Raw genomic sequence first — 56,639 nt, forward strand, 5'->3', positions numbered from 1 at the left:
GTTGACGTAGGAGACGGTCATCCCGCCCATGAACAGGTGCGCCGCCCCGCGCCGCCAGATCAGCCGCGCGAGCAGGATGTAGACGGCGCTGGCCAGGACCACTCCCGACACCGTCGCGGCCAGGTATCCCGAGAAGATCACGTGAGTTTCCGCCCGCGACACCACGAGGAAGAGCAGGGCGGGCGAGCCGATCCAGAAGGTGAGCTTGGCCAGCATCCGCTGCTCGGCCTCGCCGAAGAGGCCCGTGTGCGCGACGAACCAGCCGATGGCGACGACGACGCCGATCAGCCCGAACCCCTGCACGACCGCACCCACGGGGTGCAGTATGGCCGCCCCGAGGTGAGAGGATGGCAGCGGGCCCGAACGAGACGACTCCACGGAGGTACCGGTGAGCAGCAGGAAAGTGCGCGGATACGACGATCTCGCCTGGTGGCAGAAGGCGCTGGTGAAGGCCAAGATCTGGCAGCCGGCCCACCGCACCCTGCACCACGAGCTGCGGGACATGGAGCGCCCCACGCCGCAGCCGGTGACCGGTGCCCACGGCAACCAGGTCGTGCAGCCCCACACCCGGCGGCTGGTGCCGCAGCGGGGGGACGAGCAGGGCTGAGTGCCGAGGGCGCAGGCCCACCGCTGTGTCGGTGCGCCGTGACAGGCTCAGCCGGTGACGCTTGACCGATTCTCGCCGGCCACCCGGGCCTGGTTCGATGCCTCGTTCGAGGGGCCGACGACCGCCCAGGCCGGCGCCTGGGAGGCGATCGCCGACGGGCAGCACACCCTCGTCGTCGCCCCGACCGGCTCGGGCAAGACCCTGTCGGCGTTCCTGTGGGCGCTGGACCGGATCTGCACCACCCCCCGGCAGCCGGAGCTGCCCCGTTGCCGGGTCGTCTACGTCTCCCCGCTCAAGGCCCTCGCGGTCGACGTCGAACGCAACCTGCGCTCCCCGCTGGTCGGGATCCGGCACGCCGCGGGCCGCCTGGGCCAGCACGTGCCGGACGTCCGTGTCGCCATCCGTTCCGGTGACACACCCGCGGCCGAGCGTCGCTCCTTCGCCCGGGAGGGCGCCGACGTCCTGATCACCACGCCGGAGTCGCTGTTCCTGCTGCTCACCTCGCGCGCCCGGGAGGCACTGTCGGCGGTCGAGACGGTGATCGTCGACGAGGTCCATGCCGTGGCCGGCACCAAGCGTGGGGCCCACCTGGCGGTGACCCTGGACCGGCTCGACGCGCTCCTGGCCGCGCCGGCCCAGCGGATCGGGCTGTCGGCCACGGTGCGACCGGTGGAGGAGGTCGGACGCTTCCTGGCCGGGGGGCGTCCGGTGACGACGGTGCAGCCGCCCTCGGCGAAGGAATGGGACCTGCAGGTCGTGGTCCCCGTGCCGGATCTGACCGACCCCGGCGCGGTCACGTCCCAGGTCGGGGAGGAGCCGCCCGTCGAGGAGCCACCCCGCGAGGAGCCCCCGCCCGAGGAGCCAATCGAGGAGGGCGCTGGGCCGGTGCTGCCGGACCTGGACGGCGACGACTTCGCCGCGTGGGCGCCGGCGCAGGACCCCCAAGAGCGTGCCTCGGTGTGGCCGCATGTGGAGCACCGGATCGCCGACCTCGTCGCGGGCCACACCTCTACCCTGGTGTTCGCCAACTCCCGGCGTCTGGCCGAGCGGCTCACCTCCCGGCTCAACGAGATCGCCGACGAGGCCGCCGATGAGGCCGCCGGGGGTGCCCGTGGGGCCGAGGACCCGGCCGGGCCTCCCGCCCAGGTGATGGGCCAGGCCGGCGCCGCCCGCGGGGCCCCGCCGGTGCTGGCGCGCGCCCACCACGGATCGGTCAGCAAGGAGCACCGGGCCGAGATCGAGGACGCCCTCAAGGGTGGCCGGCTGCCGGCGGTCGTGGCGACCAGCTCCCTGGAGCTGGGCATCGACATGGGCGCCATCGACCTGGTCGTGCAGGTCGAGTCCCCACCGAGCGTGGCCAGTGGCCTGCAACGGGTCGGCCGCGCGGGCCACCAGGTGGGCGCGGTCTCCCGCGGGGTGCTCTTCCCCAAGCACCGCGGCGACCTCGTCCAGACCGCCGTGGTGGTCGACCGGATGCGGGCCGGCCTGATCGAGCGGCTCACGGTGCCGGCCAACCCGCTCGACGTGCTCGCCCAGCAGGTCGTGGCCATGGTCGCGGTGGACGACTGGGCCGTGGACGACCTCTTCGCGCTGGTCCGGCGCTCGGCGCCGTTCGCCTCCCTCCCCCGATCGCTGCTCGAGGCCACCCTCGACATGCTGGCGGGCCGCTACCCCGGCGAGGACTTCGCCGACCTGCGCCCGCGCGTGGTCTGGGACCGCGTGTCCGGCACCCTGTCCGCCCGCCGGGGCGCGCAGCTGCTGGCCGTCACCAGCGGGGGCACCATCCCGGACCGCGGCCTGTATGCCGTGATGCTGGCCACGGGGGACGGCCCCGGTCGCCGGGTCGGTGAGCTGGACGAGGAGATGGTCTACGAGTCGCGGGTAGGCGACGTGTTCACCCTCGGCACCACCTCCTGGCGCATCGAGGACATCACCCACGACCGGGTCCTCGTGACGCCGGCGCCCGGGCAGATCGGACGGTTGCCGTTCTGGAAGGGCGACACCCTGGGCCGGCCTGCGGAGCTGGGCACCGCCGTGGGGGAGTTCGTCCGGCACGTCGCCGCGGGCCCGGCAGAGCGGGTGCGTGGCGAGCTGCGGGAGTCCGGCCTGGACGGGTGGGCCGCCGACAACCTGGTCGACTACGTCGCGGAGCAGCGCGAGGCGACCGGGCAGGTCCCGGACGACCGGACCCTGGTAATCGAGCGGTTCCGCGACGAGATCGGGGACTGGCGGGTGGTCGTCCACTCCCCGCACGGCACCCCGGTGCACGCACCGTGGGCACTGTGCATCGCGGCCCGGATGCGGGAGCGCTACGGCACGGACGTGCAGGCCATGGCCGCGGACGACGGGATCGTGCTGCGCCTGCCGGAGCTGGATGATGCGGGCTCCCTCGACCGGGACCTGGCCGACCTGCTGACCCTCGACCCCGAGGAGGTCCACGACCTGGTCACCACCGAGATCGGCAGTTCGGCGCTGTTCGCCGCGCGGTTCCGGGAGTGCGCGGCCCGGGCACTGCTGCTGCCCCGGCGCCGGCCCGATCGCCGCCAACCGCTGTGGCAGCAGCGGCAGCGCTCGGCGCAACTGCTTGAGGTGGCCTCCCGGTACCCCTCGTTCCCGATCGTGCTCGAGGCGGTCCGCGAGTGCGTGCAGGATGTCTACGACGTCGCGGCCCTCACCGACCTGATGCGCGGTCTGGCCGACCGTTCGGTGCGGATGGTCTCGGTCGAGACGGCCTCGGCGTCGCCGTTCGCCAGGTCGCTCCTGCTCGGCTACGTCGCCCAGTACCTCTACGAGGGGGACTCCCCCCTGGCCGAACGCCGGGCGGCGGCGCTGTCCCTCGACCCGACCCTGCTGTCCGAGCTGCTCGGCCGCGGCGAGGGCGCCAGCCTCGCCGACCTGTTGGACCCCGAGGTCGTCGAACGCACCGCCGCGGAGCTGCAGCGGCTGGTCCCCGACCGCGCCGCCCGCGACGCCCAGGACGTGCTCGACCTCGTGCGCACCCTCGGCCCGCTGGACACCGCGGAGATCCGAGAGCGCACCCAGCCCGAGCAGCGCGGTGCGGTGCCGGAGTGGATGGCCGCGCTGCAGGAGCAACGACAGGTCATCGAGGTCCGGATCGCCGGACACGCCCGGTGGGCCGATGCCCAGGACGCCGCCCGGCTCAGGGATGCGCTGGGCGTGGCGCTGCCACCCGGCGTGGCTGCGACCTTCCTCGAGCCGGTCGAGGACCCGCTGCAGGACCTCGTCGTCCGTTATGCCCGCACCCACACGCCGTTCCGCCTCGCCGACCTCGCCACACGCCTGGGGCTGGGGACGGCCGTGGCCGCCGACGCGGTCCGACGACTCGTGTCGTCCGGACGACTGGTCGAGGGGAGACTGCGTCCGGACCACGCCGGCGACGACGGGGGGCGCGATGCCTCCGGAACCCACTCTCCCGACCTGTGTGACGCCGAGGTGCTGCGGATGCTGCGCCGCAGGTCCCTGGCGGCGCTGCGTCAGGAGGTCGAGCCGGTCACCCAGCAGGCCTACGCACGGTTCCTGCCCACCTGGCAGTCGGTCGGCACCCTACGCGGGGTGGACGGCGTCCACCGTGCCGTCGAGCAGCTCGCCGGGGCACGCCTGCCCGCGAGTGCGCTCGAGTCCCTCGTGCTGCCCTCCCGGGTGGTCGACTACTCCCCCCTCATGCTGGACGAGCTGATGACCGCCGGCGAGGTGCTGTGGCAGGGGCACGGGCCCATCCCGGGCGACGACGGCTGGATCTCGCTGCACCTCGCCGACACCGCCGACCTCACCCTGGCGCCCCCGGATCCGGTCGACGGCGAGACGTGCGAGCGGATGCTGAGCCTGCTGGAGCCCGGCGGAGCCTACTTCTTCCGGGGGCTGGCCGACACCCTCTCCGGAGCCCTGGCCGCCGATGCCGGAGAGCCGGTGTCCGACGACTCGGTGCTGCAGGCCCTCTGGGAGTTGGTCTGGGCCGGTCGCGTCACCGGCGACACCCTGGCTCCCCTCCGCTCCCTACTCAGCGGCGGCCGGGCCGCCCACCGGTCCCGCCGCCAGGGGGCGCGCTCCACCCGGTGGTCCCGCTCCTCGGTCGCCCTGGGCCGCGGGGCCCGTCCCGCTGCTCCCACCAGGTCCGGACCGCCCACCGGTGCCGGCCGTTGGTCGGCGCTGCCTGCCTCCGCGTCGGACCCCACCGCCCGGGCCCTGGCCACGGCCGAGCAGTTGCTCGACCGCTATGGGGTGCTGACCCGCGGGAGCGTGGTCAACGAGGGCATCCCCGGCGGGTACTCGGGGGTCTATCGCGTGCTGGCCACCGCCGAGGAGGCGGGTCGGGTGCGCCGCGGCTACTTCGTGGAACACCTGGGCGCCGCCCAGTTCGGCTCGACCGGGGCGATCGACCGGTTGCGGGCGACCGGTCAACGCGCCGAGGACCCGCCGGACCAGGAGGTCCTGGTGCTCGCGGCGACCGATCCCGCCAACCCCTACGGCGCCTCGGTCCCCTGGCCCGACCCCGAGGAGGACGCCGACACCACGCACCGGCCGGGGCGCAAGGCGGGAGCCATCGTGGTGCTGGTCGACGGCCGGCTCGCCCTCTACCTGGAGCGGGGCGGACGCACCGCCCTCACCTTCACCGACGACCCCGGCCTGGCATCAGCTGTGGCCAAGAGCCTGGCCGACCAAGTCCGACGCGGCCGGCTCGCGGCCCTGACGGTGGCCAAGATCGACGGGGTGCCTGCACTCTCTGCGGAGCACTCGCTGGCGCAGGCGCTCCAGGACGCCGGGTTCCACACCGCCCCACAGGGGCTCCGGCTACGGCGGTGACCGCTCGGGCCGCGGTCTTGACAGCGGTCAGCCCGCTGCCGACGATAGGGCACTATTGGCTAGGCCAATTTGCCCGCTCTCTGCCCCCGCCCTGCACGCAGGGCTGAACGAAAGCTGACGGATGACCTCACCCACCACTGCCCAGGGGACCCGCCTGTCGCGGGCCATGCGACCGGTGAACCGCGTCGTCGAGAACTTCATCCCCTCGGCACTCGTGTTCGCGATCGTGCTCACCTTCGTGGTGGCCCTCCTGGCACTGCTGCTGACCGACTCCGGCCCGACCGAGGTGGTGCGCACCTGGGGCGACGGCCTGTCCGGGCTGCTGGCCTTCATGACCCAGATGGCGCTCATCCTGATGCTGGGCCATGTCCTGGCGCACACCCGACCGGTGCGCAAGATCCTGCGCTTCGTCGCATCCCTGCCGAAGTCCTCCATGCAGGCCTACCTGTACGTCCTGCTGGCCGCGGCCGCGGCCTCGCTCATCACCTGGGGCCTGGGGCTCATCGTCGGGGCGATGCTCGCCAAGGAGGTCGCCGCGCAGGGCAAGGAACGCGGCATCAAGCTGCACTTCCCGATGCTCGTCGCCGCCGGCTACTCCGGCTATGTCGTCTGGCACATGGGCTATTCCGGATCCGCCCCCCTCACCGCAGCGACCCCCGACTCCTTCGTGTCGGAGTATCTCGGGTCACCCGTGCCGGTCTCGGAGACCACCTTCGCCACCTGGAACATGATTGCCATCGTGGCCACGGTGGCCGCCGTGGCCATCGCGCTCTTCCTCGTGGCTCCGCGGGGTGAGGACAAGATCATCGAGCTCTCCCAGGACCTGCGCGAGGGCGACGTCGAGATCGACGACGAGGTCGTCACCCCCGCGGACCGGGTGGATGCCAGCCGGCTCCCCACGCTCCTGGTCGGGCTGATGCTGACCTTCTATCTGGTGCTCCACTTCGGCGACGGCGGCGGGCTGACGCTGGACGTGGTGAACTGGACCTTCCTGGCCCTGATCCTGCTGCTGGTGCGCAATCCGTTCGAGCTCATCGCGCTGGTGCGCAACGCCGCCTCCAACGTCGGCGAGATCCTCCTCCAGTTCCCCCTGTATGCCGGAATCATGGGGATCATGGGCGGCACCGGGCTGATCGCCGTCCTGTCCGACGCCTTCGTCTCGATCGCCTCCCCCGCCACCTTCGGCTTCCTCGCCTTCCTCTCGGCCGGGCTCGTGAACTTCTTCGTCCCCTCCGGCGGCGGCCAGATGGCGGTGCAGGGCCCGCTGCTGCTCGACGCGGCCGAGAAGATCGGCGTCGACCCGGCCATCGCCATCATGGCGCTGTCCTACGGCGACCAGTGGACCAACATGATCCAGCCGTTCTGGGCGCTGCCCGTGCTGGCCATCGCCGGCCTGAAGATGCGCGACATCCTCGGCTACACGACCGTGACGCTCATCGCATCCGGCATCGCCATGGGAGTCACCATGCTCATCGTGTCGGGATGACCATGACCTGGCCCGGCACCCCAGAGGAGTCCGTCGCCCTGGCGATCGTGGAGGAGGTGGCCGCCTCCCGGACCAATGCCCCGGAGGTCGCTGAGCAGACCCTGCAGGCCGCCGCGGCGGTCGAGGAGCGGGCCGGCGCCTTCGTCGCCCTGGACCCTGAACTCGTGCGGCGCGACGCCGCCGCCTACGAGGCGCGATCCGGGCAGCCACTGTGCGGCCTGCCCGTCGCGATCAAGGACATCATCGACACCGCGGACCAGTCGACGACCTACGGCTCCCCGATCTACGCCGGGCACCGCCCGGCGGTCGACGCTGCGGTCGTGACCCGGCTGCGGGCAGCCGGCGCGATCCCGTTCGGGAAGACGACGACCACCGAATTCGCCCTCTTCGCTCCCACACCGACGCGCAACCCGTGGGACGCCGAGCGCACGCCCGGCGGATCGTCGAGCGGCTCGGCCGCCGCGGTCGCAGCCGGGGCGGTCCCCGTCGCACTCGGCACCCAGACCGCGGGCTCGGTGATCCGCCCGGCCTCGTTCTGCGGGGTCGTCGGGTTCAAGCCGAGCCACGGCTCGATCGACACCGCGGGCGTGAAGGACCTGAGCCCGAGCTTCGACACGGTGGGAATCCTCGCCCGCACCGTGCCCGACGCTGCCCTGGTCTACGCCGCACTCACCGGGGCAGCGACGACCTCGGCGACGCCGGACCCCCGGCGGGTCGACACCGCGGGGCCGGACACCCGACGGGTGGCGGTGTTCCGCACCAGCCGGTGGACCGAGGTCGAGCCAGCGGCGCGAGACGCCTTCGACGCCGCCGTCGACCGCCTGGCGGACACAGCCGTATGGGAGATCCAGCAGCTCGAGTGGAGCACGGACGAGCACGCTGAGCTCACCCGCGCCCAGGAGGTCCTCATGGAGTTCGAGGCGCTCGCCGCCCTGGCGACGGAGTACCACGAGCACCGTGACGAGTGCTCCCCCCAACTGGTCGACTACCTGGACCGCGCGAGCGCCCGGACCGAGGCCGACGCGGCGCAGGCGCGCGAGACGATCAGCCGGGCCCGGGAGTCCTTCGCCGCGGCGCTGGACGGGGCGGCGGGTGTCCTCACCCCCGCGGCCGACGGTGAGGCCCCGTCCCGGGAGACGACCGGAAACCCCTGGTTCAGCAGGGCCTGGACGGCGATGGGTGGCCCCGCCATCAGCCTTCCCCTGCTGCGGGGCGCGCACGGACTGCCGGTCGGACTGCAAGTGGTCGGTCACCGGGGTAGGGACGCCCAACTGCTGACCCTGGCGACGCAGGTCGTGCGGGCGACGACCTGAGGGCCGTCGCCCAGGCGACCACCAGGAGTCCGGCGCCGAGCACGATCCCGTGGCCGATCCGCATACCGGGGGTGCCGAAGAACTGCGGCAGGAAGGTCACCAGACCCAGACCGGTCAGCACTGCGCCCACCCTGGCCGCACCGCCAGCCGACCACAGCCCCCGCACGAGCAGCACGCCGACGGCGGCGAGCAACAGCAGCCCGAGGCCGAACGTGGTCGCTTCCAGGGGCGCTAGGCGGAACGCGTCGGCGATCGCCAGGATGCTGGTGTCGCCGTGCTCGACGGCGTGGGCCCCCACCGCCCGCAGGCCGAAGGTCTCCGCGCCGTAGTACGGCAGCAGCAGAGCCGCGGCGAGCCAGGCGATCAGCTCAGCACGCCGGGCCCCGGCAGCGGGCCAGGGCCACGGCGAGCGGACCGACCAGGCCCGGAGCACCAAGGCGAGTAGGACGAAGCCCACCATCGCGGCAGCATGGCCCAGCAGCCACCCGGTGCCGGCGAAGGCCTGCGCGCCCGCCATCCCGGACTCCGGCACGTACGGCCGCAGAACCGGGTAGGCGATGAAGGCGAGCCCCGCCACCGCGAGGGCGTCGGTCGGCGCCCGGTGCGTGGAACCTGTCGTGGGTGGTGTGGATACGTTCATGAGGAGTCCTCCAGGAGAAACGAGAGCGCCGCTCTCTGTTGTGATCTATCGTCACGCATCCGGCGACACATGGCAAGAGCATTTGTCGCTTGAGTGATCGCTGCTCTCCTTTGTGGCAGGCTGGGGGCATGCCCGACGGACCGACACCACGCCAGGTGGCCCGCGCACAGACGACGGCCCGGATCAAGGAGCTGGCCCTCGCACAGCTCGCCGAGTCTGCGGCGACCGAGCTGTCGCTGCGCGCCATCGCCCGCGAGCTGCACATTGTCTCCAGCGGCATCTACCGCTACTTCGAGGGGCGCGACGCCCTGATCACCGCGCTCATCCTTGAGGCCTACGAGGACCTGGCCGAGCACCTGGAGTCGGCTCCCCTGCGACGCCGGACCGCCCGGTCCCGCTGGGTCGCGGTGTGCGACGCGCTCCGGGAGTGGGCGCGGGAGGCACCGCACCGGTTTGCCCTGATCTACGGCTCCGCGATTCCCGGCTACCGCGCACCGCAGGACACCGTGCCGGCCGCGGCGCGGGTGGTCGCGGCCTTCCTGGCCCCGCTCGCCGGCTCGGATCTCTCGCCGCGGGACGACCGGCCGCCGGCCGCCGACCTCACCCCTGCGATGACATCAGTGAGGGACGGCCTGGAGCTGGAGCTGGACGACCTCGCCATCCTGCTGGGCCTCAGGTCGTTCGCCCAGGTCGTGGGCCTGCTCACGCTGGAGCTGAACGGACACCTAGTGGGCACCTTCGAGCCCGCCGACGCGCTGTATGCCGATCTCGTCGCCCGGGAGGCGCACGCGCTCGGGTTGTGACCTGTGCACCCGCCAGGGCTGCGTGTCGTCGCCGGATAGGCTCGTGTGATGCCCGAGGGTGATGCGGTCTGGCGGACTGCCCGCCGGTTGCACGACGCGCTGGCCGGCGCCGTGCTGCAGGGCGCCGACCTGCGGGTGCCGGCGCTGGCCACCAAGGACCTGACCGGTCGCCGCACCCTGGAGGTGGTGCCGCGGGGCAAACACCTGCTGCACCGGCTGGAGGGCGGGGTGACCCTGCACAGTCACCTCCGGATGGACGGGAGCTGGCGGGTCGTCCGCGTCGAGCGGGGCGGCCGCACCAAGGGGTGGCGACATACGGTCCGGGCGCTGCTCTGGACCGACCGACACCTGGCCGTCGGCGACCAACTGGGGATGCTGGACCTGGTCGAGACCGGGCACGAGGGCACCCTCGTCGGCCACCTCGGGCCGGACCTGCTGGACCCTGCCTTCGACGCTGCCCAGGCCCTGTACAACGTGCTCAGCAGTCCCGGGCGTCCCGTGGCGGAGGCGCTGCTGGACCAGCGCAACCTCGCCGGGATCGGGACGATCTTTGCCAGCGAGCCGCTCTTCGAGCACGGGATCGACCCGTGGGCCGAGGTGGGCGCGGTCGGCGAGGAGGGCCTGACAGCGGTGGTGGACACCGCCCGGCGCCGCATGGTGCACAGCGCCCGGATCGGCTACACCAGCACGACGGGGCTCCCGGGCGCAGGTCAGGGACGGGCCGGGAGCACCCAGACGTGGGTCTTCGGCCGGGTGGGGCAACCGTGCCGGCGCTGCGGCACCATGATCGAGCAGGGAACGGTCGGGCCACAGCCCCGCGAACGGGTGCTGAGCTACTGCCCGTCCTGCCAGCGCGCGGTCAGGCGGCCGTGATGACCCGGCGGCGGATCTCGTCGTGCCGGATCGGCTTGGCCAGACCCTCGGTGAGCATGGTGGCGACCTGCTGGTCGGCGGCCTCGGAGAGGCTGATCCGGTCGGCGACATCGCTCAGCATCTGGGACAGCGGGAGGTCCAGCGCCTTGCAGATGGAGGCGAGCAGCTCCGAGGAGGCTTCCTTCTCCCCGCGCTCGACCTCGCTCAGGTAGCCCAGGGAGACCGAGGCCGAGGCCGACACCTCGCGCAGGGTCCGGCCCTGGTGCTGACGCTGCTCGCGCAGCACATCGCCCAACTCACGTCGAAGCAAAACCATCGCCGAATCCCTCCTTCTCCTGGACTCTTTCGGTGAACTCCCACTGGACTCCACCGGTCGTGTTAGGTCAACCGTACCCTGCCGGGTCCCGAATCGCGGAGGTCATCCCCCGCCAGTGCCGTCAGCAGCAGGTCAATCGCTGCGTCGACGCTGTCCTCACGGATCTGACTCCTCGTCCCGTGCAGGGTCAACGCCCGGGACAGCCGGACTTCTTCCCCGGCACCCGTCAGGCCGGTCACGGCGACGTGCACCGTGCCGACGGGTTTGCCCTCCACGGGGTCCGGCCCGGCCACCCCGGTCGTGGCGATGCCCCAGTCCGCACCGAGCACCCTCCGCGCACCGTCCGCCATCGCCAGCGCGGTCTCGGACGAGACGGCGCCGAGTGTGTCGAGTACCTCGGAGGGCACGGCCAGGACCGCCTGCTTCACCTCGGTCGCGTAGCTCACGATGCCGCCGCGCACCACGGCGCTGGCGCCGGGGACCCCGGTGAGGGCGGCGCTGACCAGACCGCCGGTCAGGGACTCGGCCGTGCCGACGGTGCACTCCTGCCGGAGCAGTTCGCTGATCACGGCGGCCGCGGTCACGGCGCTGCAGCGCCCCGGCGCAGCCGCAGCGCCTGGAGCACGTAGTCCAGCCCGGTCACGACGGTGACCAGCACCGCGGCATACATCACCCACAGACCGGCCGTGTGCAGGATCCCGGTGAGCGGCAGGATGAGCAACAGCAGCCCGAGCCCCTGGAGCGCCGTCTTCAGCTTGCCGCCCCGGCTGGCCGGGATCACGCCGATCCGGATCACCCAGAACCGCAGCAGGGTGATCCCCAGCTCCCGTACCAGGATCACCACGGTGACCCACCAGGGCAGGTCCGCCAGGACGGACAGGCCGACCAGGGCCATCCCCATCAGCGCCTTGTCGGCGATCGGGTCGGCGACCTTGCCGAAGTCGGTGACCAGGCCGCGGCGTCGCGCCAGGTCGCCATCGAGCCAGTCGGTGGCCGTGGCGATGCTGAACACCACGGCCGCCCAGATCCGCATCGTGGTGGACTCCCCGCCCTGGGTCAGTAGCAGCCAGCCGAACAGCGGGACCATCAGCACCCGCAGCACGGTGAGGGCGTTCGGCACGTTCCAGGGGCTCACCCGTTCGCTGGGATCCGCCAGGTGGTCCCCACCACCGCCCTCGACGGGGTCGGGGGTCACGAGGCCACCAGGTCCACACCCTCGGTGCCCACCACCACGGCAGGCACGATGTCGCCGACCGCGACGGACGGCATACCGGTCAGGAGGGTGACCCCGTCGACGTCCGGGCCCTGCTGCTCCGCCCGGCCGACGACCTCGCCGTCCCCGTCGGCGTCGACCTCCTCGACCAGCACGGAGACCATCTCCCCGATCCGCTCCTCGGCGCGCTGGGAGGTGAGTTGCTCGACCAGGTCCCCCACCTCGGCGACTCGTGCGGCCACCGCCTCCGGCGCCAGCTTGCCGTCGTAGCCCTCGGCCTCGGTGCCGTCCTCGTCGGAGTATCCGAAGACGCCCACGACGTCCAACCGCGCGGCGGACAGGAACCCGGTGAGCTCGGCGAGGTCCGCCTCGGTCTCCCCCGGGAAGCCCACGATGACGTTGGAGCGGATCCCCGCCTGCGGCAGCCGGGTCCGGACCTGCTCGAGCAGGTCCAGGAACGACTCACGGTCCCCGAACCGGCGCATCCGGCGCAGCAGTGGCCCGGACGCGTGCTGGAAGGAGATGTCGAAGTAGGGCACCACGCCGGGGGTATCGGCCATCACGTCGAGCAGGTCGGGGCGGATCTCGGCGGGTTGCAGGTAGGAGACCCGCACCCGTTCGATCCCGTCGACCGCGGTCAGCTCGGGGAGCATCTTCTCCAGCAGGCGCAGGTCACCGAGGTCCTTGCCGTAGGAGGTGGTGTTCTCGCTGACCAGGAACACCTCCTTGACGCCGCGCTCGGCCAGCCAGCGGGCCTCGTCGAGGATCTCGTGCGGCCGGCGGGAGACGAACGAGCCGCGGAACATCGGGATCGCGCAGAAGGCGCAGCGTCGGTCGCAGCCGGAGGCGATCTTGAGCGGGGCCCAGGGCCGTCCGTCCAGGCGCGCCCGGACCACGGGCGGGCCCGAGGCCGGCCCGGCCGGCTGTTGGTGCCCGGGGAGCGCGATGCCCTCGATCCGTTCCTGGCGGGCCACCGGCGCGATCGGCAGCAGGGTGCGCCGGTCCCGCGGGGTGTGCGCAGCCGGGGCACGACCATCCAGCACGGCCTGCAGGTTGGCCGACATGTCCCGGTAGGAGTCGAAGCCGAGCACGGCGTCGGCCTCGGGCAGTTGGTCGGCCAGCTGGTTGCCGTACCGCTCGGCCAGACAGCCGACGGCCACGACGGCCTGGGTGCGACCGCTCTCCTTGAGCTCCCCGGCCTCCAGCAGCGCGTCGATCGAGTCCTTCTTGGCCTGCTCGACGAAGCCGCAGGTGTTGACCACCGCGACGTCCGCCTCCCCCGCGTCGTCGACCAGTTGCCACCCCTGCGAGGCCAACCGTCCGGCCAGTTCCTCGGAGTCCACCTCGTTGCGTGAGCACCCCAGCGTCACCAGGGCCACGGTGCGCTGCGGCCGGGAGGTCTCGGTCGCCGAACTCATACCGCCACCTTATGGCCCCCAGAGGCCCACGATGTTCAATGACCCCATGCCGACAGCCGAGTCCTCCTCCCTGGCCCACGTCACCGCGCTGCTGCGCGAGCACCCCCTGGTCGACGGCCACAACGACCTCCCCTGGGCCGCCCGCAAGCTCACCCGCTACGACTTCGACGCACTCGACATCGCCGGCGACACCTCCGACCGGACCCACACCGACCTGCCGCGGCTGGCTGCGGGAGGCGTGGGGGCCCAGTTCTGGTCGGTGTTCGTCCCCTCCGGCCTCAGCGGGGACGACGCGGTCAGCGCGACGCTGGAGCAGATCGACTGTGTGCACGCGATGGTCGACCGGTATGCCGATCGGCTGGGCCTGGCCCGCACCGCGGACGAGGTGGAGCGCGTCTTCGCGCAGGGTCGTGTGGCGTCCCTGATGGGGGCCGAGGGCGGCCACTCGATCAACAGCTCCCTGGGCACGCTGCGGATGCTCTACACCCTCGGCGTGCGCTACCTGACGCTCACCCACAACGACAACACGCCCTGGGCGGACAGTGCCACGGACGAGCCGGAGCACGGTGGGCTGACCGACTTCGGCCGGGACGTGGTGCGGGAGATGAACCGCCTCGGGATGCTGGTCGACCTGTCCCACGTCTCTGCCGACACGATGCGGGACGCGCTGGACACCACCACCGCTCCGGTCGTGTTCTCCCACTCCGGCGCCCGGGCTGTCTGCTCCTCCCCCAGGAACGTGCCCGACGACGTGCTCGAGCGGCTGGCCGGCAACGGCGGGACCTGCATGGCGGTCTTCGTCCCGGCGTTCGTGTCCCAGGCCTGCTGGGACTGGCGCGTCGAGGCCGGCGCCGCCGCCCGGGAGGCGGGCATCGCCCCGACGGACATCGAGGCGTTCACCCCGTTCATGGCCACCTACCAGGAGCAGCATCCACGCCCGGTGGCCACGATCCAGGACGTGGTGCGACACATCGAGCACCTGCGGGAGGTCGCGGGGGTGGACCACATCGGGATCGGGGGCGACTACGACGGCACGGATGTGCTGCCCGAGGGGCTGGAGGACGTCACGGGCTACCCGCGGCTGTTCGCCGCACTGGCGGACCGGGGTTGGTCCGACGCCGACCTGGTGAAGCTGGCCGGCGGCAACGTGCTGCGCACCCTGCGCGGCGCGGAGGACGTCGCTGCCGGCTGAGCGGCCGGCGGGGCTCGCGTGGGTGGACAGACCGGGCACGAGTGGGCGCCGGCGTCAACAACAGTTGACGGGGCGGCTATCGTCAACCTATGTTGACTCCATGGAGAGTGCCACCCTGGTCGCGGCCGCGTCCGACGACGACCCCCGTGCCGGGCTGCGCGCCGTGCGGGCCCTGCGCCGGCTCCTCGAGCAGCTCGAGACTGCCCAGGTGCGCCGGGCCAGGCAGCAAGGCTGGTCCTGGCAGGAGATCGCCGAGGTCCTCGGGGTCAGCAAACAGGCCGTCCACCGCAAGCACCGCAACCGCTGAGCCACGCCCCGCCCGCCCGGGCAGGCACCCTGAGGAGCCGCCATGTTCGAACGATTCAGCCCCTCCGCGAAGGCCGCGGTGAAGGCCGCCCAGCACCAGGCGTCGCAGGGGCGCGCCTCGGAGGTCCGGCCGACCCACCTGTTGCAGGCACTCCTGGCCGAGGACGCCGACGTCACGACCCTGCTGGCCACGCTGGGCACCGAGCCACGCGACCTCCGCAGGGCCCTGGAGGGACACACCGCGGACCTGCCGGACGGGCTCGACGCGGACGACGCCGAGGCCCTGGCCACGATCGGGATCGACCTCGCGGAGGTGACCCGCAGGCTCGGGCCAGACCTGGCCCCGACACGGCGCGGCGCTCACCCGCCGTACGCCCGCGGCACCACGAAGGCGCTGGAGTTCGCCCTGCGGGAGGCGATCAACCTGGGACACCGCGCCATCGACGGCCGGCACCTACTCCTCGGCCTGGCCCGGGGCGGGGACCGCACCGTCACCGACGCGCTGGCCGCTTGCGCCCTGGACCTGCCCACCATCCGGGCCGCGGTGATTGCCCGGGGCAAGGCCGCAGGCTGATGCCCGACGACTGTCGATTCCGGACCCTGTGACCCGTCATGCTGGTGGGAGCGCCCGCTCCCCTGACTACGAAGGAGCACCGATGTCCGACGACTACCTGGTCCTGCTGCCCGACGACGAGGACCGCTGGGCCGACGCGCCGATAGAGGTCCGGCAGGAGACCTACCAGCGCCACGTCGACTTCGCCCGGCTCCTCGCCGAGCGGGGTCACACCGTCCTCGGTGGCGCGGAGTTGGAGCACTCCCGCGAGGCGCGCGTCGTGCGCGGCACCCTGGACGACATCCAGGTCACCCAGGGGCCCTACGCGGAGACGGTCGAGCAGCTCAGCGGCTACTACCTGGTGCGCAGCGACGATCTCGAGGACCTCCTGCAGGTCTGCGGACTGCTCGCCGGCAAGGACGCGGTCGAGGTGCGCCGGGTCGTCCCCGACAGCGACCCCGCGGCGGTCGACGCGGCAGGTGAGCAGGGACGGGAGGACGGGGCATGAGGTACCTGCTGCTGATGTATGGCGACGAGCGGGTCTGGGACGAAGCGGACATCGAGCAGCAGCGTGCCTGGCTGGAGTGCCACGACCGGTTCGACGCCGCCGTCCGCGAGGGCGGGGCGATGCTGGGCGGGGAGGCGCTGGCGTTCGCCGACGCCGCCACGACCCTGGCCCCGCGGGGCGCTGCGGACCGGCGCGAGGTGACCGACGGCCCCTTCGCCGAGTCGGTCGAGCAGCTCGGCGGCTACTACCTGGTGGAGGCCACCGACCTGGACCAGATGATCGGGTTCTGCCACGAGCTACCCGACTACTACCGCCTCGAGATCCGGCCCGTCGTCGAGTTCGAGCGCCCCTGACCGGTGGACGCAGACGGGACCCGGGACGGGTCGGGGGTGGACCCGCAGCAGGCGCTGGACGCTGCGTGGCGGGAGCACTGGTCCCGTCTCCTGGCTCTCCTGGTGACCCGCTACCGCAGGCTGGACCTGGCCGAGGATGGGCTCGGCGAGGCGTTCGCCGCCGCTGCCGCCCACTGGCCGCGTGACGGCGTGCCGGGCAACCCCGCGGCCTGGCTCCTCACGGCCGCCCGCCGCCGGATCACCGACCGGCTGCGCGCCGAGACCGTGGCCGTCCGCAAGGAACCGCTGCTCATCGTGGACGCCGACCTAGCCCGGGAGCGGGCGCAGCCGCGGGCCGACACGGGTGAGGACGTCCCGGACGAACGGCTGCGCCTGGTGCTGCTGTGCGCCCACCCCGCCCTGTCCCCGGAGTCCTCCACCGCTCTCACCCTGCGGCTGGTGGTCGGGCTGCCGGTGGCCGACATCGCCCGGCTCTTCCTGGCGCAGGAGTCGGCGGTCGCCGCCCGCATCACCCGGGCCAAGCGGCGCATCGTCGCCGCCGGTATGCCGTTTGCCCTCCCCTCGCGCGCCGAGCTGGCCTCCCGGGTGGACCGCGTCGCCGACGTCGCCTACCTGGCGTTCACCGCCGGTTACGTCCCGGGGCCGGGGCGCGAGCTGTTCCGCGCCGAGCTGGCCGGCGAGGCCGTGCGGCTGCTGCGGGTGGTGCGAGAGCTGACTCCCCCGACGCCGCACGTGGACATCGTGCTCGCGCTGATGCTGTTGCAGCACTCGCGGCGGGACAGCCGGACCGACCCCGGGACCGGCGGGCTGGTGTTGCTGCCGGACCAGGACCGGGCGCGGTGGCACCGGGAGGAGATCGCCGAGGCCCTCGCGCTGCTGGAGCCCCACCTCACGCGGCCGCCGGCCGGTCCGGGCGCGGAGGCGGCCAGGACCCGGCTGCTGGAGGCCCTCATCGCGGCCGAGCACGCCCTCGCCCCGGCTGCGTCCGACACGCGGTGGGACCGGATCGCCGGCTACTACGGGCAGCTCGAGGCACTCACCGGCTCCCCCGTCGTCCGGCTGAACCGGGCCGTGGCGGTCGCGGAGGCCGAGGGGCCGGAGGCGGGGCTGGCGCTGCTGGGTGAGGACGTGGCCCCCGACCCGTCGCGGGGCGACCCCCACCGGCTCCCCGCCGTCCGGGCCGAGCTGCTGGCCCGGTGCGGCCGGACGCGCGAGGCCGACACGGCATACGGCATGGCGCTCGAGCTGTGCCGCAACGAGGTGGAGCGCGCGCACCTGGCCCGGCGTCGCGCCGCGCTTGCTGCCGGAGGCGGGGCGGTCAGCGGCGGAACTTGATCATCGTCAGCCCGAGCAGGCGGGCCACCACGAGGCCGACGTAGAACAGCCCCATCATCATCTGCAGCATGAGCACCGCGCGGGCCTGGTTGGCCCCGTCACCGACCGAGATGTCGGACAGCCCGGTGTTGGTGAGCGTGGTGAAGGACAGGAAGAGCAGCTCGTTCCAGGTCAGCGCCCCGCCGTGACCAGCGGCGACGTAGGAGCCCGGCCACACCAGTTGCACGACGTCGTGGGTGTAGGCCCAGGCCCAGGCCAGCACCGTGAAGCAGGCCGCTGTCGCGAACAGCTCGTCCCGGCTGACCCAGATGTCGGAGAACATGTAGCGCAACAGCGAGACGCCCGTGAAGAAGTAGAACGCGGCGTGGGCGAGCGCCGAGACCAGCTCGATCGTCGCGTTGTCCGGCAGCACGGCCTCGGCGATGGTCAGCACGAAGACCGGGACCCCGAGGGCCCAGGCGATCCACGTCGTGGCCGGCGTGCGGCGGACCGCCGCGACCGCCAGCACCAGGACCAGCAGCCCCAGCACCGACACCATCGTGCGGCTGGCCCCGCCGGTGCTGGTGAACGGATAGATCAGCAGCGCCGCCACCTGCACCGTCAGCAGCACGGCCGACGGGTTCTCCCGCAGGGCGTCCCAGGCACGCTCGGCCCGGTTGCGTCCCGCGGCGCCCGCGTAGGTGAACATCAGCCCGACGTCAGCCGCGTCCGGTGAGTTCCCAGGCGTCCTCGGACTCCTCGCCCTCCTCGTCGTCCGTGGAGTAGACCGGCCCGTCGGTGTCGGCGTCCACGGTGACCACCGGGTCGTCGTCCTCGTCCGGGGCCGGGGCCGGGGGCTCGGCGCCCTGCAGCACCGCCAACGTGGTCTCCAGGTCCTCCGGCTTGACCAGCACGTCGCGGGCCTTGCTGCCCTCGGACGGACCGACGATGTTGCGCGACTCCATCAGGTCCATCAGGCGCCCGGCCTTGGCGAACCCGACGCGCAGTTTGCGCTGCAGCATCGAGGTGGAGCCGAACTGGGTGGTGATGACCTGCTCGACCGCCTGCAGCAGCAGGTCGAGGTCGTCGCCGATGTCGTCGTCGATGACCTTGGTGGACGCGGGGGCGGTGACGTCCTCGCGGTAGACGGGCTTGAGCTGGGTCGTGACGTGCTTGACGACGTCATCGATCTCGGACTCAGTGACCCAGGCGCCCTGGACGCGCATCGTCTTGGAGGCGCCCATCGGCAGGAACAGCGCGTCACCCTGCCCGATCAGCTTCTCGGCGCCGGGCTGGTCCAGGACCACGCGGCTGTCGGCCAGCGACGAGGTCGCGAACGCCATCCGCGACGGCACGTTGGCCTTGATCAGACCGGTGACCACGTCCACCGAGGGGCGCTGGGTGGCCAGCACCAGGTGGATGCCGGCGGCCCGGGCCAGCTGGGTGATCCGGACGATGGACTCCTCGACGTCGCGCGGGGCGACCATCATCAGGTCGGCGAGCTCGTCGACCACCACGAGCAGGTAGGGGTAGGGCTGCAGCACCCGCTCGGACCCGGCCGGCGGGGTGAGCTTGCCCGCCCGCACCGCCTTGTTGAAGTCGTCGACGTGCTTGAACCCGAACGCCGACAGGTCGTCGTAGCGGTGGTCCATCTCCTTGACCACCCAGGCCAGCGCCTCGGCGGCCTTCTTCGGGTTGGTGATGATCGGGGTGATCAGGTGCGGGATGCCCTCGTATGCCGTGAGCTCCACCCGCTTGGGGTCGACCAGGATCATCCGGACCTCGTCGGGCGTGGCCCGCACCAGGATCGAGGTGATCATCGAGTTCACGAAGCTGGACTTGCCGGATCCGGTGGCGCCGGCCACCAGCAGGTGCGGCATCTTGGCCAGGTTGGCGATGACGTAGCCGCCCTCGACGTCCTTGCCGACGCCCATCACCATCGGGTGGGTGTTGTTGTGCGCCGCCTGGCTGCGCAGCACGTCGCCCAGGCTGACGTTCTCGCGGTCGGTGTTGGGGATCTCGACGCCGACCGCCGACTTGCCCGGGATCGGGGACAGGATGCGCACCTCGGCGGAGGCCACGGCATACGCGATGTTCTTGGACAGCGCGGTGATCCGCTCCACCTTCACACCCGGCCCGAGCTCCACCTCGTAGCGGGTGACCGTCGGCCCGCGCATGAACCCGGTGACCTGGGCGTCGACCCCGAAGTCGTCGAGCACGCCGGTGAGGGCGTCGACCACCTTGTCGTTGGCGGCCGAGCGGGCCTTGTGCGGGCTGCCCGGCTTGAGCAGTTCGTTGTCCGGCAGCGTGTAGGTGACGTCCCCGGCCAGCACCAGCTGCTCCACCCGCTGCGGCAGCGGCGTGGTGGGCGGCGGCTCCAGCTCCTCCTTGGCACCGGCCGGCGGGTTCTTCACCCCGGGGATCCCGGCGGGCTTGGCGCCGGGGCGCGGGATCGGCTGGGTGTCGTCCTCGCCCCGTCCGGGCGCACCCGCCTTCCCCTTGGCGGTGTCGGGGGCGCCCGGCTCGCCGTCCTCCTCCCGTGCGCGGGATCGGTCCTGGGCCTTGGCGCGCAGCGAGCGGCCCTTCTTGGTCTCGACCTCGGCGGCCTGGTCGAAGGCCTGGTCGCCCTCGCGGTCCCCGCCCTGCTGCCGCTGCCGGCGGGTGCGGGCGGGCTTGCGGGTGGCGTCGGGCACCAGGCCGTCGTCGTCCTCGGTGTCCCGGTCGAAGCGGGCGGAGTCGAAGAGGTTCTGCTCCAGCTCGCGCAGCCGCTCCGGGATCCGGTGGACCGGCGTCGCGGTGACCACGAGCAGGCCGAAGATGGCCAGCAGGAGCAGGAGGGGCACGGTGACGAACACCGACAGTGCCGTGCTGATGGGGCTGGCCACGATGAAGCCGACGATCCCGCCGGCGCCGCGGATCACCTCGGCCCCCTCGCCGTAGTCGGGCGAGCCGAGGGTCACGTGGGTCAGGCCGCACGCGGCCAGGGTCAGCGCGGAGGTGCCGATGACAAGCCGGTTGGTGGCCGCCTGCTCCTGGGGAGCACGCAGCAGCCGGATGCCGAAGAGCAGCAGCACGACCGGCAGCGCCAGCGCCACCCGGCCGAAGGTGCCGGCCGCGACCGCGTGGATCGCGTCGCCCACCATCCCCTGGAGGTTCCACCACTCGCGCACGGCCACGATGAGCGCGAGCGCGATCAGCAGGAAGCCCACCCCGTCCCTGCGGTGCTCGGGCTCCAGGTCACGGGCCGTGTTGCCCACCTTGCGCACCGCGCCTCCGGTCACTGTCGCCATACCCATCCATGTCCCTCGGGCCGCGCGCCAGGGCCACGGCGCCCGGTCCTTGCGGACCGGACGCGTGCTCCTGCTGCGCGACGTGCTGTTCGATCTCTTCGACCGGCCGGAACTGCTGCGGCTGCCGGGCCCGCTGCGCGCGGAACCGGTCGACCGGCCCGCCTGCGGGCGCGTCGCACTCTTCCGCTGGCCACCGGAGGTGGAGCGGGCAGCAGTCGTCGCAGTCTTGGCCACGCTGGCACGGTACGCCTAAATCACGCTGGCATCACGTGTCACACGCGGCACGGCCCGGATCCGTGCCTTCCTGCTCGTGGGCTATCCGGGCCGCAGCCTGGCCCAAACCAGGTCGTGGTCGCTGCCCGACAGGTCCGCCGAGCCCGCGCCCACCACGGTGAGGCCACGGGACAGGACGTGGTCCAGGTGGACGAAGTCCGGGACCCACGCCCCCACAGGCGCCCAGGTGCGCACCCACCCCGCGCCGACCTGCTCGTGGGCGTCGACCATGCCGTCCGCCAACTCCCGGAGGGCGGGGTGGCTGGCGGAGGCGTTGAGGTCGCCGGCAATGACCAGGGGTATGTCGTGCGGCTGGCTCTCGCGCCACTGCGTCAACCGCGCCAGGTCCGCCCGCCACCGGCCCGACTCGGTCGGCACCGGTGGGAACGGGTGCGCCCCGAGGAGGGTCCACTCCCCCACCCCGGGCGTGGTGACCCGCACCGCGACCTGGTCGAACAGCGTCCCGTCCGGGGCGTCGAGAGGCTCGTGGGGGTCGGCCGTGAGGACCATGGTGCCGCCGGCGTCCGTCCGGGCCCGACCCGAGGAGTGCGGCAACCGCTGCCCGAGCGGACCCTCGGCCACGGACGTGGCGGTCTCCGCGTCCACCTCGATCAGCACGAGCGCATCCGCCTCGTGCTCCCGGACCGCCGCCTCGACCTCGGTCAGGTCGGCGTGACCGTGCAGCAGGTTGGCCGAGACCACCACGAGGTCCCCGTCGGCATACGGCAGGGGCGACCCCCTCACCCACGGGACCGCCAGCACGGCATACGGGACCAGCAGGAGTGCCACCGCCGCGCCGAGTCGCCAGGCGCGGCCGGCTGCGGCGAGGACCGCGAGCAGGAGCAGTGACCACCCCGCCAGCGGAACGAGTGCCTGGAGCGTGGGGACCGGTCCCGTCAGGTCCGCCCAGCGCAGCACCAGCACGATGAGCGCGGCGACACACCAGGCCCAGCCGAGCCCCCGCAGCAGCCGCCCCACCCCCGGGCCCGGTCAGGCGTCGATGACGATCGGGATGATCATCGGTCGGCGGCGCAACTTGCCCCCGACGAAGGAGCCGACCGTGCGGCGGATCACCTGCTGCAACTGGTGGGTGTCGGAGACGCCGTTCTGCCGGGCCTGCTCGAGCGCCTCGTCCAGGCGGGGACGCAACCGCTCGAAGACGGCCGCGTCCTCGGCGAACCCGCGGGTCTGGATCTCCGGGCCCGCCGCGACCTTGCCGGTGCTGGCGTCGCGGACCACGATGATCGTCACGAAGCCCTCGTCGCGCAGGATCCGCCGGTCCTTGAGCAGCGTCTCGGTGGTGCCCCCGACCGACGACCCGTCGACGTAGATGTAACCGCAGTCGATGGCCCCGGCGATCCGGGCCTTGCCGTCCTTGAGGTCCACGACCACCCCGTCCTCGGCCAGGATCACCCGCTCCCGGGGCACCCCCGTCGCGACCGCGAGGTCGCCGTTGGCGACCAGGTGTCGCCACTCGCCGTGCACCGGCATGACGTTGCGCGGGCGCACGATGTTGTAGCAGTAGAGCAGCTCGCCGGCGCTCGCGTGGCCCGAGACGTGGACCAGGGCGTTGCCCTTGTGGACGACCTTGGCGCCGAGCCGGGTCAGCCCGTTGATCACCCGGTACACGGCGTTCTCGTTGCCCGGGATCAGCGAGCTGGCCATGAGCACGGTGTCGTCGACGCCGACCTCGATCTTGTGGTCCCGGTTGGCCATCCGGGACAGCGCGGCCATCGGCTCACCCTGCGAGCCGGTGCAGATCAGCACCTGCTGGTCCTCCGGGAGCTGGGCCAGCCGGCCCAGGTCGACCAGCACGCCGTCCGGCACGTCGAGGTAGCCCAGGTCGGAGGCGATCCCCATGTTGCGCAGCATGGACCTGCCCACCATGGCAACCTTGCGCCCGTTGGCCGCCGCGGCGTCCAGCACCTGCTGGACGCGGTGCACGTGGGAGGAGAAGCAGGCCACGATGATCCGGCGCCTGGCCTGGTGGAACACCTGCTCGATGGCCGGGGAGATGTTCTTCTCCGGGGTGGTGAAGCCGGGGACCTCGGCGTTGGTGGAGTCGGTGAGGAAGAGGTCAACCCCCTCCTCCCCCAGGCGCGCAAAGGCCCGCAGGTCGGTGATCCGGCCGTCCAGCGGCAACTGGTCCATCTTGAAGTCGCCGGTGTGCAGCAGCGTGCCGCCGGGCGTGCGGATGAACACGGCCAAGGCGTCCGGGATGGAGTGGTTGACCGCGACGAACTCACAGTCGAAGGCGCCGAAGGACTCCCGGTCCCCCTCCTTGACCCCGAGAGTGAACGGGGTGATCTTGTGCTCCTTGAGCTTGGCCTCGATGAGGGCCAGCGTCAGCTGGGAGCCCACCAGGGGGATGTCCGGCTTCATCCTCAGCAGGTAGGGCACGGCCCCGATGTGGTCCTCGTGCCCGTGGGTGAGCACGATCGCCATGATGTCGTCCAGCCGGTCCTGGAGGTACTCGAAGTCGGGCAGGATCAGGTCCACCCCGGGGTGGTGCTCCTCGGGGAAGAGCACCCCGCAGTCCACGACCAGGATCTTGCGGCCGTACTCGATGACGGTCATGTTGCGCCCGACCTCGCCCAGGCCTCCGAGGGCGACGACACGGACGGCGCCCTTGGCCAGCGGTTTGGGGAGGGTCAGTTCGGGGTGCGGGTGACTCATGGCCACAGGGTATCCAGGTCGGGACCTTCGACCCTGTCCACGCCGCCGGGACGCCACCAGGATGGATGGTGTAGAGAGCGCCGAGCAAGTCGGTCTTGCGAGCCACCTCGCTCTGGCTCGCTGTTCATCAGCCTCCGGGCAGGGACTCGTCACCGGTTGACACGACCGTCCCCCGCTCCTTCAAGTGAAGGTCGTACAGGCCAGCGGGCTCGGCCAGACGAAGGGCGGACACGCTACCAGCAGCCGACACCACGTTCGCGTCATCTCAGATGGGTCGGATCGTGGGAGAAGGTTTCACTTACGAGGTGCCCCTCTTGCGCTACGCCACGCCCACCCAGTCCAACCACCCCGGTGGATCAGGGTCCAGTACGAGGAGCGACCCAAATGGAAAGACGCGGGCGGAGCGAAGGACCTCCGACGACTAATAGCCAGACCATGCCGACGATTCCCCTTCAGCAACTCTCAGCGACGCTCTCGCAACCGGTCCGGCGGTTCCAAACTAATCGCCCTCGATGCTCATCTGCAACCACCCATCACCGTTCAGGTTATCCACTCGACGCAAACCATCGAGTCCCAGGGTTCCCAATGCGTCGATGCGGACATTCAACTGAGGGACCCAGGTCGCGACAGCAACCTGTTCGTGTGGCCACAGCAGGCGAAAGATCACTTCCATGTCGAGAGACCGAGTTTGTTCTTCTCGGGCACTCTGCGCGGATACGGGGAGGATTCCATAGGGTCCGGCATCACAAATGAGCATGTCAAAGGCGCTGGTCAGCACGGGTCCCTTGAGTCGGTAGGTTGGGCGAGGGTTGCTGACATCGTGCACCGTTTCGTCCGCACCTACCGAGACACCTTTGAGCGCACCTCCCAAGGAGAGATCACGACCAAACACGTCGAAGATCTGGTCTCCCGAGACGTAAACCCAGGCGTCGTGGATCACCGAGCGTCCTTCACCCAATAGGGACACGCGCCCGAATACCCTTCGCAGTAGGCAGTGACTAGACCGAAAGTGCGTGCGTCCCAAGTCTTGAAGTCGACAACCGCTCGCGCGGTCAGGGTGTCCATGACATAGCAACCACTTGTGAGGCACAGGATGTGCTTCATCGTCGTTCGGTAGCGAATGGCTTGGCCTCCGTCGGGCGCCCTGCTGAAGTACTTCATCGTGATTGTTTTGATGGCGCCTGTGGAAAGATCGTGCTTGTAATGCGCCTTGCGCCATCCAAATCCGGAGTTTGGCGGCGTGTAGTAGCCTGCTCTTTCATTAACGAGGGCACCTACGGGATCCGTCCAACTTGCAATGATGTCATACCTGTCATCGGGCAATGCCGACGACCCCCATGCCGTCGTCGGATCACCATCCTCTCCCACTCGGCCGTATCCTGCCTCTTCGATCCTCTCGATAGGCACTACATCTCCAACCTCGTATCCTTCTAGAGCATCTCCGGCGACGGTGATCTCTATCGGCGCTTCTTGCAGCACCTTGAGCCCGGGCAAGGATTCTTCATCTTCAGCATTCGCCGGGGCAGGTATTGCGAGTACGGCGAGTGGAAGTAGAAGCGCCAGGGGGGCGATGAATGAGAAGAGGGGTGCTTGAGAACGTAACATCGTTTCCCCCTCCGCGAGGTGGGACGGAGCTAGACGGTGACGGTTTCGTACGGACATGACTACCTCCCCTAGATGACTCTGGGTGCCATAGAGAAGACGACCACACCCGCGCAGCACCTTCTCGATCCCTTGGCACGTTGCACCTTGCCAGGCTAGGCGTCTGCCCAACCCGCAACTGCTGCAAATGTTACCCAAATGTTATCTCGGCCCTGCTCCACCCGACGGTGATTTCTGATTGGTGGTTCTGGTGGGTTGTTCCGAGGAGGGCATGGTGGGACCGTCGGCCGGTACCGGCTCCTCCACTTTGAGGTCCTCGGGTCGCACCTGGGGTGGCTGGGCGGTCAGGTAGTGGCAGTGATGGACTTCGGCCATCGACATCCTCCCTGCTCAACAGGGCAATCTCGCGCTACGCCACGCCCACCCAGCCCAACCACAGCGGTGGACGAGGGCTGGGGTTTCGTTCTCAAGGTAGAGGCAGCCAACAGCGTCGACGGCAAGCTCGCCGGCGAAGCAGGGAACCAGGGCGTGGACCCTTCTTCAGCGGAGAACGTGGCACGCGTGCGCGTTTACCGGGTCGTCGGCCCCCGACTCCTCTGCTGGCCACGCTGGCCCATGCTGTACAAGGGCGTTGAAGCCCACCACGCCGAGCCCGGCGAGTGCGAACCGGCGACAATCGGGCGGCGCGTCGCCGCATCCGCAAGCGTGAGCTGCGCTGACGCACCCAGTCGAGGTCACCTGGGGCAACGCCGGCACGCGATCCGCAGACCAACACCAATTCGGCAGCAGCACCGGTACTGACGGCGGTAAACGGCCTCGAAGTCGCTCTCCGCACGACTGCCCATACACATCACACGCTCAGCACCACCTCGTAGTTCCATCGGTCTAATCAGGTCGGGACCTTCGACCCTGTCCACGCCGCCGGGACGCCACCAGGATGGATGGTGTAGGGAGCGCCGAGCCGCTCCCGGACGCGAGGAGGAGACATCATGAGCGCGCGGAGAGTCGTGGTCGGATACGACGGGACCCCGGAGTCGGTGGCCGCCCTGGACTGGGCGGCCACGGAGGCACGGAGGCGGGACGTGGGCCTGCACATCGGCTACGCCGACCCCTACGTCGCCCAGACGATCCACGCCTACCCCCGGGACTACGGCGAGGAGAGCCTCGCCTACGGACACGAGGCGGTGGCCCACGCGGCCAGCCGGGTGCGCGACCGGTTGCCGGAGGGGCGAATCACCACCGATGCGGTGATCAGCAGCCCCGCGGCGTACCTCATCGAGCTGTCCAAGGACGCCGACCTGGTCGTGACCGGCAGCCGCGGCCGGGGCACCCTGGCCGCCGGACTTCTGGGGTCGGTGGCGTATGCCGTGGCCGCCCACGCCGAGTGCCCGGTCGTCATCGTGCGGGGCGAGGCGTTGGCGCCCCGACCGGAGCGGCCGATCATGGTCGGCGTGGACCAATCGGCCTCCTCCGACCGGGCGGTCGACGAGGCGGCCTCGCTGGCAGCAGACCTCGGTGTCCCGCTGCGCCTGGTGACCGTGGCCACCCGACCCTCGGCCGAGGTGTGGACCACCTACGGTGTGCTGGCCCGGGACCTGTTCCAGGAGCAGCACCGGATGGCCGACCGGATGCTGGCCGAGGTGCGCGACCGCGTCGCGCAGGCCCACCCGGGGCTGACCCTGGAGACCAAGGTGCTTGAGGGCGACCCCGGCGTGGCGCTGGCCGACGAGGGCCGCTTCGCCTCCCTGGTCGTCCTGGGCACCCGCGGCCGCGGCGGCTTCGCCGGCATGCTGCTCGGCTCGATCAGCCACCGGGTCGTGCACGCCGCGACCTCCCCGGTGATGGTGGTGCGGGCCTGAGGGGCTACGCGGCGATCTCGGCGGCGATGATCGCCTGGTACTCCCGGGCGGCGACCATCTCGGCATCCACCGTCAGGGTGAGGGTGCGGCCGTCGTCGGCATCTTCGTAGGTGACGATCACCTGGCTACCCTCCTCCTGCGTGTCAGTGCGGGACCAGCCCGGTCCGCCAGCGTCGCGCAACTCGTCGACGACCTCGTCGGTGGCGTAGTAACCCATCGTCTCGGCATCGCCCTCGCCGAAAGCGAGCACGAACGAGTCGGCATAGTCCTCGACGCTCATCTCCGGCAGCCCACCGTCCAGCAGCGCCTCGAGCACCGCGTCCTCGGACGCGGACTCTGCGAGCTCGCGGTCGACCGTGACCACCAGGTCGACCCCGTCCTCCCCCGGGAAGGTGACCCGCGCGGTGGTCTCGTCGTCCCCGTCGGACACTTCCGGGCCCCCGAAGGCGAAGCCACTCCAGTTCTCCGCCGAGGCCACCGCCTCGTCCGTCCCGAGACGCTCCAGGAACTCCTGGTCACCCGTCCCGGCGGCACTGACGAAGGCCGAGGCGTAGTCCTCGACGCTGCTCGGGATCGGGTAGTCCCCCTCGCTGACCGTGGCCGAGGTGACCCCGTGGGGTTCGCCGGCCTGGATGGTCGGCTTGTGCACCCAGATCGTGAGCTCCATGTTCTGCTCGTCGGTGTAGTCGACGATGACCGCGCCGTGCTCCTCCTGTCGCACCTCGACCTGGGACCAGCCCTGACCGGGCCACATGGTCATCGCCTGCAGCACGTCCGGGCCGGCCATCTGCTCGAGCAGTGTCTGGTCCTGGTCCACCCAGGCCTGGACGAACACGTCGCCGTACTCGGCGGGGTCCGTCGGCAGGTCCGCCGCCCCCTCCTCGTCCGTGGTGTCAGGTGCGTCCGTCTCGTCCGGCTGCTCGGTCCCACCCGGCGCCTCGCTGGTCTCCCGGGCGTCGTCGGCCGGTGGCTGCTGCGTGGCTGCCGGGGACTCCTGCACGGTGGGCTCCTCGTCGTCCCCACACCCAGAGAGTGTGGTGGCGAGCGCGGCGGCTGCCAGGATCGCGGTGGCTCGGAACGGCTTCATCGGGTTCCCTCCTCGGTCGGCCCGCGGACGGGCACAGTGGTCAAGACGCGACACGGCGCCCCGCACGTTGCAACCCGTGCTCAACCCGGTCGGGCTCCCGCATAGAGTGGGCGGATGCAGCAGTACCTCGACCTGCTCGACCGGGTCCGTTCCGACGGCGTGCGCAAGGACGACCGCACCGGCACCGGGACGCTGTCGGTGTTCGGCCACCAGATGCGCTTCGACCTCACCGCCGGGTTCCCCGCCCTGACCACCAAGAAGCTGCACCTGCGCTCGATCGTCGGGGAACTGCTCTGGTTCCTCCGCGGCGACACCAACGTGCGCTGGCTCCAGGAGCGCGGCATCAGCATCTGGGATGAGTGGGCCGACGAGCACGGTGACCTCGGCCCCGTCTATGGCCACCAGTGGCGCTCCTGGCCCACCCCGGACGGTCAGACGATCGACCAGATCGCCAGGGTGATCGAGGGGCTGCGCACCAACCCGGACTCGCGGCGTCACCTCGTCTCGGCGTGGAACGTCGCCGAGGTCGACCAGATGGCCCTGCCGCCCTGCCACACGATGTTCCAGTTCTACGTGGCCCCCGCCAGCGACGACGGACCTGCCCGGTTGTCCTGCCAGCTTTACCAGCGCAGCGCCGACATCTTCCTGGGCGTGCCGTTCAACATCGCCTCCTACGCCCTCCTGACCCACATGGTCGCCCAGGTCACCGGCCTGGCCGTGGGCGACTTCGTGCACACGATGGGCGACGCCCACCTCTACCTCAACCACCTGGACCAGGCGGCCGAGCAGCTGACCAGGCAGCCCGGGCCGCTGTCGACGCTGTGGCTGAACCCCGAGATCACCGCCATCGACGCCTTCGAGCTGGAGGATGTCGAGGTGCGCGACTACGTGGCGGCCCCCAGCATCAAGGCCCCGATCGCCGTATGAGAGGGCGCACGTGAGCCGGGACCGTTTCCGGGTGGTCCCGGCCGCCTATCTGGCGCTCACCCGCTCCGGCGACCAGGGCACAGAGGTGCTCCTACAGCTGCGGCGCGGCACGGCATACATGGACGGCTGGTGGGGGTGTGGCGCCGCCGGACACGTCGAGCGCGGTGAGTCCCTGCCGAGCGCGGCGGTGCGGGAGGCCGCCGAGGAGCTGGACATCACGGTCGCCCCACGGGCGCTGCGCCTGTGTGCGACTCTGCACCGCACCTGCGCGCTCGAGGACCCGATGGAGGAGCGGCTCGATGTCTTCCTCGAGGTGACCGACTGGGCTGGCGAGCCGCGCGTGGCCGAGCCGGAGAAGTCGGCCGGGCTGCGCTGGTGGCCGCTGGCCGCGCTCCCCAACAACGTGGTCCCCCACGAACGTCAGGCCTTGGAACACCTTCGTGACGGTGCCGCACCGGCTGTCCTCACCCGCGGCTTCGGGCAGACCCTGACCCTGGTCGCCGCTGTCGGCCGCAACCGGGTCATCGGCGACGGAGCGCGGATGCCGTGGCACCTGCCCGAGGACCTCGCCTTCTTCAAGAGGACGACGCTGGGGGGCACCCTGGTGATGGGCCGGGGCACCTGGGACTCGATCGGCCGGGCCCTGCCGGGCCGGCGCACGATCGTCCTCACCCGGGACCGGGAGTGGTCCGCCTGGGGGGCCGAGGTGGCCGCGTCGCTGCCGGAGGCGCTGCTCATGGCCGGGGACGGTGAGGTATTCATCGCCGGCGGCGGCCAGGTCTACGAGCAGACCATCGGGTATGCCGACCGCCTGGTGATCACCGAGGTCGCCCAGGAGCCGGAGGGCTCGGTCGCCTTCCCGGACCTCGACCACGCCGCCTGGCGCGAGGTGTCCCGGGAGCCACAGGAGGGGTTCAGCTGGGTGGAGTACTGGCGGGTCCCCTCCGGCGACCCGGGTGCACCCGGGCAGCGGTAACGCTGCCAGGCCGAACGGGAGTAGGGGGGGTATGAGCCGCAACGATCGGGACCAGCGCCGCGACTCCCGCGAGGAGTGGCTCGAGGCCCTCTTCCGCCGACACCACGCCTCAATCCGGGCCTATGCGCTGCGTCGCGCACCCGAGGACGCCGACGACATCGTCTCGGAAGTCTTCGCCATCGCCTGGCGCAAACAGGACGAGGCGCCCGAACACCCCTTGCCCTGGTTGTACGCCATCGCCGCCCGCGAGACCCTCCATGCCCTGCGGAGCGCCCGCCGCCGTGAGTACCACCACCGTCGGGCGGCGGCGCAGGCCGAGGTCATGACGCCGGACGACACCGACGCGGTCGACGCACGGGTGAGCGCCGAGGACCCGGTGCGCAGGGCCATGGCCCAGTTGTCCGAGCGGGACACCGAGATCCTGCGGCTGTGGGCCTGGGAACGGCTCGAGCCGGCAGAGATCGCCACCGCGCTCGGGATCAGTCACACCGCAGCCCGCGTGAGGTTGCACCGCGCGCGGGCCCGGATGGAGCGCCTCCTGTCGCTGCGGGAGCCGCGCCAACAGTCGGTCGTGCGCCGCGAACCCCGCGCAGCCGTTGCCACCACCCACGGAGGATCCCGATGACCAGCACACTCCGAGACCGCATCACGGCTGCCGACCCCGCTCCGGATCCGGCGCCCTATCCGGCGCCCGTGGTCGACCAGATGATCGGCTCCATCGTCGCCGAGCGACCGGGCCCAGCGAGAGGTCGTCGACACGGCTGGCGCTACCGGGGCGTGATCGCCGGGATCGGCATCGCCCTCGGTGCCGGCACCGCCGCGAGCATCGCCGGGCTGCTGCCGGCCGATCAGATCGCCACCCCACCGCTGTCCGCACCGATCATCCTGAACGGGACGGGACCGGGCAACGTCGTGCTCCCGGAGGCTCCCGAGGGCGCGCTCTACGTCCACTTCGAGCTGGCCTGCTACGACACGACGTCCTGTGGCACCCCGATCGGTTGGATGGAGGCCGACACCCCCGCCCCCGTCCTGGTCGACCGGGGCTCCTTCCCCCTGACCTCGTGGTCCGACCCGATCGACGCCCAGCAGGACAAGCCGGTCCTGGTGCCCGGCGAGGGTCTGCCGCTGACCGTGATGGACGCCGACACGCACTGGCGCCTCTACGCGATCTACACCGACCGGCTCGAGCTGGACCCGGCACCCCTGTCCGACGGCCGCACCCTCGGGGTGCCCAGCCACTCCTCGATCCCCGACCTGATCCCGGGCGAGACCATCGACGGCGAGCCCGGGTGGATCGACTACGAGCAGCTCACCTGGGAGGCGGTGGCCGGGACGGGAGAGGCCGGGCCCCGACCCCATCCCATCCCGGTCTACGACGGGGACGGCCAGACCGTCATCGGCACCGCCGACGTCAGCGCGACCTACCCCTAGGGTCGGGCCGGCGTGGGCCCGGCCCGGCGGTGGCCTTCGCGCCGCGCCTCAGGCGTCGTAGTCGAGGGTGACCGCGTCGGTGACCGGGTGGGACTGGCAGGCGAGGACGATGCCGGCATCCACCTCTTCCGGCTCGAGCGCGTAGTTGCGGTCCATCGTGACCTCCCCCTCGACGACCCGGGCGCGGCAGGTGCCGCAGACGCCGCCGGTGCAGCTGAACGGCGCGTCGGGACGCTCGCGCAGCGTGGCGTTGAGGATCGTCTCGGCCTTGGTCGGCATCGGCACCCTGGTGGTGCGCCCGTCGAGGGTGATCGTGACGACGGCCTCGGGGTCGGCTTCCAGGTCCACCTCGACCGCCTGCGGCGGGGATGCGGCACCGGCGTCGTCGACGTGGAAGATCTCGTGGTGGACGTGGTGGTCGTCCACGGACAGCTCGTCCAGCAGCTCCCGAGCGGACTCCACCATCCCGAAGGGCCCGCAGAGGTACCACTCGTCGACCTGGTCCACCGGGACGAAGGTGGCCACGAACTGCTCGAGCTTCTCGCGGTCGATCCGCCCGGTGAACAGCTCGACGTCCTGCACCTCCCGGGACAGCACGTTGATCAGGGTGAACCGGCCCGGGAACCGGTTCTTCAGATCCATCAGCTCCTCGAGGAACATGATCGAGTCGGTCCGCCGGTTGCCGAAGATCAGGGTGGCCCGGGACGCCGGCTCCTCCTCCAGCGCGGTGCGCAGCAGCGAGATCACCGGGGTGATCCCGGAGCCGGCGGCGATCGCCACGTGGTGCCGGGCCGCGTCCGGCTGCGTCGGGCAGGTAAAGCCGCCCAGGGGGCTCATCACCGAGATGGTGTCGCCGGCCGCCACCTCGTCGTTGAGCCAGTTCGACATGACGCCGCCGGCGACCCGGGCGCTGGCCACCCGCAACTCCCCCGCGCCGGCCTGGGCGCGGGACAGACTGATCGAGTAGGAGCGCCGCACGTCCTCCCCGCCGATCGTCGCCCGCAGCGTCAGGTGCTGGCCCGGCGCGAACGCGAACTCCTCGGCCAGGTCCTCGGGCACCGCGAAGGTCACCGCGACCGCCTGGTCGGTGAGCCGCTCGACACGGCGGACGGTCAGGTCGTGGAAGGTCGCCCGGCGCCGGGCCGGGCGGGACAGGGTCACGCTCACGGGAGGCCTTTCTGGACGCTCAGAGGGACTTGAACTCTTCGAACGGCTCGCGGCAGGCCCGGCAGCGCCGCAGCGCCTTGCAGGCCGTGGAGCCGAAGCGGGAGAGCTCCTCGGTGTCGGAGGAGCCGCACGTTGGACAGTCGACGCGGCGCACCGACAGCCCGACCGTGACGGGACCGACAGCGCGCTCGCCCGTCGGCGGGGCGATGCCGAAGCGGCGCAGCGACTCGCGGCCGGACTCACTCATCCAGTCCGTGGTCCAGGCCGGGGACAGCACCGTCTCGATCTCCGAGCGCATCCCGTGGGACCGGACGACACGCTCGATGGCCTGGCCGATCGCCGCCATCGCCGGACACCCGCTGTAAGTCGGGGTGATGGTCACCCGCACCAGGGCCGCAGCCTCGCCCGTCGGGTCCTCCACCACCGCGACGCCGCGCACGATGCCCAGGTCGTCGATGGTGATGACCGGAATCTCCGGGTCCATGACCGCGCGGACGGCCCGCTCGACCTCAGCCGCGCGGCCCGACGCCGGGTAGGACGCGAGTGTGGTGACCATGACGCTCACCAGCTCGCCCCGGGGTGGCTGCGGTGGATGTGCTGCATCTCGGCGAGCAGGTAGCCCATCGGCCGGGAGTGGATGCCCTCGCGGCCTCCCCGGGAGCGCCAGCGCGACTCCTCGGGCAGGGTCAGGGTGGCCTCCTCGACCACGCTGCGCACGTGGGCGAGCGCCGCGTCGTGCAGCGACGAGGGCAGCACCCCCACGCCGGCCCCCGCGGCCCAGACACTCGCCTCGTCGTCATCGAACAGCTCGGCCAGGTGGGGCAGCACGGCCTCCAGAGCCGCCTGCATCCGGGCGTGACTCTCCTGCGTGCCATCACCCAGGCGCAACACCCAGACTCCGGCGTGGTCGCGGTGGTAGGCGACCTCCTTGATGGCCTTCTCGGCGACGCCGCGCAGCGTCTCATCCGACGTGGGCAGCGCCAGCAGCGCCGAGTAGAGCTCGAACTGGTAGCTGGCGAACCACAGCATCCGGGCCATCTCCTGGCCGAAGTCACCGCGCTCCTGCTCGACCAGGTGGACGTTGCGGAACTCCCGCTCGTCCCGCAGGTAGGCGAGGTCGTCCTCGTCGCGCCCGGCACCCTCCAGCTCTCCGGCATGGGTGAGCAGCGCCCTGGCCTGCCCGAGCAGGTCCAACCCGACGTTGCCCAGGGCCATGTCCTCCTCGATCTGGGGGGCGCGGGTGAGCCACTCCCCCAGCCGCTGGGCGTAGACGAGGGCGTCGTCGGCCAGCCCGAGTAGGTAGGCGACGTGCGCGGACAGCGGGGTGCCGGTGGACGTCGTGACGGTGGTCGCGGTCACAGGTACTCCACGTCCTCGGGCACGTCGTAGAAGGTCGGGTGCCGGTAGACCTTGTCGGCGGCGGGGTCGAAGAAGCTGTCCCGCTCGTCGGGGCTCGAGGCGGTGATGTCGTCGGAGGCGATCACCCAGATCGAGACACCTTCCTGGCGCCGGGTGTAGAGGTCGCGGGCGTTGCGCAGTGCCATCTGCGCGTCGGGCGCGTGCAGCGACCCGGCGTGCACGTGCGACAGGCCACGCTTGGCCCGCACGAACACCTCATACAGCGGCCAGTTCCCCGAGCCGGTCGGCGTCTGCTCGCTCACGCGACCGCCCCCGCGACGGCGCCGGCACGCTCGGCCTGCTTGTCGGCATACGCCACGGCCGCCTCCCGCACCCAGGCCCCCTCGTCGTGGGCGCCCTTGCGGTGGGCGATGCGCTCGGCATTGCACGGCCCGTCGCCGCCGAGGACCCGCCAGAACTCGTCCCAGTCGATCGGGCCGAAGTCCCAGTGGCCCGTCTCCTCGTTGTACTTCAGGTCCGGGTCGGGCAGCGTCAGGCCGAGCTTCTGGGCCTGCGGCACGGTCATGTCGACAAACTTCTGACGCAGGTCATCGTTGGTGAACCGCTTGATCCCCCAGGCCATGTTCTGGGCGGTGTGCCCGCCCTTGGCCTGCTCACCGGAGTCCGGCGGGCCGAACATCATCAGCGCCGGCCACCACCACCGGTTGGCCGCGTCCTGGGCCATCGCCCGCTGCTCCTCGGTGCCGCGCGCGAGCACCCACAGGATCTCAAAGCCCTGCCGCTGGTGGAAGCTCTCCTCCTTGCAGACCCGGATCATGGCGCGGGCGTACGGGCCGTAGGAGCAGCGGCACAGCGGCACCTGGTTCATGATCGCGGCACCGTCGACCAGCCAGCCGATCGCCCCGGCGTCGGCCCAGGTCAGCGTCGGGTAGTTGAAGATCGAGGAGTACTTCTGCTTGCCCGCGTGCAGCAGGTCGAGCATCTCCTCACGGTCCATCCCGAGGGTCTCTGCGGCGGAGTAGAGGTACAGCCCGTGCCCCGCCTCGTCCTGCACCTTGGCCATCAGGATCGCCTTGCGGCGCAGGCTCGGCGCGCGGGAGATCCAGTTGCCCTCCGGCTGCATCCCGATGATCTCGGAGTGCGCGTGCTGGGCGATCTGGCGGATCAGCGTCTTGCGGTAGCCCTCGGGCATCGCGTCCCGTGGCTCGATCCGCTTGTCCGCGCCGATCAGCCCGTCGAAGTATTCCTGCACCGCGGACGCGTAGTCCTCGGTCTCCGCCGCGTTGAGGGGACCGTCGTGGGGGTCGCCGAAGTCGTTGCCGTACATGTCCCCCAGTATGCCCCATCCAGGGCCAGTTTGTTACATCTAGGCCGTCGTTCGACGTCAAGAGTGTCACATCAGTGCTCGGGTGCGAGACTGAGCCGGTGACCCATCCGCATACCCATGCCCCCGGCCCGTCCGCGGACGCGAGCGTGCGCACCGGCCGGCCCACCGACGCCCCCGCCGTCGGCCTGGTGCAGGCCACCGTGTGGCAGGAGGCGTATGCGGACCTGTTGCCGCAGGAGGCGCTCGACCAGTTCGAGGGGCCCGCCTTCGCCTCGGTCTGGCGCCGGTCACTGGAGGCCCCGCCGACCCCGGTGCACCGCTTGCTGGTGGCCTGCGCCGGCGACCAGGTGGTGGGTTTCGCGGCGATCGGCCCGGTCGAGGACGAGGAGCCGGGTGCCCCGGAGGGGGCCGGCGAGCTGACGGTGATCGCGGTCCACCCGGACGCCCGGCGGCACGGCCACGGGTCCCGGCTGCTCAACGCCGTCGGGGACACCCTGCGCGCCAACGACCGGACGGCACTGCTCAGCTGGCTCCCCGCCACGGACGAGGCCACCCGCGCCTTCCTGGACACCGCGGGCCTGCACCCCGACGGGGCCTGGCGGGAACGGGTGGTCGGGCCCGAGGGGCAGACCCTCCGGGAGATCCGGGTGCAGGCGGCCCTGTGAGGCAGGCGGCTCGGGCACTCCGGTCCCGGCCGGTGGTGCGCAAGGGACTGGCGGTCGGCGTGGCCTCGGGCCTGTACGGCATCTCGTGCGGCGCGCTCGGCGTGGCCGCCGGGTTGACGATCTGGCAGACCATGATCACTTCGCTGCTGCTCTTCAGCGGCGGGTCGCAGTTCGCCTTCTTCGGCGTGATCGCCGCTGGCGGCAGTCCGGTCACCGCCGTCGCCACGTCCAGCCTGCTGGGCATCCGCAACGGGTTGTACAGCCTGCAGATGGTGCGAATCCTGGACCTCCGCGGCTGGCGCCGGCCCGTGGTCGCACACCTGACCATCGACGAGTCGGCCGCCGTGGCGGTGACCGAGACCGACCCGCGGGACCAGCGCCTCGGATTCTGGGTGACCGGGCTGGCCATCTTCGTGCTGTGGAACCTCACCACCCTGGCCGGCGCCCTCCTCGGCTCCGTCATGGGCGACCCGAAAGCCTGGGGCCTGGACGCGGCCGCGGCCGCCGCCTTCGTCGGCCTGCTGTGGCCCCGACTCCGGGGCCGCGACCCGCTCGCCGTCGCCGCGCTCGCCATCCTGCTCACCGTGGTGGTCGCCCCGTTCACACCGCCGGGGGTGCCGATCCTCGTGGCGGCCGGCGCCGCGCTGGTGGTGGGCCTGCCCGCCCGGCCCACGCGTGGGACCCGGGCACCCCGGGGGGTGGGGGCATGACGATGTGGATCGCGGTGCTCTCCGCCTGTCTGATCGCCTACCTGCTCAAACTGGCCGGCTACCTGGTGCCGCACCACCTGCTGGAGATCCCCTGGGTGGCCCGGGTGACCCCGCTGCTGCCCGTCGCCCTGCTGTCCTCCCTCGTGGTCACCCAGGCCTTCCTCACCGGGTCGGGCACCCTGGTGCTGGACGCCCGGGCGGCCGGGGTGGCCGTCGCGGTCGTGGCCCTGCTGCTGCGCGCCAACTTCCTGGTGGTGGTCTTCCTCGCGGCGGCCACCGCCGCCCTGGTCCGGGCGCTGGGGGGCTGAGATGACCTCGACCGGGCGCATCGTCGCCGTCGACCTCGCCCGCACCGTCGCCCTCCTGGGGATGGTCACCGCCCACCTGGTCGACACTTATCACCCGGACGGCAGCGTGACGGGCTGGCACCAGGTGGTCTCGGGGCGCTCGGCCGCACTGTTCGCCGTGCTCGCCGGGCTCTCGATCGCCCTGGTGACGCGTCGGGCGCTGGAGTCCCCGCGGGCGCTCGGCCCACGGGTGCAACTGACCGTGCGGGCGCTGCTCATCGCCGTGATCGGCTTGCTCCTGGGCATCGCCGACTCGGGGCTGGCGGTCATCCTGACCTACTACGGCGTCCTGTTCCTCTGCGCCCTGCCGGTGATCCGGTGGCGTGCGGGGCCGCTGGCGGCCCTGGCCACAGCCTGGGCCGTGGCCTCCCCCGTGGCCAGCATGGTGCTGCGCCCCCACCTGCCACCGAACAGCTACGAGGTGCCCAACCCGCTGTCGCTGGCCGACCCATGGCAGCTCTTCACCGAGCTCACCGTCACCGGCTACTACCCCGTGCTCACCTGGGCCACCTATCTCTTCGCGGGGATGGCCATCGGGCGCCTGGACCTGCGCAACCCCGCGTGGGGGCGCTACCTGCTCCTCGGCGGCGTCTGGACGGCCGTGCTGGCCCTGGGGGTGGCGCGTCTGCTGACCCGCGGGGAGGGTGCGCGGACCGCACTGGTCGACAGCTACGACCGGTGGGAGGTGGTGACCGGCTGGGCCGACCTGCAGCAGGTGCTCCGGTCCGGCCTCTACGGCACCACCCCGACCGGCTCCTGGTGGTGGCTCGGCGTGTGGTCCCCGCACAGCGGCTCGGTCATCGACCTGGTCCACACCGTGGGCAGCAGCGCCGCGGTGATCGGACTGTGCCTGGTGGTGGTGCACGCGACGGGCCCGGGCGCGGCCGGCGCCTGGCGGCTGGCTGCCGGGGCGGGGACCATGACGCTGACCCTGTATTCCGTGCATGTCCTCGTGGTCGCGGCACCGGAGGGCTGGCCCCTGGCCCACAACCTGGGCGCCCACGTGGCAGGGGCCCTCCTCATCGGGGCGGCCTTCGCCGCCCTGGGCCGGCGCGGCCCGCTCGAGCAGGTCGTCGGGGAGCTGTCCTCCGCCGCTGGGCGCGCGGTCTCCCGCGACCGCTGACGCCCGCTGATGCCCCCAACGGGGACACACGGCATACGTCAGGTGAACGCCGGGTGAACGCCGCCTGCGCCGAATGACCCCGCGACACGCCATCGCAGGGCAATCCGTTGGCCTTGGGTAACTGCGTGGGGTATCTTAGGTGAATAGAAGGTTAACAGGAGGTGGACATCATGGCACGGATGCGAACGGTACCCGCGCGCACCCAGGCTCGCCCGGTCCTGTCCTGGGTCCCCGTGACGGGCCAGGACGGCCGGGTCCGCATGGAGATGCGCTGGCACGTCCCGGGGCCCCAGCACGACACCGGCAGCGACGCGCGGCCGACCCGGGCGGCCTGAGCCGCCCTCACCAGTCCCGCACACACGACAAGTGGCCGGGCCCCACACGGGGCCCGGCCACTTGTCGTCGTTCAGGGGTGCTGCTCGGCAGTCCGATCAGGCGTCGTCGCCGGCGGGGGCGGAGTCGGCGCCACCGTTCTCACCGGAGTCGCCGCCGTTGCCGCGCCCGCGGCTGCCGCGACGGCGCCGGTTGCGACGTGGCCGGCCGCTGCCGCCCTCGCCACCCTCGGCACCGGTGTCCTGCGTGTCGTCCTCGGAGGTGTCCTCACCGGAGACGTCCGCGGCCTCGGGTGTCTGCGCACCCTCGGGGGCCGGAGCGGCGGGAGCCTCGGCGGCCGGGGCCTCCTGGGCGGGGGCGTCCGGAGCGGGGGTCTCCTCGACCACCGCGGCCAGCGAGAGCTTGCCGCGCGGGTCGATCTCCTTGAGCTCGACCTGGACCTTCTGGCCCACGCCCAGCACGTCCTCGACGGCGTCGATGCGCTTGCCGCCGACGAGCTTGCGGATCTCGGAGATGTGCAGCAGGCCGTCCTTGCCCGGCAGCAGCGAGATGAACGCCCCGAAGGTCGTCGTCTTCACCACCGTGCCCAGGAACCGCTCGCCGACCTCCGGCATCTGCGGGTTGGCGATCGCGTTGATCGCGGCGCGGGCCGCCTCGGCAGAGGGCCCGTCGGTCGCACCGATGTAGACGGTGCCGTCGTCCTCGATCGAGATGTCGGCGCCGGTGTCCTCCTGGATCTGGTTGATCATCTTGCCCTTCGGGCCGATGACCTCACCGATCTTGTCGACCGGGACGCGGACGCTGATGACGCGCGGGGCGTACGGGCTCATCTCGTCGGGGCTGTCGATCGCCTCGTTCATCACGTCCAGGATGTGCAGCCGGGCCTCGCGGGCCTGGGTCAGCGCACCACCGAGCACGGAGGCGGGGATGCCGTCGAGCTTGGTGTCCAGCTGGATCGCGGTGACGAACTCGCGGGTCCCGGCAACCTTGAAGTCCATGTCGCCGAAGGCGTCCTCGGCTCCCAGGATGTCGGTGAGCGCGGCGTACGCCGTCTCGGTGGTGCCGTCGGCCTGCTCGATCGTGTCGGAGACCAGGCCCATCGCGATGCCGGCGACCGGCGCGCGCAGCGGCACACCGGCGTTCAGCAGCGACATGGTGGACGCACAGACCGACCCCATCGAGGTCGACCCGTTCGAGCCGAGCGCCTCGGAGACCTGCCGGATCGCGTAGGGGAAGTCCTCGCGGGTCGGCAGCACCGGCATCAGGGCACGCTCGGCGAGCGCACCGTGACCGATCTCGCGGCGCTTGGGCGAGCCGACGCGGCCGGTCTCACCGGTGCTGTAGGGCGGGAAGTTGTAGTTGTGCATGTAGCGCTTGCGGGTCACCGGCGACAGGGTGTCCAGCTGCTGCTCCATGCGCAGCATGTTCAGCGTGGTGACCCCCATGATCTGGGTCTCGCCGCGCTCGAAGATCGCCGACCCGTGGGCCCGCGGGATGACCTCGACCTCGGCGGACAGGGCCCGGATGTCGGCCAGGCCGCGGCCGTCGATGCGCACCTTCTCCTTGAGGATGCGCTGGCGGATCAGGCGCTTCTGGACGGCCCGGTAGGCCGCGTCGAGCTCCTTGTCGCGACCGGCGAACGGCGCGTCCGCGGAGACGTCGGAGTCTCCGGCGGCGTCCCAGTGCAGGCCGAGGAGCTTCTCCTTCATCGCGGTCTTGATCTCGCCGATGCGGTCCTCACGCTCGGCCTTGCCGGCGATCTGGAGGGCAGCCTCCAGGTCACCGGTGACCTCGGCCTCGACGGCGGCGAGGGCGTCGTCCTGGTAGTCCAGGAAGCGCGGGAACTCCTGCACCTCCTTGGCGGCGGCGGTGGCCAGCTCGGACTGCGCCTTGCACAGCGTGGCGATGAAGCCCTTGGCGGCCTCCAGACCGTCGGCGACGATCTCCTCGGTGGGAGCCTGCTTGCTCTCCAGGTTCACCAGGTCCCAGGTGGACTCGGTGGCCTCGGCCTCGACCATCATGATGGCGACGTCGTCCTGGCCGTCCTCGGTCTGCCCGACGATCCGGCCGGCCACCACCATGTCGAAGGTGGAGCGGGCGATGTCGCTGAAGTTGGGGAACGCGACCCACTGCCCGTCGATCAGGGAGACCCGCACGCCACCGATCGGGCCGCTGAACGGCAGGCCCGAGATCTGGGTGGACAGCGAGGCGGCGTTGATCGCCAGCACGTCGTACTGGTGGTCGGGGTCGAGGGACAGCACGGTGATGACGACCTGGACCTCGTTGCGCAGACCCGAGACGAAGCTCGGACGCAGCGGGCGGTCGATCAGCCGGCAGGTCAGGATCGCGTCGGTCGAGGGGCGACCCTCGCGGCGGAAGAAGCTGCCGGGGATCTTGCCCGCGGCGTACATCCGCTCCTCGACGTCGACGGTCAGCGGGAAGAAGTCGAAGTGGTCCTTCGGGTGCTTGCTGGCCGTGGTGGTGGACAGCAGCATGGTCTCGTCATCCAGGTAGGCGGTGACGGAGCCTCCGGCCTGCTTGGCCAGGCGCCCGGTCTCGAACCGGACGGTGCGGGTGCCGAACGAGCCGTTGTCGATGACGGCCTCGGCGGAAGTGATCTCTGGACCCTCCATGTGGGGCCCTCCTTTTCTGTCAATCTCTCGCAGCACGGGGCATCGTCGTTGTGCCCGGCTGTTTCCAACGTGCCGACGGGCCGGTCCGGCCCCCCGGCATACGCAGAGGAGCGGTTCCCGGGTCATCCGGGAACCGCTCCCCTACGAAACTTCAGCGGCGCAGACCAAGGCGCTTGATCAGTGCGCGGTAGCGCTCGACGTCCGTCTCCTCAAGGTAACGGAGCAGGCGCTTGCGGCGGCCGACCAGCAGCAGCAGGCCGCGCCGGCTGTGGTGGTCGTGCTTGTGCTCGCGGGCGTGCTCGGTGAGGTCCTTGATGCGCTGGGTCAGCAGCGCGACCTGCACCTCCGGCGAACCGGTGTCGCCCTCGACGGTGGCGTACTCTTCCATGATCTGCTTCTTCACAGCAGTGTCCAGCCCCATGGGCGACTCCTTCGTGTTCGTTGCGCGGCGCGCCTGGGCATGTCCACCAGGGCACTCTGAATCCGCGGCCGGTCGTACGGCACCCCCAAATCTAGCAGCGGCTACGCGTCCGGCCCTAATCGCCGCCCGCCGGTGGACGACAATGGTCCGATGACACCACGCGAGGGCCACGAACCCCCTTCGGCCACGGCCATGCGGGTCTGCCTGCTGAAAGCCCCCGGGGAGGTCGAACTGGTCGACCGACCGGTCCCCGAGCCGGGCGCCGGGGAGGTGTTGGTGCGCGTCGCCTCGGTGGGGATCTGCGGCTCGGACGTCCACTACTACCGGCACGGACGCATCGGGGAGTATGTCGTGCGCGACCCCCTCGTCCTGGGGCACGAGGCGAGCGGCACCGTCGTGGCCGTCGGCGACGCGGTGTCCGCGGACCGGGTCGGCGAGCGGGTCGCGCTCGAGCCCGGCGTGCCCTGCGGGCGCTGCGGCCAGTGCCGGTCCGGCCGCTACAACCTGTGCCCCGACGTCCGGTTCTTCGCGACACCGCCGGTCGACGGCGCGTTCGCCGAGTTCGTGACGATCGCCGCCGACTTCGCCCACCCGGTGCCGGACCACGTGTCCGAGGACGCCGCCGCCCTGGTAGAGCCGTTGTCGGTGGGGGTCTGGGCCTGCCGCAAGGCCCGGGTGGGTGCCGGTGATGCGGTCCTGGTGACCGGCGCCGGCCCGGTCGGCCTGGTCACCGTGCAGGTCGCGGCGGCCGCCGGGGCCACCCGGATCGTGGTGACCGACCTGTCCCCCGAGCGGCTCGCCGCGGCGCAGCGGTACGGCGCGACCGAGGTCGTCGACAGCCGGGAGGGCGACCTGACGCACCTGGACGGCGCGGTGGACTCCTTCATCGACTGCTCCGGCGCGCCCGCGGCTATCGCCCAGGGGCTGGTGACCGTGCGCGGTGGCGGCCGGGTGGTGCTGGTCGGGATGGGTGCCGACGAGATCAGCCTGCCCGTCGCCCTCGTCCAAGGACGAGAGCTCACCGTCACCGGGACCTTCCGGTACGCCAACACCTACCCGGCGGCGATCGACCTCGTCGCGACGGGTCGGGTGGAGCTGGACTCGTTGGTGACCGACCGGTTCGGCCTGGCCGAGGTCGCGGCCGCCCTTGAGTCGGCCGGGCAGCCCGGCACCGTCAAGGCGGTCGTCCGCCCCGGGGAGTGAGGCCTTCAGGTGCGACGCTGGCAGTTGCCGCACCAGAACAGGTTGCGCCCCGCCACGGCCCGGGTCCGGATGCGCGCGCCGCAGCGCAGGCACGGCTCGCCGGTGCGCTGGTAGACGGCGAAGTCGCGCGGGACGTCCAGGGTCCGCGCCGGCGACCCGGCCGCCACCGCCGCGGTGACGTCCTGCAGCACCTCGTCCCGGGTGATGATCCGACCGGTCCGCACGCCCCAGGGCATCAGCCCGGCGAGGTCCTCCCACATCGCCTGCCAGGTAGCCCGTTTGATCCGGACCCCAGGGAAGGCCGGGTTCACCCGGTGCCGAAAGAGCACCTCGCAGCGGTAGATGTTGCCCACCCCGGCCAGCACCGTCTGGTCCATCAGCAACTCGGCGATGGTGCGCCGCGAGGTGTGGATCCGGGCCCAGGCCCGGTCCGGGTCAGACTCTGGCCGCAGCGGGTCCGGGCCCTGCCGCGCCACGAGGGCGTCAACCTCGGCGGGAGTCAGCACCTGACAGGCCATGGGCCCGCGCAGGTCCGCGACCGTGTCGGCGTCGAGCAGCCGCAGCCGCACCTGCCCGGTCACGGGAGGATCGGCCAGTCCGGTGACCCGGCTGAGCACGAAGGTCCCGATCAGGCCCAGGTGGACGTAGAGCGTGCGCTCCCCCGCAAAGTCCAGGAACAGCAGCTTGCCCCAGGCGCTCCCGCCCTCCACCACCTGCCCGTCGAGCAGGGCGGCACCGTCCGCGAACCGCCCCTGCGGGCTGGTCACCGCAGGCGACCGGTCGGCATACGCCTCCGTCAGGTCGCGGGCGAGGCGGTGCAGTGTGTGTCCCTCCGGCATGGCCCCATCGTCACAGACCCGTGTCCCCGGGGACCGGGAGCCCCGTCCGGCGTAGAGTCCTGCCGAACACCGCACGCCCGGAGGGTCGCCCACGATGCCAGTCACGCAGGTCAGTGACAGTGCAGCTGCGCCCTCGGCAGACCGCGACGAGACGCCCTGGCTGCTGCGCGACCCGATCCGGGCGGCCTTCCTGGTGGTCCTCGGGGTCTCGCTCGCGGTGCGCTTCAACGTCCTGCGCGACAGCTACTTCATCACCGACGACTTCATGCTGCAGAGCCGGGCGATGGAGAACTCGCTGGGGTGGGACTACCTGACCCGGGTGCACACCGGGCACTTCGAGCCGATCGGCTTCGGCTTCATGTGGCTGCTCGCCCACGTGGCGCCGTGGAACTGGGACGTCGCGGTGGTGTGCATGCTGCTGGCCCAGGCCCTCGTGGCGCTGCTGGTGTGGCGGATGCTGGTCGAGCTGTTCCGCCGGCGGGCGCTGATCCTGGTGCCGTTCACGCTCTACTGCCTCACCCCGCTGACGATGCCGGCCTTCACCTGGCTGTCGGCGGCCATCATCTGGCTGCCGCTGACCGCGGCGCTGGCCGGCGGGGTCCGTTCGCACGCACGCTTCCTGCGGACCGGACGGCGCTCGGACGCCGCCTGGGCCGTCGCCTGGTTCGTCGTGGGGTTGGCCAGCTTCGAGAAGATCGTCATCTACCTGCCGTTCATCGTGGTCCTCACCTTCGCGCTGTCGCACACGACGCAGGCGACCGCGCGTGAGTTGTTCGCGCTGTACCGGCGTTCCTGGCTGGTGTGGGTCGGCTACCTGGTCGCCAGCGTCGCCTATCTGGTGGTCTATCTGGACGGGGCGTCGCGGGCCAGCGCCTCCGCCGACCTGGTGGCGCCCACCAGGGGCCAGGTGTGGGACTTCGTCTACATGAGTCTCTTCCGGACCATGATCCCCGGCGCCCTGGGCGGCCCGTGGTCCTGGTACCCGGCGAGTTACGGCGCCGCGATCGTGGACTCACCCAGGATCTTCGACTGGCTCTGCTGGATCGTGGCGATCGCGATCGTGGCCGGGTCCCTGGTGCTGCGCCGCCGGATCGGACGTGCCTGGCTGGCGCTGCTGGTGTACCTGGCCGGGTCGATCGCCGCGCTCGCCGTGGGACGAGTGGCGCTCAGTGGACCCGCAGCCGCCCTGGAGACCCGCTATCTCGCTGACGCGATCATCCCGCTGGTGATCGTCATCGGCATGTGCCTGATGCCGCTGCGCTTCGAGGCCGACCCTTGGCTGCCGACGGCGCGCGAGTTGGCGCGGTCGGTGACCCGCAAGTCCGTCGTAGGGGCGGGCTCCGTCGCCAGCGCCGTGTGGCTCGCGCTCGCTCTGCACAGCGCCAACGGCTACGCCGCGTTCAGCGCAGGAAACCCGTACGAGGACTTCGTCGAGACCACCCGGACCTCAGTGGAAGACCTGCCTGAGGGCGCCCAGGTCTACGACATGCCCGTCCCAGTCGAGATCCTCAGCCCGTTGTTCCGCGAATACAACAACGTCAGCCGCTTCCTGGCACCGGTCGTCACGCCGGAGCAACGGGAGGAAATGTACGCGCGCAGTGCCTACAACAACCCCTATCTGCTCACCCCGGAGGGAACCTTCGTGCCGATGGCGGTGGGCGGCATAAGCTCCCGTGAGCCGATCGAGGGATTGTGCGGCTGGCAGCCCGTGGACGGCATCGCGGCTGTGCCTCTCGAGGACGATGCCTTCTCGTGGCACTGGACCGTGCGCGTCGGGTACTTGGCAGGCTCCGAGACCTCCGGCACGATCGTGCTCGGCGAAGATCGCCAGGAGGTGACCTTCACCGAAGGACTGGGCGGAGTCACGGTCTCCCTCCAGGGCGGCGGCAGCGAGGTCGTCATCGAGGACCTCGACCCGGACGTGCACATCTGCTTCGGCGACGCTCAGGTCGGCAACCCGATGCCCGATCCGAACGCCCCCGACCCGGAGGAGTCGGAAGAGGAGTCGGAAGATGAGCCAGTCGAGGACTCCGGGCGCCGCTGACGCGTAGCCCCGCCGGGAGTGTCATGCGCTTTCGGTGTTGCAGGAACCGGGCTATAGCACCGGAACCGCAACACCGAGACCGCATGACGCTCGTGGCCGCAGGGCCAGGTGTCAGCCGGTGTTGCGCAGCCCGGCCGCCACCCCGTTCACCGTGATGAGCAGAGCCCGCTGCAGTTGCGCCTGCCCGGTGGGGTCGGCGGCCTGCCCCGCCTCGTCCATCTCCCGCAACCGGCGCAGCAGCTCGACCTGCAGGTAGGAGATCGGGTCGAGGTACTGGTCGCGCACCGCCAGCGAGCGCTGCAGGACGGGCTGGTCATCGAGCAGGTCCTCCTCGCCGGTGAGCCGGCGCAGCTCGGCCACGGTCAGCTCGAACTCGGCCTTGATGTCCTCGAAGAGGTGCCGCAGCTCCTCGGGGACCAGCGTCTGCACGTAGTGCCCGGCGATGTCGAGGTCGGTCTTGGCGACGGTCATCTCCACGTTCGAGACCACCGCGGCGAAGAACCACCACTGGTCGAGCATCTCCTTCAGACTCTCCCCGTGGCCCGGCCTCGCGGGCGGCCCGCAGACCCGACCCCACGCCATACCAGCCGGGCACGATCTGCCGGGTCTGCGTCCACCCGAACACCCAGGGGATCGCCCGCAGACCGTCCAACCCCTTGCCGGTGTCGGGGCGCTTGCTCGGGCGCGACCCGATGTTGAGCGCGCCCAGCTGGTCGACCGGGGTGGCCGCGACGAAGTAGGCGGGGAGGTCGGGGTGGTCGATCAGGGTGCGGTACCGCTCGAAGGCCGCGTCGCTGGCCAGGTCCATGACCTCGCCCCAGCGCCGGATCTGCTCGGCCGAGGAGCGCGCGTCCCGGTGCAGCGTCGACCCGCGCAGGACCGCGGCCAGGGACAGCTCGAGGTTCTCCCGCGCGAGGGCGGGCAGGGAGTACTTGTCGGAGATGACCTCGCCCTGCTCGGTGAACTTGATCTCGCCCTCCAGCACGCCGGGGGGTTGAGCCAGGATCGCCTCGTAGGTGGGACCGCCGCCGCGGCCGACCGACCCGCCGCGGCCGTGGAACAGGCGCAGCCGGACCCCGTGCCGGGCCGCGACATCACGCAGTGCCCGTTGGGCCTGGTGGATCCCCCACTGGCTGGTGAGCACCCCGGCCTGCTTGTTGGAGTCGGAGTATCCGAGCATGACCTCCTGCACGTCCCCGCGCAGCCGGACCAGATCGCGGTAGGTCGGCTCCGAGAGCAGGGTGTCCACCAGGGCGGCGGCGCCGCGCAACTCCTCGATGGTCTCCAGCAGCGGGGCGAACCCGACATGGGCGAAGGCGTCGCCCTCGGCAACGCCGTGCAGGTCGACCAGCCCCGCCTCCCGGGCCAGCACGGCGGCGGCCAGGATGTCGTCGGCGCCCTGCGTCATCGAGATGATGTAGGTCTCGATGACCTCCGGCCCATAGGTGGCCTGGGCCCGCCGGATCTCGTCGAAGACCTCCAGCGTGCGACCCCGCGGCGCCGCCCAGGTCAGCAGCGGGCGCGGTGACGCCAGCTCCCGGGCGAGCAGGGCCAGGCGCTCCGGCCGGTCCAGCTCGGCATACGGACGCTCGGCGCCCAGCACGGCGTCGAGCATCGCCCCGACGGCGGCGTGGTGGTGCTCCGCGTGCTCGCGTACGTCGAGGGTGGCCAGGTGCAGGCCGGTCCCCGCGAGCGTCTGGATGGCGACCGCGAGGCGACCGTCGGCGACCAGTTCCCCTCCGTGCCGGCGCAGTGAGTCGCCGACGACCGTCAGGTCGGCCACGATCTCGTCGGCGTCGGCGTAGTCCCTGCCGGGCTCGTGGGGGCTGCCGCGCTCCACGCGGCGGCCGGTGTTGAGCAGCTTGGCCTTCACGCAGGTCAGCTTGAGCCGGTAGGGCTCGGCCGCGTTGAGCTCCTTGACCCGCGGGTCCAGGCCGGGCAGGTTCGCCAGGTCCCGTTGCAGCGACTCCTCCAGCTCAGGGTCGACGTCGACGATGACCGTCGAGCTGGACACCTGCGAGATGAGCACGTCGATCAGGCTCAGCGCCACCCCGACGGCGTGCTGGTGGTGCAGCTGCAACACCTCGGCGGTGACCTGCGGGGTGACGAAGGGGTTGCCGTCGCGGTCTCCCCCGATCCAGGAACCGAAGCGGACCGGCGGGCGGCCCGGGTCGACCGCCACCCCGTGCTCGCGCAGCAGCTCACCGAGGTCGCCGAGCAGGTCGGGGACCGTCTCGGTGAGGACCTCGTCCAGGTAGTACATGGCGTTGCGCGCCTCGTCCATCGGGGTCGGCGCGACCCGGCGCAGTTCGTCGGTCTGCCAGATGAGGTCGACCAACTCGGCCAGGCGCCGGTCCTGACGCCGCCGGGCGATGGTGTCCGCCTCGGTGGGCACCGCCAGCTCGTCGGACAGCCGACGGATCTTGGTCAGCACCGATCGCCGGCTCGCCTCGGTGGGGTGGGCGGTGAAGACCGGCCGGACGTCCAGCTCCGCCACCGCCTCCGCCAGCACCTCCGGACCCTGCTGGGCCACGATGTCGGCGACCGCGCTGGTCAACCAGCCCTGGTCCTCGGCCCGGTCCTGCAGGGTCCGCACCCGGTGCACCTGCTCGGCCGCGTTGGCCAGGTGGAAGTAGCCCGCGAAGGCCCGCACCAGGTCGGTCGCCTGTCCCAGCGGCAGACCCGCCAGCAGGCTGCGCACGGTCGTGCCGTCCACGTCGACCGTGTCGGCCTTGCTGTCCTTGGTCAGCAGGCGCACCTGCTCGACGAGATCCAGCAACTCCTGGCCGTGGTGGCGCACCAACGACTGGCCGAGGAGCGTGGACACGCGGCGCACGTCTGCGCGCAGCTCGGGGCTGATCGGGTCTTGGCTCACCCGCGGGAGCCTACCGAGCCCACGTTTCCACCAGGTGACCCAGCAGCCACAGGATTCTCGGGTGGCCCGAGAATCTTGCGTTCCGTAGGAGAACCTTCCCGGGCGATAGCGCCAGATTCCGGGGTGCAGCCGGGGCTCGGCGCCTACCGACTGTCCCGGGCCGCCAGGGCCTCCCAGATCTCCCGGGCGGCCGGTGCCGCCACGTCCCCGGCGATCCCGCCCTGCTCAAAGACCACGACCACGGCATACCGGGGGTCATCGACCGGACCGTAGGAGGCGTACCACCCCGTCGACAGCCGACCGAAGGATTCCGCCGAGCCCGTCTTGCCGGCGACCGGGTAGGCAGCCTGGTCGAAACCGGCGAAGGCCTCCGCGCCGGTCCCCCGGACGTTCACCCCCTCGAGCCCCTCGCGCAGCACATCCAGGTCCTCCGCCGGCACGTCGAGGGTCCCGGACTCGGCCGGCTCGACCTGCTCGACGGTGTCGCCGGCGCGGGTCCGGAACTCGTCGGCCACCCGGGGCTCCACCAGCGTGCCGCCGTTGGCGAGGGCGGCATAGACGACGGCCATCTGCAGCGGCGTGGTCGCCACGTCGCCCTGCCCGATCGAGAAGTTCACCGCGTCACCGGGGCGGTACTGCCAGCCGTCCACGCAGTTCTCCCGCGCCAGCTCCTCCAGGAACTCCCGGCGCTCCTCGTCCTCCTCCTCCGGGTAGCCCTCCTGCGCGCGGATGCAGGCCTGCTCCCGCGTGGCGTCCCAGTAGGCCCGTTTCCACTCCCGGGAGGGCAGCGTCCCGCTGCGTTCGCCGGGCAGGTCGATGCCGGTCGGTTGCCCGATCCGGAAGTCCTCGGCCACCAGCACGTAGGGGTCCTCCAGGTCCGAGTCCTGGCCCAGCCCGCCCAGGTCCAACCACTCCTGGTGGGCCCAGGTGTAGAACGTGGTGTCGCAGGAGACCTCGATGATCCCGGCCAGGTCCAGCTGGCCGTGCGACTCCGACTCGTAGTTGGTGAACGTGCGACCCCCGATCGTCACGCTCCCCGGGCAGTCGTAGGTCCCCTCCGGGTCGATCCCCTGCCGCAGCGCCGCCGGCAGCGTCACGGCCTTGAACGTGGACGCCGGCGGGTAGGTCCCCGCGATGACCCGGTCCACCAGCGGCTGCCCCCCATCGGGGTCGGTCAGCTCGTCGTACCGCGTCTGGGAGACCCCCGTGGTCCAGATCGCCGGATCGTATGTCGGGTAGCTGGCGGCGGCGACGACGCCGCCGGTGCGCACGTCGAGCACCACCGCGGCCGCGGAGTCGGCGGGCCACCCGTCCTCGCGGGCGCGGGTCACGCCCTCGGTCAGCACCCGCTCGGCGGTCGCCTGGACCCCCGGGTCCACGTGGGTCACCAGGTCCAGCCCGGGCTCGGGGTCGGTGCGGTCCAGCCGCTCGGTCACCACACCGCGGGGGTCGATGGCGACCGTGGACCGGCCCGACGTGCCCCGCAACCGGGAGTCGTAGACCTGCTCCAGCCCGGTGCGACCGACCCAGTCCTGGGCACCGACCGAGGCCTCGTCGTCGACCTCGTCGGCCGTCGGTCGCCCCAGGTAGCCGAGCAGGTGCGCAGCGTTGATCTCCTCCACCGGGTAGTCCCGCAGCGCCACGGAGGTGACCTCGACCCCCGGGAAGGCCTCCGGCCGCTCCAGCACGCCGAGGGCGCTGACCGGGTCCACACCGTAGGCGATCGGCACCGGCTGGTACGGCGACCCCGAGAAGCAGGCCGGCACCGGCGGCGCCCCCTCCGTCCCGCACAGCAGGGTGCGCCCCCACAGGTCCTCCACGGGCAGGTCCAGCTCCCGGGCCACGGCCGTGACCAGGGACCGCCCGCCGTCCTCGGACTCCAGCAACACCTCGGGGTCGACCGTGACCACCGTCGAGGCCGTGTTGGTCGCCAGGGGGGTCCCGTCGGCCGCGAGGATGCGGCCCCGCACGGCGGGCTCGGTGACCACCCGGGTGTTCACGGCAGCCGCCTCCGCGGCCAGCTCCTGGTGGTCCAGCAGCTGCATCTGGACCAGCCGCCCCACCAGCACCCCGAGCAGGCAGAGCACCACGACGGCCAGCGCCCACAGGGTCCCCGTCCCCAGCCGGCGGCGCGGCAGCACGGGCCCCGCCACCGGTCGCGGCACCCGGATCGGGGTCCGGCCCGCGGCCCGGCTCCGCGGGACCCGGTCGCGGCCGCTCACCGCCACCCCCGCGCCAGCAGCGCCCGCTCGACGGCGAGCAGGACCGGCAGCACGACCACGGACGCCACCCCCGTCATCGCCACCGACCACAGCAGGTCGGCGTAGTGGGCCACGCCGACCCCGGCAGCGGCCGCGATCCCCCGCACCCCCTGGACCAGCAGGGCAGCCACCAGGACGACGACCACGGGCAGCAGGCCGGACCAGGTCGCGAACCGCCGCGACCACCCCGCCAGCAGACCGACCGCCAGATAGGCCAGTGCCGTCGCCCCCAGCGGACCAGAGCCGGGCGGCACCAGGTCAACCAGCCACCCACCGGCCAGTCCGGTGAGCCCACCGGCGACGGGCCCCCGCACCAACGCCACGGTCACCACGACCAGGAGCACGAGGTCCGGACGAGCCGGCCACCCGCCGGGCAGCGCGGACGGCAGCAGCACCGCGACGACCAGGGCCACCGCACGCCACAGCGGGCCGGGGAGACGACTCATCCGGCCCCCACGAGCACCACGGCGACCAGGTCGAGGGTGTCCATGTCGACGAAGGGGCGCACGGCCGCGGTCGCGCCCAACTGGCCGGTGTCCGGGTCGACCGAGGTGACGCGCCCGAGGGGGATCCGCGCGGCATACGGGATGTTGTCGGCGCTGCCCAGGGTGACCACCCGGTCTCCCTCCCGGATCGCGGCGGCGCCGAGGGCGGTCAGGGTGAGCTCGCCGGGGTCGCGGGTCGGCAGGCCGGGGTCGGCCTCGGCCCGGACCGTGCCCAGGTTGCCGCCGTGCCCGAAGCGGACGCCGACGACGACGTCACCGTCACCCAGGATGGCCACGTCGCTGCTGGTGGGGGCCACCCGCACGACGCGCCCGACCAGGCCGTCGACGTTGACGACCGACTGGTCCACGACCACCCCGTCGGTGGACCCCACGTCGATGGTCACCGTGCGCCGCCCCACCGGGGCGCTGCCCGAGGAGAAGCCGACGACCCGGGCGGGCAACAGGTCGTGGACGCCCCAGGAGGAGGAGGTGTGCAGCTCGGCCAGGTCCTCGGCCTGCTGCTGCTGGGCCTCGAGCTCGTCGACCCGCGCCGCCAGGGCGTTGCGTTCCCGGGTGAGGGCGACCAGCTCACGGTCGGACCAGCCGGCGACGGCGGACTGGACGGGGGCCACGGCGGAGGCGACGCCGCGGCGCACCGGCTCGGTGACGCCAGGGCGGGCCAGGTCGACCACCATCGCCAGCACCGTCCCCGCTACCAGGACCCCCACCAGCCACCAGCCGCGGCGTGCCGTGGCCCGGTCCGGCCGGCGGGTGCGGTCGGTCGGCTCCGCCCCGGTCACGGGTGTTGCCCGGTGGTCGTCACGAGCACCCGCTCCAGCGCCGCGAAATCGTCGACGCAGGCCCCGGCCCCCCGGATCACGGCCTGGCGCGGCTCCTCGGCGACCTCGACGGGGACCCCAAGCTCGGCCCGGAGCCGCTCCGGCAGCCCCCGCAGCAGGGCCCCGCCCCCGGTGAGGGTGAGGCCGGAGTCCAGCACGTCACCAGCCAACTCCGGAGGGCAGACGTCGAGCACCGCGCGCACCACGTCCACCACCTGCAGCACGACCGGCTCGATCATCGCCCGCACCTCGCTCGAGGTCAGCGTGACGGTGCGGGGCAGTCCGCTGGTCAGGTCCCGGCCGCGGACCCTCATGTCGAGTTCCTCGGCGAGTGGGTATGCCGAGCCGACCGTGATCTTGATGTCCTCGGCGGTGCGCTCGCCCAGGACGAGCCCGTGGGCGGCCCGCACCGCCGCGGTGATGGTCTCGTCGAGCTCGGTCCCCCCGACCCGCAGGCCGCGGGCGTTGACGACCCCGCCCAGGCTGATCACCGCCACCTCGGTGGTCCCACCGCCGATGTCGACCACCATGGAGGCCTTCGCCTCGTGCACCGGCAGGCCCGCCCCGATCGCCGCCGCCATCGCCTCCTCCAGCACGTAGACCCGGCGGGCACCGGCGTGCAGCGCCGCGTCCTCCAGTGCGCGCCGCTCGACCGCGGTCACCCCGCTCGGCGTGCAGACCACCATCCGGGGACGCAGCAGCCGGGACGGGCGGGTGCGCTGCACGAAGTGGCGCAGCAGCTGCTCGGCGACCTCACCGTCGGTGACGACCCCGGCGGCCATCGGGCGCAGGGTCTGGATGGAGGCGGGGGTGCGTCCGTGCATGGCCAGCGCTTCGCTCCCCGCGGCCAGGAGCCGACCGGTGCCGACCTCCAGGGCCACCAGCGACGGCTCGTCCAGCAGCACGCCCCGACCCTGGGTGTGCACGAGGGTGCTCGAACTACCCAGGTCGATGGCCACGTCCCGCCCCAGCAGCCCGCTGCCCCATCCAGTGCTCACCCGCAGATGGTACGCAGCGCGGCCCCGGACGCGGCGCCCGGCTCAGCCGCCGTCGTCGTCCCCCTCCGTGGACTCCCCCGTGGACTCCTCCGTGGGCTGCTCCTCGGAGTCCTCCTCGGAGTGGTCCTCGGTCGCACCGGGACCGTGCACGTGCTCGAACGCCTCGTGCAGCCGCTCCTCGCCCCCCTGGAGCTCGGAGTCGCGGAAGGGGTCCCCCTCGTGGTGCTGGCCGGCGTGCCGACCGCGCTCGTAGTGCGGCAGCTCCTCGGGGACGTGCTGCCCAGGGCGGGTGTCGGGGCTCATCCTCAGTTCCTACCGGTGCGCCCGGATGTCCGCAAGTGCAGGTGGCCGGGGGCTCAGTACAGGAACATCGGCTTGCCCCGCACGTGCCGCACCTTCGGGCGGTAGGAGGACACGTCATACAGCTCGTCGACGTCGACCCGCTTGACCCCCTCGCCGGTGACCGAGATCGGCACACTGGTGTAGCTGCCGTTGCGCAGCGCGACCATCCGGCCGGTCGAGCCGTCCAGCGCCAGGTCCGCGGCCATCACCGCGTAGTTGGTGGCGACCATCAGGTCCAGGGAGTCCGGGCTGCCCGAGCGCATCAGGTATCCGACCTGCTGGTAGACGATGCCCTCCCCGGTCCGTTCCTTGATGAGCTCACCGGTGACCTGACCGATGCCGCCCAGCTTGCGGTGCCCGTAGGCGTCGGCCTCCCCCGACAGCATCATGTCGCCGCCCTCGATGGTGGCGCCCTCGGAGATGGTGACCATGGCGTATGACGAGGGGTTGGCGGCCTTGTCCGCCACCAGCAGGTCGCACACCCGGTCGATGTCGAAGGGCACCTCGGGGATCAGCGCGCGGTCGACCCCGGCGAGGTAGGCGGTGATCAGGGACGTCTCGCCGCTGTAGCGGCCGAAGAGCTCCACCACCGCGATCCGCTCGTGCGACCCCGTCGAGGTGCGCAGGTTGTGGATGAACTGCACGCCGCGGGTGATGGCCGTGGAGAAGCCGATGCAGTAGTCCGTGCCGTGCACGTCGTTGTCCATGGTCTTGGGGATGGCGATCGTGGGCACCCCCTCCTGGTGCATCCGCAGCCCGTAGGACAGGGTGTCGTCGCCGCCGATCGGGATGAGCACGTCGATGCCCGCGGCCTCGACGACCCGGAGTGCGTGGGCGGTGAGGTCGTGGGGGCCGTCCCCGGTGACCGACCCGGCCAGGAACTCCGGCACCTCACCCGTCCGGACCTTGCCCGGGTTGGTCCGCGAACTGTGCAGGAAGGTCCCGCCGCTGCGGTCCACCGTGCGGACCACGCGGGGGTCCAGCGGCAGGGTGTTCTCGGCCAGGGACTCGGGGTCGTCGGGGTCGGTGCGCAGCAGCCCGCCCCAGCCGCGTCGGATGCCGACCACCTCGTGCCCCTCCTCGTGCACCCGGTTGACGACCGCCTTGATGCAGGGGTTGAGCCCCGGGACGTCGCCGCCCCCGGTGAGGATGCCGATCCGCATGCCAGTCCACCTTCCGGTCGGGCCGCGGACGACCCCGACCGCGGCTGCACGGTCAGCCTAGCGAGCGGGCGAGCTCAGGCGGAGATGCGTGCCAGCTGGCGTGCCTGGGCGACGAGCCGGCCGGCGCTGTCCCACACCTCGGCGTCCTCCTCCAGGAAGCCCCCGGCGAGGTTGCGGGTGGAGGTGACGATCTGCAACCACCCCGGGGCCGGGCGGGCTCGCACGTGGGCGGTGAGCTCCACCGTGGGCGCCCAGCCAGTCGCGCCGAGGTCGAAGGCCACGGGCGGCATCGCGTCCACGGCCAGCAGCAGCAGGTAGGGGTCGGGCTCCCGCCCGTCGGGCATCCGCAGCCAGCCCCGGAGCTCGCCGCGACCGGACGGTTTGCCCAGTGCCCAGCCGATGGTGTCCGGGTCCATCCGCAGGTCCAGCTGGTGCAGGATGTTCACCCCGCGGATCGCCTCAGGGGGCGCGTCCAGGGCGCTGATGCAGCGCTCCGGCGGCGGCAGTTGCGGCCGGCTGGCGCTGGTGCGCACGTCGTCGGGCAGGGCATCCAGCGAGCCGTAGGTCGCCAGGGCCCGCATCCGCTGGACGGGCGCCCCCTCCCGGTCGGTCTGCCACAGCGACACCTCTCCGGTGGCTACCTGCCGCCCGGTCCGCAGCGTGTCGGTGCGGATCTCGACCGGGCCCGGGGTCCCGGCCGACAGGTAGTAGGCGCTGATCGCGAACGGGTCCGGGTGGCCGTTGCCCCCCAGCTCGGCCGACAGCGCGGCCCCGGCCAGGGCCAGCTGGACCCCGCCGTTGACGGCGTGCCCGATCACCCACCCGTCGGTGAACTCGGCCGTCCTGACCCCTTCACCTCTGGCCGTGCTGTGGATCGCCCGGTCGAAATCGGTCACGGGCTTCTCAGACCCCCGCGGGGAACCAGATGGCGATCTCCCGGGCCGCGGACTCCGGGGAGTCCGAGCCGTGCACGATGTTCTGCTGCACCTTCAGGCCCCAGTCGCGGCCGAGGTCGCCACGGATCGTGCCGGGCAGGGCTGCCGTCGGGTCCGTGGCGCCGGCGAGGGCGCGGAAGCCGGGGATGCAGCCGTGGCCCTCGATGACGGCGGCGGTCACCGGGCCGGACAGCATGAACTCCACCAGCGGCTCGTAGAAGGGCTTGCCCTCGTGCTCGGCGTAGTGCTCGGCCAGTTGCTCGCGCGTCGGGGTGAGCACGGCCAGCGCGGCCAGGGTGTAGCCCTTGGACTCGATCCGGCGCAGCACCTCCCCGCTCAGACCGCGGCGGTAGCCGTCCGGCTTGACCAGGACCAGGGATCGTTCGATGTGCTCGCTCACGCCGGTCAGCCTAGTGGGGGCCTGCGTGTGGCCGTCAGGTGCCCTGCAGCACCCCGGTGCCCAGCAGTCCGAAGAGGACCAGCGCCAGGACGATGCGGTAGATCACGAACGGGGTGAACGTGTGGGTGCTGATGTAGCGCATGAACCAGGCGATGACGGCCAGCGCCACCACGAACGCGATGCCGGTCGCGACGACGATAGGGCCCCAGGCGGGGGTCACCGGGTCGTCGGAGATCTTGAGCACCTGGTAGAAGCCCGAGCCGAGCACCGCGGGAATCGCCAGCAGGAAGCTGTAGCGGGCGGCCGTCTCCCGGCTGTAGCCCATGAAGAGGC

At 71.8% G+C, this 56,639-nt stretch carries 54 protein-coding genes and 1 pseudogene (2 of these 55 running past the window's edge); 25 read left to right on the plus strand and 30 right to left on the minus strand.

Features of this window, described 5'->3' with window-relative positions; all coding sequences use genetic code 11:
• Positions 1-315 carry the 5' portion of an AEC family transporter gene (locus AC1QRC_RS14575; protein ID WP_484203995.1) on the minus strand. Its footprint begins 606 nt before the window's first position, so only the first 315 of its 921 coding nucleotides appear in the window; the start codon lies at positions 313-315; its stop codon lies beyond the left edge, outside the window.
• A gap of 73 nt (positions 316-388) precedes the next feature.
• On the opposite strand from AC1QRC_RS14575, the gene AC1QRC_RS14580 reads away from it, so the two are divergent.
• The 6 genes from AC1QRC_RS14580 to AC1QRC_RS14605 all read left to right on the plus strand — a co-directional run bounded on the left by AC1QRC_RS14580 (position 389) and on the right by AC1QRC_RS14605 (position 10,543).
• A complete protein-coding gene (locus AC1QRC_RS14580) occupies positions 389-607 on the plus strand; it encodes a hypothetical protein (RefSeq protein WP_484203996.1) in 219 nt (72 codons plus the stop codon).
• A gap of 54 nt (positions 608-661) precedes the next feature.
• Positions 662-5,428 (plus strand): Lhr family helicase, encoded by a 4,767-nt coding sequence (locus tag AC1QRC_RS14585; protein WP_484203997.1) that lies wholly within the window; start codon positions 662-664, stop codon positions 5,426-5,428.
• Between the two features lie 121 nt (positions 5,429-5,549).
• Positions 5,550-6,914 carry a short-chain fatty acid transporter gene (locus AC1QRC_RS14590; RefSeq protein ID WP_484203998.1) on the plus strand — a complete coding sequence of 455 codons (1,365 nt, stop codon included), beginning with the start codon at positions 5,550-5,552 and terminating at the stop codon, positions 6,912-6,914.
• Positions 6,911-8,227, plus strand: a complete 1,317-nt coding sequence (locus AC1QRC_RS14595) for an amidase (RefSeq protein ID WP_484203999.1) — start codon at positions 6,911-6,913, stop codon at positions 8,225-8,227. The genes AC1QRC_RS14590 and AC1QRC_RS14595 overlap by 4 nt, the downstream gene beginning before the upstream one ends.
• Before the next feature lie 768 nt (positions 8,228-8,995).
• Positions 8,996-9,670 (plus strand): TetR/AcrR family transcriptional regulator, encoded by a 675-nt coding sequence (locus AC1QRC_RS14600; protein WP_484204000.1) that lies wholly within the window; start codon positions 8,996-8,998, stop codon positions 9,668-9,670.
• A gap of 48 nt (positions 9,671-9,718) precedes the next feature.
• On the plus strand, positions 9,719-10,543 hold the full coding sequence (locus AC1QRC_RS14605) for an Fpg/Nei family DNA glycosylase (protein WP_484204001.1): 825 nt from the start codon (positions 9,719-9,721) through the stop codon (positions 10,541-10,543).
• On the opposite strand, the gene AC1QRC_RS14610 is transcribed toward AC1QRC_RS14605, so the two are convergent.
• From AC1QRC_RS14610 to rimO, 4 genes are all read right to left on the minus strand, one after another.
• Entirely contained in the window at positions 10,530-10,859 is a 330-nt protein-coding gene (locus AC1QRC_RS14610) for a helix-turn-helix domain-containing protein (RefSeq protein ID WP_484204002.1), read from the minus strand. The genes AC1QRC_RS14605 and AC1QRC_RS14610 overlap by 14 nt on opposite strands.
• Positions 10,860-10,921: 62 nt before the next feature.
• On the minus strand, positions 10,922-11,443 hold the full coding sequence (locus tag AC1QRC_RS14615) for a CinA family protein (RefSeq protein ID WP_484204003.1): 522 nt from the start codon (positions 11,441-11,443) through the stop codon (positions 10,922-10,924).
• Positions 11,440-12,054 (minus strand): CDP-diacylglycerol--glycerol-3-phosphate 3-phosphatidyltransferase, encoded by a 615-nt coding sequence (gene pgsA / locus AC1QRC_RS14620; RefSeq protein ID WP_484204004.1) that lies wholly within the window; start codon positions 12,052-12,054, stop codon positions 11,440-11,442. Before pgsA ends, AC1QRC_RS14615 begins: the two co-directional genes overlap by 4 nt.
• A complete protein-coding gene (rimO, locus tag AC1QRC_RS14625) occupies positions 12,051-13,490 on the minus strand; it encodes a 30S ribosomal protein S12 methylthiotransferase RimO (RefSeq protein ID WP_484204005.1) in 1,440 nt (479 codons plus the stop codon). The genes pgsA and rimO overlap by 4 nt, the downstream gene beginning before the upstream one ends.
• A gap of 46 nt (positions 13,491-13,536) precedes the next feature.
• On the opposite strand from rimO, the gene AC1QRC_RS14630 reads away from it, so the two are divergent.
• The 6 genes from AC1QRC_RS14630 (at position 13,537) to AC1QRC_RS14655 (ending at position 17,737) form a co-directional block, all read left to right on the plus strand.
• Complete coding sequence (locus AC1QRC_RS14630) at positions 13,537-14,682, plus strand: dipeptidase (RefSeq protein WP_484204006.1); 1,146 nt, start codon at positions 13,537-13,539, stop codon at positions 14,680-14,682.
• Positions 14,683-14,782: 100 nt separating this feature from the next.
• Complete coding sequence (locus tag AC1QRC_RS14635) at positions 14,783-14,989, plus strand: helix-turn-helix domain-containing protein (RefSeq protein WP_484204007.1); 207 nt, start codon at positions 14,783-14,785, stop codon at positions 14,987-14,989.
• A gap of 42 nt (positions 14,990-15,031) precedes the next feature.
• The gene (locus AC1QRC_RS14640; protein ID WP_484204008.1) at positions 15,032-15,562 is read left to right on the plus strand and encodes a Clp protease N-terminal domain-containing protein; all 531 of its coding nucleotides are present in this window, start codon (positions 15,032-15,034) and stop codon (positions 15,560-15,562) included.
• Positions 15,563-15,644: 82 nt separating this feature from the next.
• Positions 15,645-16,049 (plus strand): YciI family protein, encoded by a 405-nt coding sequence (locus AC1QRC_RS14645; protein ID WP_484204009.1) that lies wholly within the window; start codon positions 15,645-15,647, stop codon positions 16,047-16,049.
• Entirely contained in the window at positions 16,046-16,402 is a 357-nt protein-coding gene (locus AC1QRC_RS14650) for a YciI family protein (RefSeq protein ID WP_484204010.1), read from the plus strand. Before AC1QRC_RS14645 ends, AC1QRC_RS14650 begins: the two co-directional genes overlap by 4 nt.
• Positions 16,403-16,405: 3 nt before the next feature.
• A complete protein-coding gene (locus AC1QRC_RS14655; protein WP_484204011.1) occupies positions 16,406-17,737 on the plus strand; it encodes an RNA polymerase sigma factor in 1,332 nt (443 codons plus the stop codon).
• On the opposite strand, the gene AC1QRC_RS14660 is transcribed toward AC1QRC_RS14655, so the two are convergent.
• Positions 17,721-18,425: a two pore domain potassium channel family protein gene (locus AC1QRC_RS14660; protein ID WP_484204012.1), complete on the minus strand. Its 705-nt coding sequence runs from the start codon at positions 18,423-18,425 to the stop codon at positions 17,721-17,723. The two genes, AC1QRC_RS14655 and AC1QRC_RS14660, sit on opposite strands and share 17 nt — an antisense overlap.
• 10 nt (positions 18,426-18,435) lie before the next feature.
• On the minus strand, positions 18,436-21,012 hold the full coding sequence (locus tag AC1QRC_RS14665; RefSeq protein ID WP_484204013.1) for a DNA translocase FtsK: 2,577 nt from the start codon (positions 21,010-21,012) through the stop codon (positions 18,436-18,438).
• Positions 21,013-21,070: 58 nt separating this feature from the next.
• On the opposite strand from AC1QRC_RS14665, the gene AC1QRC_RS14670 reads away from it, so the two are divergent.
• Positions 21,071-21,259, plus strand: coding sequence for a hypothetical protein (locus tag AC1QRC_RS14670; RefSeq protein ID WP_484204014.1), 189 nt, complete (start codon positions 21,071-21,073; stop codon positions 21,257-21,259).
• A gap of 62 nt (positions 21,260-21,321) precedes the next feature.
• On the opposite strand, the gene AC1QRC_RS14675 is transcribed toward AC1QRC_RS14670, so the two are convergent.
• From AC1QRC_RS14675 to AC1QRC_RS14690, 4 genes are all read right to left on the minus strand, one after another.
• The gene (locus tag AC1QRC_RS14675; RefSeq protein ID WP_484204015.1) at positions 21,322-22,257 is read right to left on the minus strand and encodes an endonuclease/exonuclease/phosphatase family protein; all 936 of its coding nucleotides are present in this window, start codon (positions 22,255-22,257) and stop codon (positions 21,322-21,324) included.
• 12 nt (positions 22,258-22,269) lie between these two features.
• On the minus strand, positions 22,270-23,955 hold the full coding sequence (locus AC1QRC_RS14680) for a ribonuclease J (protein WP_484204016.1): 1,686 nt from the start codon (positions 23,953-23,955) through the stop codon (positions 22,270-22,272).
• A 499-nt stretch (positions 23,956-24,454) separates the two neighbouring features.
• Positions 24,455-24,895: a hypothetical protein gene (locus AC1QRC_RS14685; protein ID WP_484204017.1), complete on the minus strand. Its 441-nt coding sequence runs from the start codon at positions 24,893-24,895 to the stop codon at positions 24,455-24,457.
• Complete coding sequence (locus AC1QRC_RS14690; protein WP_484204018.1) at positions 24,892-25,449, minus strand: hypothetical protein; 558 nt, start codon at positions 25,447-25,449, stop codon at positions 24,892-24,894. The genes AC1QRC_RS14685 and AC1QRC_RS14690 overlap by 4 nt, the downstream gene beginning before the upstream one ends.
• A 1,097-nt stretch (positions 25,450-26,546) precedes the next feature.
• On the opposite strand from AC1QRC_RS14690, the gene AC1QRC_RS14695 reads away from it, so the two are divergent.
• Positions 26,547-27,416 carry a universal stress protein gene (locus AC1QRC_RS14695; protein WP_484204019.1) on the plus strand — a complete coding sequence of 290 codons (870 nt, stop codon included), beginning with the start codon at positions 26,547-26,549 and terminating at the stop codon, positions 27,414-27,416.
• Positions 27,417-27,420: 4 nt separating this feature from the next.
• On the opposite strand, the gene AC1QRC_RS14700 is transcribed toward AC1QRC_RS14695, so the two are convergent.
• Complete coding sequence (locus AC1QRC_RS14700) at positions 27,421-28,503, minus strand: hypothetical protein (protein WP_484204020.1); 1,083 nt, start codon at positions 28,501-28,503, stop codon at positions 27,421-27,423.
• 114 nt (positions 28,504-28,617) lie between these two features.
• On the opposite strand from AC1QRC_RS14700, the gene AC1QRC_RS14705 reads away from it, so the two are divergent.
• The 4 genes from AC1QRC_RS14705 to AC1QRC_RS14720 are packed head-to-tail and all read left to right on the plus strand — an operon-like array spanning position 28,618 to position 31,837.
• Positions 28,618-29,430: a thymidylate synthase gene (locus AC1QRC_RS14705; protein ID WP_484204021.1), complete on the plus strand. Its 813-nt coding sequence runs from the start codon at positions 28,618-28,620 to the stop codon at positions 29,428-29,430.
• Positions 29,431-29,440: 10 nt separating this feature from the next.
• Entirely contained in the window at positions 29,441-30,406 is a 966-nt protein-coding gene (locus AC1QRC_RS14710) for a dihydrofolate reductase (protein WP_484204022.1), read from the plus strand.
• A gap of 31 nt (positions 30,407-30,437) precedes the next feature.
• A complete protein-coding gene (locus AC1QRC_RS14715; RefSeq protein ID WP_484204023.1) occupies positions 30,438-31,031 on the plus strand; it encodes an RNA polymerase sigma factor in 594 nt (197 codons plus the stop codon).
• Complete coding sequence (locus AC1QRC_RS14720; protein WP_484204024.1) at positions 31,028-31,837, plus strand: hypothetical protein; 810 nt, start codon at positions 31,028-31,030, stop codon at positions 31,835-31,837. Before AC1QRC_RS14715 ends, AC1QRC_RS14720 begins: the two co-directional genes overlap by 4 nt.
• A 48-nt stretch (positions 31,838-31,885) precedes the next feature.
• Here the strand turns inward: AC1QRC_RS14720 and paaE are convergent, their stop codons facing one another.
• Genes paaE through paaA form a run of 5 tightly spaced genes read right to left on the minus strand, consistent with a single transcriptional unit; the run spans position 31,886 to position 35,690 of the window.
• Entirely contained in the window at positions 31,886-33,004 is a 1,119-nt protein-coding gene (gene paaE, locus AC1QRC_RS14725) for a 1,2-phenylacetyl-CoA epoxidase subunit PaaE (RefSeq protein ID WP_484204025.1), read from the minus strand.
• A 19-nt stretch (positions 33,005-33,023) separates the two neighbouring features.
• The gene (gene paaD, locus AC1QRC_RS14730; RefSeq protein ID WP_484204026.1) at positions 33,024-33,560 is read right to left on the minus strand and encodes a 1,2-phenylacetyl-CoA epoxidase subunit PaaD; all 537 of its coding nucleotides are present in this window, start codon (positions 33,558-33,560) and stop codon (positions 33,024-33,026) included.
• A 5-nt stretch (positions 33,561-33,565) separates the two neighbouring features.
• Positions 33,566-34,363: a 1,2-phenylacetyl-CoA epoxidase subunit PaaC gene (paaC, locus tag AC1QRC_RS14735; RefSeq protein ID WP_484204027.1), complete on the minus strand. Its 798-nt coding sequence runs from the start codon at positions 34,361-34,363 to the stop codon at positions 33,566-33,568.
• Positions 34,360-34,665, minus strand: coding sequence for a 1,2-phenylacetyl-CoA epoxidase subunit PaaB (gene paaB / locus AC1QRC_RS14740; protein WP_484204028.1), 306 nt, complete (start codon positions 34,663-34,665; stop codon positions 34,360-34,362). The genes paaC and paaB overlap by 4 nt, the downstream gene beginning before the upstream one ends.
• Positions 34,662-35,690: a 1,2-phenylacetyl-CoA epoxidase subunit PaaA gene (paaA, locus tag AC1QRC_RS14745; protein ID WP_484204029.1), complete on the minus strand. Its 1,029-nt coding sequence runs from the start codon at positions 35,688-35,690 to the stop codon at positions 34,662-34,664. The genes paaB and paaA overlap by 4 nt, the downstream gene beginning before the upstream one ends.
• A gap of 98 nt (positions 35,691-35,788) precedes the next feature.
• Between paaA and AC1QRC_RS14750 the strand changes: the two genes are divergently transcribed.
• The 5 genes from AC1QRC_RS14750 (at position 35,789) to AC1QRC_RS14770 (ending at position 38,870) form a co-directional block, all read left to right on the plus strand.
• Entirely contained in the window at positions 35,789-36,355 is a 567-nt protein-coding gene (locus AC1QRC_RS14750; RefSeq protein ID WP_484204030.1) for an N-acetyltransferase family protein, read from the plus strand.
• 32 nt (positions 36,356-36,387) lie between these two features.
• Positions 36,388-37,065 carry an AzlC family ABC transporter permease gene (locus tag AC1QRC_RS14755; protein ID WP_484204031.1) on the plus strand — a complete coding sequence of 226 codons (678 nt, stop codon included), beginning with the start codon at positions 36,388-36,390 and terminating at the stop codon, positions 37,063-37,065.
• Positions 37,062-37,373: an AzlD domain-containing protein gene (locus AC1QRC_RS14760; RefSeq protein ID WP_484204032.1), complete on the plus strand. Its 312-nt coding sequence runs from the start codon at positions 37,062-37,064 to the stop codon at positions 37,371-37,373. Before AC1QRC_RS14755 ends, AC1QRC_RS14760 begins: the two co-directional genes overlap by 4 nt.
• 1 nt (position 37,374) lies before the next feature.
• Positions 37,375-38,535, plus strand: a complete 1,161-nt coding sequence (locus AC1QRC_RS14765; RefSeq protein WP_484204033.1) for a heparan-alpha-glucosaminide N-acetyltransferase domain-containing protein — start codon at positions 37,375-37,377, stop codon at positions 38,533-38,535.
• Between the two features lie 170 nt (positions 38,536-38,705).
• Positions 38,706-38,870, plus strand: a complete 165-nt coding sequence (locus AC1QRC_RS14770) for a hypothetical protein (RefSeq protein WP_484204034.1) — start codon at positions 38,706-38,708, stop codon at positions 38,868-38,870.
• 96 nt (positions 38,871-38,966) lie between these two features.
• Here AC1QRC_RS14770 and AC1QRC_RS14775 read toward each other — a convergent pair whose 3' ends face one another.
• Both AC1QRC_RS14775 and rpsO read right to left on the minus strand, forming a co-directional pair.
• On the minus strand, positions 38,967-41,501 hold the full coding sequence (locus tag AC1QRC_RS14775) for a polyribonucleotide nucleotidyltransferase (RefSeq protein WP_484204035.1): 2,535 nt from the start codon (positions 41,499-41,501) through the stop codon (positions 38,967-38,969).
• Positions 41,502-41,652: 151 nt separating this feature from the next.
• Positions 41,653-41,922 carry a 30S ribosomal protein S15 gene (gene rpsO / locus AC1QRC_RS14780; RefSeq protein ID WP_484204036.1) on the minus strand — a complete coding sequence of 90 codons (270 nt, stop codon included), beginning with the start codon at positions 41,920-41,922 and terminating at the stop codon, positions 41,653-41,655.
• A 150-nt stretch (positions 41,923-42,072) separates the two neighbouring features.
• On the opposite strand from rpsO, the gene AC1QRC_RS14785 reads away from it, so the two are divergent.
• On the plus strand, positions 42,073-43,125 hold the full coding sequence (locus AC1QRC_RS14785) for an NAD(P)-dependent alcohol dehydrogenase (RefSeq protein ID WP_484204037.1): 1,053 nt from the start codon (positions 42,073-42,075) through the stop codon (positions 43,123-43,125).
• Positions 43,126-43,130: 5 nt separating this feature from the next.
• Here AC1QRC_RS14785 and AC1QRC_RS14790 read toward each other — a convergent pair whose 3' ends face one another.
• Entirely contained in the window at positions 43,131-43,964 is an 834-nt protein-coding gene (locus AC1QRC_RS14790) for an Fpg/Nei family DNA glycosylase (protein ID WP_484204038.1), read from the minus strand.
• A gap of 94 nt (positions 43,965-44,058) precedes the next feature.
• Here AC1QRC_RS14790 and AC1QRC_RS14795 point away from each other — a divergent pair, with 94 nt between their 5' ends.
• On the plus strand, positions 44,059-46,008 hold the full coding sequence (locus AC1QRC_RS14795) for a hypothetical protein (protein ID WP_484204039.1): 1,950 nt from the start codon (positions 44,059-44,061) through the stop codon (positions 46,006-46,008).
• 111 nt (positions 46,009-46,119) lie between these two features.
• On the opposite strand, the pseudogene ppc reads toward AC1QRC_RS14795, so the two are convergent.
• From ppc to AC1QRC_RS14845, 10 genes and pseudogenes are all read right to left on the minus strand, one after another.
• A pseudogene (gene ppc / locus AC1QRC_RS14800) lies at positions 46,120-48,883 on the minus strand (phosphoenolpyruvate carboxylase).
• 143 nt (positions 48,884-49,026) lie between these two features.
• Entirely contained in the window at positions 49,027-51,105 is a 2,079-nt protein-coding gene (gene mrdA, locus AC1QRC_RS14805; RefSeq protein ID WP_484204040.1) for a penicillin-binding protein 2, read from the minus strand.
• Positions 51,102-51,590 carry a rod shape-determining protein MreD gene (gene mreD, locus AC1QRC_RS14810; RefSeq protein WP_484204041.1) on the minus strand — a complete coding sequence of 163 codons (489 nt, stop codon included), beginning with the start codon at positions 51,588-51,590 and terminating at the stop codon, positions 51,102-51,104. Before mreD ends, mrdA begins: the two co-directional genes overlap by 4 nt.
• Complete coding sequence (gene mreC / locus AC1QRC_RS14815; protein ID WP_484204042.1) at positions 51,587-52,429, minus strand: rod shape-determining protein MreC; 843 nt, start codon at positions 52,427-52,429, stop codon at positions 51,587-51,589. Before mreC ends, mreD begins: the two co-directional genes overlap by 4 nt.
• Positions 52,426-53,466, minus strand: coding sequence for a rod shape-determining protein MreB (gene mreB, locus AC1QRC_RS14820; RefSeq protein WP_484204043.1), 1,041 nt, complete (start codon positions 53,464-53,466; stop codon positions 52,426-52,428). The genes mreC and mreB overlap by 4 nt, the downstream gene beginning before the upstream one ends.
• Before the next feature lie 42 nt (positions 53,467-53,508).
• A complete protein-coding gene (locus AC1QRC_RS14825; protein WP_484204044.1) occupies positions 53,509-53,769 on the minus strand; it encodes a hypothetical protein in 261 nt (86 codons plus the stop codon).
• A gap of 53 nt (positions 53,770-53,822) precedes the next feature.
• Entirely contained in the window at positions 53,823-54,971 is a 1,149-nt protein-coding gene (locus AC1QRC_RS14830) for a 6-phosphofructokinase (protein WP_484204045.1), read from the minus strand.
• A 74-nt stretch (positions 54,972-55,045) separates the two neighbouring features.
• A complete protein-coding gene (locus tag AC1QRC_RS14835; protein WP_484204046.1) occupies positions 55,046-55,867 on the minus strand; it encodes a thioesterase family protein in 822 nt (273 codons plus the stop codon).
• Positions 55,868-55,874: 7 nt separating this feature from the next.
• Positions 55,875-56,306 carry a nucleoside-diphosphate kinase gene (gene ndk, locus AC1QRC_RS14840; protein WP_484204047.1) on the minus strand — a complete coding sequence of 144 codons (432 nt, stop codon included), beginning with the start codon at positions 56,304-56,306 and terminating at the stop codon, positions 55,875-55,877.
• A gap of 34 nt (positions 56,307-56,340) precedes the next feature.
• Positions 56,341-56,639 carry the end of an undecaprenyl-diphosphate phosphatase gene (locus tag AC1QRC_RS14845; RefSeq protein ID WP_484204048.1) on the minus strand. The gene runs 535 nt beyond the window's last position, so the window shows 299 of its 834 coding nt (coding positions 536-834); the start codon falls outside the window, past its right edge; its stop codon occupies positions 56,341-56,343.

This window comes from Ornithinicoccus sp. (assembly GCF_057176825.1).

Excerpts from the sequence above, each read along its gene's own strand:
- AC1QRC_RS14700 (WP_484204020.1), bottom strand. The coding sequence starts at position 28,503 with ATGAAGCCGTTCCGAGCCACCGCGATCCTGGCAGCCGCCGCGCTCGCC.
- AC1QRC_RS14590 (WP_484203998.1), top strand. The coding sequence starts at position 5,550 with ATGACCTCACCCACCACTGCCCAGGGGACCCGCCTGTCGCGGGCCATG.
- AC1QRC_RS14770 (WP_484204034.1), top strand. The coding sequence starts at position 38,706 with ATGGCACGGATGCGAACGGTACCCGCGCGCACCCAGGCTCGCCCGGTC.
- AC1QRC_RS14720 (WP_484204024.1), top strand. The coding sequence starts at position 31,028 with ATGACCAGCACACTCCGAGACCGCATCACGGCTGCCGACCCCGCTCCG.
- AC1QRC_RS14825 (WP_484204044.1), bottom strand. The coding sequence starts at position 53,769 with ATGAGCCCCGACACCCGCCCTGGGCAGCACGTCCCCGAGGAGCTGCCG.
- AC1QRC_RS14630 (WP_484204006.1), top strand. The coding sequence starts at position 13,537 with ATGCCGACAGCCGAGTCCTCCTCCCTGGCCCACGTCACCGCGCTGCTG.
- AC1QRC_RS14680 (WP_484204016.1), bottom strand. The coding sequence starts at position 23,955 with ATGAGTCACCCGCACCCCGAACTGACCCTCCCCAAACCGCTGGCCAAG.
- AC1QRC_RS14650 (WP_484204010.1), top strand. The coding sequence starts at position 16,046 with ATGAGGTACCTGCTGCTGATGTATGGCGACGAGCGGGTCTGGGACGAA.
- rimO (WP_484204005.1), bottom strand. The coding sequence starts at position 13,490 with ATGAGTTCGGCGACCGAGACCTCCCGGCCGCAGCGCACCGTGGCCCTG.
- AC1QRC_RS14795 (WP_484204039.1), top strand. The coding sequence starts at position 44,059 with ATGCCAGTCACGCAGGTCAGTGACAGTGCAGCTGCGCCCTCGGCAGAC.
- AC1QRC_RS14760 (WP_484204032.1), top strand. The coding sequence starts at position 37,062 with ATGACGATGTGGATCGCGGTGCTCTCCGCCTGTCTGATCGCCTACCTG.
- AC1QRC_RS14610 (WP_484204002.1), bottom strand. The coding sequence starts at position 10,859 with ATGGTTTTGCTTCGACGTGAGTTGGGCGATGTGCTGCGCGAGCAGCGT.
- AC1QRC_RS14660 (WP_484204012.1), bottom strand. The coding sequence starts at position 18,425 with ATGTTCACCTACGCGGGCGCCGCGGGACGCAACCGGGCCGAGCGTGCC.
- AC1QRC_RS14715 (WP_484204023.1), top strand. The coding sequence starts at position 30,438 with ATGAGCCGCAACGATCGGGACCAGCGCCGCGACTCCCGCGAGGAGTGG.
- AC1QRC_RS14830 (WP_484204045.1), bottom strand. The coding sequence starts at position 54,971 with ATGCGGATCGGCATCCTCACCGGGGGCGGCGACGTCCCGGGGCTCAAC.
- AC1QRC_RS14765 (WP_484204033.1), top strand. The coding sequence starts at position 37,375 with ATGACCTCGACCGGGCGCATCGTCGCCGTCGACCTCGCCCGCACCGTC.
- AC1QRC_RS14600 (WP_484204000.1), top strand. The coding sequence starts at position 8,996 with ATGCCCGACGGACCGACACCACGCCAGGTGGCCCGCGCACAGACGACG.
- paaD (WP_484204026.1), bottom strand. The coding sequence starts at position 33,560 with ATGGTCACCACACTCGCGTCCTACCCGGCGTCGGGCCGCGCGGCTGAG.
- AC1QRC_RS14785 (WP_484204037.1), top strand. The coding sequence starts at position 42,073 with ATGACACCACGCGAGGGCCACGAACCCCCTTCGGCCACGGCCATGCGG.
- rpsO (WP_484204036.1), bottom strand. The coding sequence starts at position 41,922 with ATGGGGCTGGACACTGCTGTGAAGAAGCAGATCATGGAAGAGTACGCC.
- AC1QRC_RS14605 (WP_484204001.1), top strand. The coding sequence starts at position 9,719 with ATGCCCGAGGGTGATGCGGTCTGGCGGACTGCCCGCCGGTTGCACGAC.
- AC1QRC_RS14645 (WP_484204009.1), top strand. The coding sequence starts at position 15,645 with ATGTCCGACGACTACCTGGTCCTGCTGCCCGACGACGAGGACCGCTGG.
- AC1QRC_RS14640 (WP_484204008.1), top strand. The coding sequence starts at position 15,032 with ATGTTCGAACGATTCAGCCCCTCCGCGAAGGCCGCGGTGAAGGCCGCC.
- paaA (WP_484204029.1), bottom strand. The coding sequence starts at position 35,690 with ATGTACGGCAACGACTTCGGCGACCCCCACGACGGTCCCCTCAACGCG.
- AC1QRC_RS14635 (WP_484204007.1), top strand. The coding sequence starts at position 14,783 with ATGGAGAGTGCCACCCTGGTCGCGGCCGCGTCCGACGACGACCCCCGT.
- AC1QRC_RS14595 (WP_484203999.1), top strand. The coding sequence starts at position 6,911 with ATGACCATGACCTGGCCCGGCACCCCAGAGGAGTCCGTCGCCCTGGCG.
- AC1QRC_RS14665 (WP_484204013.1), bottom strand. The coding sequence starts at position 21,012 with ATGGGTATGGCGACAGTGACCGGAGGCGCGGTGCGCAAGGTGGGCAAC.
- AC1QRC_RS14705 (WP_484204021.1), top strand. The coding sequence starts at position 28,618 with ATGCAGCAGTACCTCGACCTGCTCGACCGGGTCCGTTCCGACGGCGTG.
- AC1QRC_RS14695 (WP_484204019.1), top strand. The coding sequence starts at position 26,547 with ATGAGCGCGCGGAGAGTCGTGGTCGGATACGACGGGACCCCGGAGTCG.
- AC1QRC_RS14790 (WP_484204038.1), bottom strand. The coding sequence starts at position 43,964 with ATGCCGGAGGGACACACACTGCACCGCCTCGCCCGCGACCTGACGGAG.
- mreD (WP_484204041.1), bottom strand. The coding sequence starts at position 51,590 with ATGAGTCGTCTCCCCGGCCCGCTGTGGCGTGCGGTGGCCCTGGTCGTC.
- AC1QRC_RS14775 (WP_484204035.1), bottom strand. The coding sequence starts at position 41,501 with ATGGAGGGTCCAGAGATCACTTCCGCCGAGGCCGTCATCGACAACGGC.